At 70.9% G+C, this 57,671-nt stretch carries 48 protein-coding genes and 1 pseudogene; 29 read left to right on the plus strand and 20 right to left on the minus strand.

The features are described from left to right. Positions 1-179: 179 nt before the first annotated feature. The 3 genes from ACZ7MG_RS42180 to ACZ7MG_RS42190 all read left to right on the plus strand — a co-directional run bounded on the left by ACZ7MG_RS42180 (position 180) and on the right by ACZ7MG_RS42190 (position 5,424). A complete protein-coding gene (locus ACZ7MG_RS42180; protein ID WP_471395399.1) occupies positions 180-2,426 on the plus strand; it encodes a twin-arginine translocation signal domain-containing protein in 2,247 nt (748 codons plus the stop codon). Beyond that, on the plus strand, positions 2,426-4,438 hold the full coding sequence (locus ACZ7MG_RS42185; protein WP_471395398.1) for a beta-galactosidase: 2,013 nt from the start codon (positions 2,426-2,428) through the stop codon (positions 4,436-4,438). The genes ACZ7MG_RS42180 and ACZ7MG_RS42185 overlap by 1 nt, the downstream gene beginning before the upstream one ends. A gap of 236 nt (positions 4,439-4,674) precedes the next feature. Then, positions 4,675-5,424: a glycoside hydrolase family 12 protein gene (locus tag ACZ7MG_RS42190; RefSeq protein ID WP_471395397.1), complete on the plus strand. Its 750-nt coding sequence runs from the start codon at positions 4,675-4,677 to the stop codon at positions 5,422-5,424. Positions 5,425-5,518: 94 nt separating this feature from the next. Here ACZ7MG_RS42190 and ACZ7MG_RS42195 read toward each other — a convergent pair whose 3' ends face one another. Further along, on the minus strand, positions 5,519-8,026 hold the full coding sequence (locus ACZ7MG_RS42195) for a glycoside hydrolase family 36 protein (protein ID WP_471395396.1): 2,508 nt from the start codon (positions 8,024-8,026) through the stop codon (positions 5,519-5,521). Positions 8,027-8,316: 290 nt separating this feature from the next. Between ACZ7MG_RS42195 and ACZ7MG_RS42200 the strand changes: the two genes are divergently transcribed. The 5 genes from ACZ7MG_RS42200 (at position 8,317) to ACZ7MG_RS42220 (ending at position 15,230) form a co-directional block, all read left to right on the plus strand. Continuing rightward, positions 8,317-9,384, plus strand: a complete 1,068-nt coding sequence (locus tag ACZ7MG_RS42200; RefSeq protein ID WP_471395395.1) for a LacI family DNA-binding transcriptional regulator — start codon at positions 8,317-8,319, stop codon at positions 9,382-9,384. A gap of 168 nt (positions 9,385-9,552) precedes the next feature. Then, positions 9,553-10,881 carry an ABC transporter substrate-binding protein gene (locus ACZ7MG_RS42205; RefSeq protein ID WP_471395446.1) on the plus strand — a complete coding sequence of 443 codons (1,329 nt, stop codon included), beginning with the start codon at positions 9,553-9,555 and terminating at the stop codon, positions 10,879-10,881. Positions 10,882-10,883: 2 nt separating this feature from the next. Further along, complete coding sequence (locus ACZ7MG_RS42210) at positions 10,884-11,810, plus strand: carbohydrate ABC transporter permease (protein ID WP_471395394.1); 927 nt, start codon at positions 10,884-10,886, stop codon at positions 11,808-11,810. Continuing rightward, complete coding sequence (locus ACZ7MG_RS42215) at positions 11,807-12,634, plus strand: carbohydrate ABC transporter permease (protein WP_471395393.1); 828 nt, start codon at positions 11,807-11,809, stop codon at positions 12,632-12,634. Before ACZ7MG_RS42210 ends, ACZ7MG_RS42215 begins: the two co-directional genes overlap by 4 nt. Positions 12,635-12,746: 112 nt before the next feature. Continuing rightward, a complete protein-coding gene (locus ACZ7MG_RS42220) occupies positions 12,747-15,230 on the plus strand; it encodes a carbohydrate-binding protein (protein WP_471395392.1) in 2,484 nt (827 codons plus the stop codon). Positions 15,231-15,291: 61 nt separating this feature from the next. Here ACZ7MG_RS42220 and ACZ7MG_RS42225 read toward each other — a convergent pair whose 3' ends face one another. The 4 genes from ACZ7MG_RS42225 to ACZ7MG_RS42240 form a co-directional block, all read right to left on the minus strand. Next, positions 15,292-16,479 carry a sulfotransferase family protein gene (locus ACZ7MG_RS42225; protein ID WP_471395391.1) on the minus strand — a complete coding sequence of 396 codons (1,188 nt, stop codon included), beginning with the start codon at positions 16,477-16,479 and terminating at the stop codon, positions 15,292-15,294. A 289-nt stretch (positions 16,480-16,768) separates the two neighbouring features. Beyond that, positions 16,769-17,794, minus strand: a complete 1,026-nt coding sequence (locus ACZ7MG_RS42230) for an AI-2E family transporter (protein ID WP_471395445.1) — start codon at positions 17,792-17,794, stop codon at positions 16,769-16,771. 367 nt (positions 17,795-18,161) lie between these two features. Next, the gene (locus tag ACZ7MG_RS42235; RefSeq protein WP_471395390.1) at positions 18,162-18,959 is read right to left on the minus strand and encodes an ABC transporter permease; all 798 of its coding nucleotides are present in this window, start codon (positions 18,957-18,959) and stop codon (positions 18,162-18,164) included. A 27-nt stretch (positions 18,960-18,986) separates the two neighbouring features. Continuing rightward, positions 18,987-20,033, minus strand: coding sequence for an ABC transporter substrate-binding protein (locus tag ACZ7MG_RS42240; RefSeq protein ID WP_471395389.1), 1,047 nt, complete (start codon positions 20,031-20,033; stop codon positions 18,987-18,989). Positions 20,034-20,243: 210 nt separating this feature from the next. Here ACZ7MG_RS42240 and ACZ7MG_RS42245 point away from each other — a divergent pair, with 210 nt between their 5' ends. Together ACZ7MG_RS42245 and ACZ7MG_RS42250 are read left to right on the plus strand one after the other, a co-directional pair. Further along, positions 20,244-21,197 carry an ABC transporter ATP-binding protein gene (locus ACZ7MG_RS42245; RefSeq protein ID WP_471395388.1) on the plus strand — a complete coding sequence of 318 codons (954 nt, stop codon included), beginning with the start codon at positions 20,244-20,246 and terminating at the stop codon, positions 21,195-21,197. 4 nt (positions 21,198-21,201) lie between these two features. Further along, positions 21,202-22,137, plus strand: coding sequence for an LLM class F420-dependent oxidoreductase (locus tag ACZ7MG_RS42250; protein ID WP_471395387.1), 936 nt, complete (start codon positions 21,202-21,204; stop codon positions 22,135-22,137). Positions 22,138-22,216: 79 nt separating this feature from the next. Here ACZ7MG_RS42250 and ACZ7MG_RS42255 read toward each other — a convergent pair whose 3' ends face one another. Both ACZ7MG_RS42255 and ACZ7MG_RS42260 read right to left on the minus strand, forming a co-directional pair. Continuing rightward, positions 22,217-24,268 carry a glycoside hydrolase family 31 protein gene (locus ACZ7MG_RS42255; RefSeq protein ID WP_471395386.1) on the minus strand — a complete coding sequence of 684 codons (2,052 nt, stop codon included), beginning with the start codon at positions 24,266-24,268 and terminating at the stop codon, positions 22,217-22,219. 167 nt (positions 24,269-24,435) lie between these two features. Beyond that, positions 24,436-25,449, minus strand: coding sequence for a LacI family DNA-binding transcriptional regulator (locus tag ACZ7MG_RS42260; protein WP_471395385.1), 1,014 nt, complete (start codon positions 25,447-25,449; stop codon positions 24,436-24,438). A gap of 245 nt (positions 25,450-25,694) precedes the next feature. Here ACZ7MG_RS42260 and ACZ7MG_RS42265 point away from each other — a divergent pair, with 245 nt between their 5' ends. Beyond that, positions 25,695-26,504: a GH12 family glycosyl hydrolase domain-containing protein gene (locus ACZ7MG_RS42265; RefSeq protein ID WP_471395384.1), complete on the plus strand. Its 810-nt coding sequence runs from the start codon at positions 25,695-25,697 to the stop codon at positions 26,502-26,504. A gap of 170 nt (positions 26,505-26,674) precedes the next feature. After that, positions 26,675-28,615: an acyl-CoA dehydrogenase family protein gene (locus ACZ7MG_RS42270; protein ID WP_471395383.1), complete on the plus strand. Its 1,941-nt coding sequence runs from the start codon at positions 26,675-26,677 to the stop codon at positions 28,613-28,615. 96 nt (positions 28,616-28,711) lie between these two features. On the opposite strand, the gene ACZ7MG_RS42275 is transcribed toward ACZ7MG_RS42270, so the two are convergent. Beyond that, positions 28,712-29,167 (minus strand): lamin tail domain-containing protein, encoded by a 456-nt coding sequence (locus ACZ7MG_RS42275; protein ID WP_471395382.1) that lies wholly within the window; start codon positions 29,165-29,167, stop codon positions 28,712-28,714. 202 nt (positions 29,168-29,369) lie between these two features. Here ACZ7MG_RS42275 and dxr point away from each other — a divergent pair, with 202 nt between their 5' ends. Both dxr and ACZ7MG_RS42285 read left to right on the plus strand, forming a co-directional pair. Beyond that, on the plus strand, positions 29,370-30,662 hold the full coding sequence (gene dxr / locus ACZ7MG_RS42280; RefSeq protein WP_471395381.1) for a 1-deoxy-D-xylulose-5-phosphate reductoisomerase: 1,293 nt from the start codon (positions 29,370-29,372) through the stop codon (positions 30,660-30,662). Beyond that, positions 30,659-31,963 (plus strand): M50 family metallopeptidase, encoded by a 1,305-nt coding sequence (locus ACZ7MG_RS42285; protein ID WP_471395380.1) that lies wholly within the window; start codon positions 30,659-30,661, stop codon positions 31,961-31,963. Before dxr ends, ACZ7MG_RS42285 begins: the two co-directional genes overlap by 4 nt. A gap of 233 nt (positions 31,964-32,196) precedes the next feature. Here ACZ7MG_RS42285 and ACZ7MG_RS42290 read toward each other — a convergent pair whose 3' ends face one another. Further along, positions 32,197-32,964, minus strand: a complete 768-nt coding sequence (locus ACZ7MG_RS42290) for a helix-turn-helix domain-containing protein (RefSeq protein WP_471395379.1) — start codon at positions 32,962-32,964, stop codon at positions 32,197-32,199. 108 nt (positions 32,965-33,072) lie between these two features. On the opposite strand from ACZ7MG_RS42290, the gene ACZ7MG_RS42295 reads away from it, so the two are divergent. Both ACZ7MG_RS42295 and ACZ7MG_RS42300 read left to right on the plus strand, forming a co-directional pair. Continuing rightward, on the plus strand, positions 33,073-33,306 hold the full coding sequence (locus tag ACZ7MG_RS42295) for a hypothetical protein (RefSeq protein ID WP_471395378.1): 234 nt from the start codon (positions 33,073-33,075) through the stop codon (positions 33,304-33,306). Then, complete coding sequence (locus ACZ7MG_RS42300; protein ID WP_471395377.1) at positions 33,303-33,482, plus strand: hypothetical protein; 180 nt, start codon at positions 33,303-33,305, stop codon at positions 33,480-33,482. The genes ACZ7MG_RS42295 and ACZ7MG_RS42300 overlap by 4 nt, the downstream gene beginning before the upstream one ends. Before the next feature lie 740 nt (positions 33,483-34,222). Here ACZ7MG_RS42300 and ACZ7MG_RS42305 read toward each other — a convergent pair. From ACZ7MG_RS42305 to ACZ7MG_RS42335, 7 genes are all read right to left on the minus strand, one after another. Continuing rightward, positions 34,223-35,629 (minus strand): phage major capsid protein, encoded by a 1,407-nt coding sequence (locus tag ACZ7MG_RS42305; RefSeq protein WP_471395376.1) that lies wholly within the window; start codon positions 35,627-35,629, stop codon positions 34,223-34,225. A gap of 707 nt (positions 35,630-36,336) precedes the next feature. After that, complete coding sequence (locus ACZ7MG_RS42310; RefSeq protein WP_471395375.1) at positions 36,337-36,612, minus strand: hypothetical protein; 276 nt, start codon at positions 36,610-36,612, stop codon at positions 36,337-36,339. A 50-nt stretch (positions 36,613-36,662) separates the two neighbouring features. Next, positions 36,663-36,977, minus strand: a complete 315-nt coding sequence (locus ACZ7MG_RS42315; protein WP_471395374.1) for a hypothetical protein — start codon at positions 36,975-36,977, stop codon at positions 36,663-36,665. A 222-nt stretch (positions 36,978-37,199) separates the two neighbouring features. Beyond that, on the minus strand, positions 37,200-38,891 hold the full coding sequence (locus ACZ7MG_RS42320) for an AAA family ATPase (protein WP_471395373.1): 1,692 nt from the start codon (positions 38,889-38,891) through the stop codon (positions 37,200-37,202). Between the two features lie 137 nt (positions 38,892-39,028). Next, a complete protein-coding gene (locus ACZ7MG_RS42325; protein ID WP_471395372.1) occupies positions 39,029-39,178 on the minus strand; it encodes a hypothetical protein in 150 nt (49 codons plus the stop codon). Next, on the minus strand, positions 39,175-39,393 hold the full coding sequence (locus tag ACZ7MG_RS42330; RefSeq protein WP_471395371.1) for a hypothetical protein: 219 nt from the start codon (positions 39,391-39,393) through the stop codon (positions 39,175-39,177). Before ACZ7MG_RS42330 ends, ACZ7MG_RS42325 begins: the two co-directional genes overlap by 4 nt. 313 nt (positions 39,394-39,706) lie before the next feature. Further along, positions 39,707-41,221, minus strand: a complete 1,515-nt coding sequence (locus ACZ7MG_RS42335) for a recombinase family protein (protein WP_471395370.1) — start codon at positions 41,219-41,221, stop codon at positions 39,707-39,709. A gap of 284 nt (positions 41,222-41,505) precedes the next feature. Here ACZ7MG_RS42335 and ispG point away from each other — a divergent pair, with 284 nt between their 5' ends. From ispG to ACZ7MG_RS42370, 7 genes and pseudogenes are all read left to right on the plus strand, one after another. Next, positions 41,506-42,663 carry a flavodoxin-dependent (E)-4-hydroxy-3-methylbut-2-enyl-diphosphate synthase gene (ispG, locus tag ACZ7MG_RS42340; protein WP_471395369.1) on the plus strand — a complete coding sequence of 386 codons (1,158 nt, stop codon included), beginning with the start codon at positions 41,506-41,508 and terminating at the stop codon, positions 42,661-42,663. 539 nt (positions 42,664-43,202) lie between these two features. Next, positions 43,203-44,057: a GNAT family N-acetyltransferase gene (locus ACZ7MG_RS42345; protein ID WP_471395368.1), complete on the plus strand. Its 855-nt coding sequence runs from the start codon at positions 43,203-43,205 to the stop codon at positions 44,055-44,057. Positions 44,058-44,179: 122 nt separating this feature from the next. Beyond that, complete coding sequence (locus ACZ7MG_RS42350) at positions 44,180-44,710, plus strand: GNAT family N-acetyltransferase (RefSeq protein ID WP_471395367.1); 531 nt, start codon at positions 44,180-44,182, stop codon at positions 44,708-44,710. 89 nt (positions 44,711-44,799) lie between these two features. Beyond that, the gene (locus ACZ7MG_RS42355; protein ID WP_471395366.1) at positions 44,800-46,506 is read left to right on the plus strand and encodes a proline--tRNA ligase; all 1,707 of its coding nucleotides are present in this window, start codon (positions 44,800-44,802) and stop codon (positions 46,504-46,506) included. A gap of 127 nt (positions 46,507-46,633) precedes the next feature. Next, positions 46,634-47,047: a hypothetical protein gene (locus tag ACZ7MG_RS42360; RefSeq protein WP_471395365.1), complete on the plus strand. Its 414-nt coding sequence runs from the start codon at positions 46,634-46,636 to the stop codon at positions 47,045-47,047. 5 nt (positions 47,048-47,052) lie between these two features. Beyond that, the gene (locus tag ACZ7MG_RS42365; protein ID WP_471395364.1) at positions 47,053-48,033 is read left to right on the plus strand and encodes an FAD:protein FMN transferase; all 981 of its coding nucleotides are present in this window, start codon (positions 47,053-47,055) and stop codon (positions 48,031-48,033) included. Beyond that, positions 48,030-48,368 (plus strand): annotated as a pseudogene (locus ACZ7MG_RS42370) (ferric reductase-like transmembrane domain-containing protein); the annotation flags it as partial. The gene ACZ7MG_RS42365 and the pseudogene ACZ7MG_RS42370, both read left to right, overlap by 4 nt. On the opposite strand, the gene ACZ7MG_RS42375 reads toward ACZ7MG_RS42370, so the two are convergent. Continuing rightward, positions 48,290-48,604, minus strand: a complete 315-nt coding sequence (locus ACZ7MG_RS42375; RefSeq protein ID WP_471395363.1) for a hypothetical protein — start codon at positions 48,602-48,604, stop codon at positions 48,290-48,292. The pseudogene ACZ7MG_RS42370 and the gene ACZ7MG_RS42375 sit on opposite strands and share 79 nt — an antisense overlap. Positions 48,605-48,606: 2 nt before the next feature. On the opposite strand from ACZ7MG_RS42375, the gene ACZ7MG_RS42380 reads away from it, so the two are divergent. Continuing rightward, complete coding sequence (locus tag ACZ7MG_RS42380; RefSeq protein ID WP_471395362.1) at positions 48,607-49,848, plus strand: NADH-ubiquinone oxidoreductase-F iron-sulfur binding region domain-containing protein; 1,242 nt, start codon at positions 48,607-48,609, stop codon at positions 49,846-49,848. 4 nt (positions 49,849-49,852) lie between these two features. Further along, positions 49,853-50,068 (plus strand): ferredoxin, encoded by a 216-nt coding sequence (locus ACZ7MG_RS42385; protein ID WP_471395361.1) that lies wholly within the window; start codon positions 49,853-49,855, stop codon positions 50,066-50,068. A gap of 109 nt (positions 50,069-50,177) precedes the next feature. On the opposite strand, the gene ACZ7MG_RS42390 is transcribed toward ACZ7MG_RS42385, so the two are convergent. The 3 genes from ACZ7MG_RS42390 to ACZ7MG_RS42400 are packed head-to-tail and all read right to left on the minus strand — an operon-like array spanning position 50,178 to position 52,160. Further along, positions 50,178-51,110 (minus strand): aminoglycoside phosphotransferase family protein, encoded by a 933-nt coding sequence (locus tag ACZ7MG_RS42390; RefSeq protein WP_471395360.1) that lies wholly within the window; start codon positions 51,108-51,110, stop codon positions 50,178-50,180. A gap of 40 nt (positions 51,111-51,150) precedes the next feature. Continuing rightward, positions 51,151-51,618: a ferritin-like domain-containing protein gene (locus tag ACZ7MG_RS42395; protein ID WP_471395359.1), complete on the minus strand. Its 468-nt coding sequence runs from the start codon at positions 51,616-51,618 to the stop codon at positions 51,151-51,153. Then, positions 51,615-52,160: a hypothetical protein gene (locus ACZ7MG_RS42400; protein ID WP_471395358.1), complete on the minus strand. Its 546-nt coding sequence runs from the start codon at positions 52,158-52,160 to the stop codon at positions 51,615-51,617. Before ACZ7MG_RS42400 ends, ACZ7MG_RS42395 begins: the two co-directional genes overlap by 4 nt. A 195-nt stretch (positions 52,161-52,355) precedes the next feature. On the opposite strand from ACZ7MG_RS42400, the gene rimP reads away from it, so the two are divergent. The 4 genes from rimP to infB all read left to right on the plus strand — a co-directional run bounded on the left by rimP (position 52,356) and on the right by infB (position 57,567). Beyond that, complete coding sequence (gene rimP, locus ACZ7MG_RS42405; protein WP_471395357.1) at positions 52,356-52,865, plus strand: ribosome maturation factor RimP; 510 nt, start codon at positions 52,356-52,358, stop codon at positions 52,863-52,865. A 2-nt stretch (positions 52,866-52,867) separates the two neighbouring features. After that, on the plus strand, positions 52,868-53,854 hold the full coding sequence (gene nusA, locus ACZ7MG_RS42410; RefSeq protein ID WP_471395356.1) for a transcription termination factor NusA: 987 nt from the start codon (positions 52,868-52,870) through the stop codon (positions 53,852-53,854). A gap of 137 nt (positions 53,855-53,991) precedes the next feature. After that, positions 53,992-54,288 (plus strand): YlxR family protein, encoded by a 297-nt coding sequence (locus tag ACZ7MG_RS42415; protein WP_471395355.1) that lies wholly within the window; start codon positions 53,992-53,994, stop codon positions 54,286-54,288. Positions 54,289-54,435: 147 nt separating this feature from the next. Continuing rightward, on the plus strand, positions 54,436-57,567 hold the full coding sequence (gene infB / locus ACZ7MG_RS42420) for a translation initiation factor IF-2 (RefSeq protein WP_471395354.1): 3,132 nt from the start codon (positions 54,436-54,438) through the stop codon (positions 57,565-57,567). The last annotated feature ends 104 nt before the right edge of the window (positions 57,568-57,671 follow it).

Genomic DNA, 57,671 nt, shown 5'->3' on the forward strand with positions numbered 1-57,671 from the left:
GCCCCTGAAAAAGCAGGGGCTGCGCCCCGTGCTTTTTCGGCCCGAAAGGGCCGTAGGCCCTTAAGGGGCGCGGGGAACTGCGCGAGAAGCCCCACTCACCCGCACCCGCCGACGCGACCCGCACCCCCGAGCTACTAGGCACCCACCCCGCACCCCCTCCCCGCAGATCGAGGTATGTCATGCGCACCCCCAAGCCAAGCCGCCGCACCCTACTCGCCGGAACGGCGGCCACGGCGGCCACCGCGGTCACCACCCTCCCCACGCTGAGCCCCCCGGCCCACGCAGCCGAGCCCACCGCAGCCGACGCCCACTCCACAACCCCCGGCGCCACCACGTACCGCTGGCGCAACGCCGTCATCGGCGGCACCGGCTTCGTCACCGGCATCCTCTTCCACCCGGCGAGACCCGGCCTCGCCTACGCCCGAACGGACATCGGCGGCGCCTACCGCTGGGACGACCGGAGGGCCCGCTGGACCCCGCTGACCGACCACCTCGGCTGGGACGACTGGAACCTCCTCGGTGTGGAGGCGATCGCCCTCGACCCCGCCCACCCGAACCGGCTCTACCTCGCCCTCGGCACCTACGCGCAGTCCTGGGCCGGCAACGGCGCGATCCTCCGCTCCGACGACCGGGGCACGACCTGGACCCGTACAGACCTCACCGTGAAGCTCGGCGCCAACGAGGACGGCCGGGGCGCGGGCGAGCGCCTCCTCGTCGACCCGCGCGACAGCGACACGCTCTGGCTGGGCACCCGACACGACGGCCTGCTCAGGTCCACGGACCGGGGCGCCACCTGGGCCCCGGCGACCGGCTTCCCGGCGACGCCCAGCGCCTCCGGGCAGGGCGTCACCCTGCTCGTCGCCGCCGGACGCACCCTCTACGCCGGCTGGGGCGACGCGGACGGCACCTCCGCCAACCTGTTCCGGACCAAGGACGGCACCACCTGGGAAGCCGTCCCCGGCCGCCCGACCGGCACCTCCGCCAAGGTCCCGATCCGCGCCGCGTACGACCGGCACTCCCGCGATCTGTACGTGACGTACGCCAACGCCCCCGGCCCCAACGGCCAGTCCGACGGCAGTGTGCACAAGCTCCGCACCACCACCGGCAAGTGGACCGACGTGACCCCGGTGAAGCCGGGCGGCACGACGAGCGACGGCGGCGCCGACACCTTCGGCTACGGCGGGGTCGACGTCGACGCCCGCCGCCCGGGCACGGTGGTCGTGTCCACCAACAACCGCTGGGCCGAGATCGACACCGTGTTCCGGTCCACCGACGGTGGCCGTACCTGGACGTCCCTCAAGGACTCCGCTGTCTTCGACGTATCCGAGACTCCTTATCTCAAGTGGGGTGCCGACCAGCCCAAGTTCGGCTGGTGGATCCAGGCGCTCGCCCTCGACCCGTTCGACTCGAAACACCTCGTGTACGGCACCGGCGCGACCCTCTACGGCACCCGGGACCTGAAGCGCTGGGCGCCGCAGATCCGGGGCCTGGAGGAGACGTCCGTACGCCAGCTGATCTCGCCTCCGGCCGGGGAGGCGCACCTGATCAGCGGTCTCGGGGACATCGGCACGATGTACCACGAGCGGCTCACGGCGTCCCCGTCGCGCGGCATGGCGTCGAACCCCGTGTTCGGGTCGGCGACGGGGCTCGCACAGGCCGCGGCGAAGCCGTCGTACGTGGTCCGCACCGGCTGGGGCGACCACGGCAACGGCGCGTACTCGAACGACGGGGGCCGGACCTGGGCGCCCTTCGCGGCCCAGCCCGACATCGCCAAGAACGCACCCGGGCCGATCGCCGTGGGCGCCGACGGCGGCGCGCTGCTGTGGTCCTTCGTGCACTGGGACGGCACGAAGTACGCGGCTCACCGCTCCGCCGACAACGGCGCGACCTGGACCGAGATCTCCTCCTTCCCGAAGGGCGCCACGCCGGTCGCCGACCCGGCCGACCCGACGCTCTTCTACGCGTACGACACCGACACAGGAACGCTATACGCCAGCACTGACAGTGGCCGTTCGTTCACGGCCCGTGCGGGCGGACTGCCGTCCGGCGACAGCCAGTTCAAGCTGGTCGCCGCCCCGGGCCGGTCCGGTGACCTGTGGCTGAGCGTGAAGTGGAACGGGCTGTACCGCTCCACCGACGGCGGGGCGACCTTCGCGAAGCTCGACAGCTGCTGGGCCTCGTACACCCTCGGCTTCGGCAAAGCCGCCCCGGGCGCCGACTACCCGGCGGTCTACCAGGTCGGCTCGACCGAGACCATCACCGCCGTGTACCGCTCCGACGACGGCGCGAAGACCTGGACCCGTATCAACGACGACGCCCACCAGTGGGGCTGGACCGGCGAGGTCGTCATCGGCGACCCGCGCGTGTACGGCCGGGTGTACCTGGCGACGAACGGGCGCGGCATCCAGTACGGGGAGCCCGTCTGATGGCCCGGCCGACCGGACCCTCGCTCGCGGACGCCACCCGCGGCCGGATCCTCTTCGGCGGCGACTACAACCCCGAGCAGTGGCCCGAGGAGGTGTGGCACGAGGACGTCCGCCTCATGAAGCAGGCCGGCGTCAACTCCGTCACCCTCGGCGTCTTCTCCTGGGCGAAGCTCGAACCCCGCCCGGGAGCACGGGAGTTCGGCTGGCTGGACCGGCTCATGGACCTGATGGGCGACCACGGCATCGGTGTCGTCCTCGCCACCCCCACCTCCTCCCCGCCCCCGTGGATGGGCCGCCTCCACCCCGAGACGCTGCCGCGCGACGAGAACGGGCAGATCGAGTGGTGGGGCTCCCGCCAGCACTTCTCGCACTCCAGCGACACCTACCGCCGCTACGCCGCCGCCATCACCGAGGACCTCGCCGCCCGCTACGGCGGCCACCCGGCGCTCACCATGTGGCACATCAACAACGAGTACTGCACCTACGACTGGGGCGACGAGGCGGCGGCCACCTTCCGCGACTGGCTCCGGCGGAAGTACGGCACCCTCGACACGCTCAACGAGGCCTGGGGCACGGCCTTCTGGAGCCAGGGCTACGACGGCTGGCACGAGATCCTCCCGCCCCGCCGCGCCCACTACATGAAGAACCCCACCCATGTGCTCGACTTCAGACGCTTCACGAGCGACATGCTCCTGGAGTGCTACGTCATCGAGCGGGACATCGTCCGCCGACACACCCCGCACCTCCCGGTCACCACCAACTTCATGCCGCTGTGGGTGGGCCAGGACGCGTGGCGGTGGGCCGAGGAGGAGGACGTCGTCTCGGTCGACATCTACCCGGATCCGCGCGACCCGTTCGGCGCCCAGAACGGGGCGCTGGTCCAGGACATGACGCGCTCCCAGGCGGGCGGCGGCCCCTGGATGCTGATGGAGCAGGCCGCCGGCCCGGTCAACTGGCGTGGCGTCAACCACCCCAAGCCCCGTGGCCTGAACCGCCTGTGGTCCCTCCAGGCGGTCGCCCGGGGCGCGGACGCCGTCTGCTACTTCCAGTGGCGGCAGTCCCGGCAGGGCGCGGAGAAGTTCCACTCCGGCATGGTCGGTCACGCGGGCGAACAGGGGCGGACCTACCAGGAGATCACCCAGCTCGGCGCTGAACTGGCGGCGGTGGGAGGTGAGGTGACCGGCCGTCACATCGCCTCGAACACCGCAGTGCTGTTCGACTGGAACTCCTGGTGGGCCGGTGCCCAGGACGGCCGGCTGTCGTCCGAGGTCGACCTCCCCCAGGTCGTACGCGCCTGGCACCGCGCGCTCTGGGAGTCGCACCTCACCACCGCCTTCGCCCACCCCGAGCACGACCTCTCCCCGTACCGGCTCGTCGTCGTCCCGCAGCTCTACCTGCTCACGGACGCGGCCATCGAGAACCTCCTCGCGTACGTACGCGGGGGCGGCACCCTGGTCAGCGGCTTCCTGACCGGCGTCGCCGACGAGGACGACCGCGTACGCCCCGGCGGCATGGACACACGGCTCCGCGACCTCTTCGGCATTCGCACTCTGCACGAGTGGTGGCCCCTGGACGCGGGGGAGACGGTCGAGTGCGAGGGCCCCTCGGGGACCATCCGGGGCACGCTGTGGTCCGAGGAGATCGAAGCGGCGGACGCGGCCGCGGACACGGCCGAGGCCGTGCCCTTCGTGTACCGGGGCGGTGAACTCGACGGACTCCCGGCGGTGTTGCGGAACGACCGCGCCTGGTACGTCTCCACGCTGCCCGAACCCGCCGCGCTGCGCGCCCTGTTGGCACGGATCGCGACCGACGCCGGGGTGCGCCCGGTGCTGGACGGACTGCCCGACGGGGTCGAGGCGGTGCGCCGCGGCGACGTGCTCTTCGTGCTCAACCACGGCCGCGACGAGGTCACCGTCGACGTCCCGGGCACCCACCGCGACCTGCTCACGGGCGAGACGGTCACGGACACGCTGTCGCTCGGCCGGTACGGCGTGGCGGTGCTGAAACCATGATCACCCGTATGGCCGTACGAGGCATACGGGCCGCGGCGATCCGCCCCACCCGGACCCGCCGCGCGGAACCCACGACTTCCTCCGGCGCCGAACCGTTCGGATCCAGGACTTCCCCCGGCACCGAACCGTTCGTCCCGCTCCACCTCGGCGCCGGAGAAGACCGCGTCCCCACCCCGGGGCCGCGGTAGCACTCCCCACACGCAGTTCCCCCCACCCATGGAAGGAACACGACACCCATGGCACTACGCACCCGCACCCGCACCGGGACCGGCACGGGTCCCCGCACCCTCGGCCGGATCGGCAAGGCCCTGCTCGCCCCCGCCCTCGCGCTCGGCGCCACCGTCGGTCTCGCCTCCGCCCCCGCCTCGGCCGCCGTCTGGAACTCCTGCGACCAGTGGGGCAACACGAACCTGAACGGCTACACGCTCTACAACAACATCTGGGGCTCCGGCGCCGGCAGCCAGTGCATCTGGGCCAACTCCGGTACCAACTGGGGGGTCTGGGCCAACCACCCCAACACCGGCGGCATCAAGTCGTACCCCAACTCCAAGAAGGTGATCAACAAGACGATCACCTCGCTCGGTTCGCTCAACAGCAGCTACAACGTCACGGTCCCGTCGTCGGGCGCGTACAACTCGTCGTACGACATCTGGGACACGGACTACGACTACGAGATCATGCTCTGGGTCAACTACAACGGGGCCGTCGGTCCGCTCGGCACCGCGCAGGGCAATGTGACACTCGGCGGTCACACCTGGAGCGTCTACAAGGGCAGCAACGGGGCCAACGAGGTCTTCTCGTTCCTGCGCACCTCGGACTCGAACTCCGGCACGGTCCAGATCCTCCCCATCCTCAAGTGGATCAAGGACACCAAGGGCTGGATGGGCAACGAGACCATCGGTGACGTGCAGTTCGGCTTCGAGGTCACCTCGTCCTCCGGCGGCCTGGACTTCGTCACCAACAACCTGACGGTCAGCAGCAGTTGACGCTCGACGGCTGCTGAACCGTAGGTAACTCCGAAGGCGGAGAACGCAAGCCCGGCCGGTGCCGTACCCCCACGCGGCACCGGCTCGGGTCGTTCTAGGTCCCCTCCGGGTGCGCCTCCGTCGTCAGGCGGATCAGTAGCGCGCCGGGGGTGCGTGGCAGCGTGACGCGCAGTTCTCCGGTGGGCGGGTCCCAGGTTGCCGCCGCCGCGTCCGTCCGGGCGGCGGACGGGTGCAGGATCTCGGTGTGGACGGCGCCGCCCCGGCCCGCCAAGTGTGGGACCGGGAGGCACACTTCGGCCTCACCACCCCTCCGCCACACCGAGAGGTAGGCCCGCCCGTCCCGGCCCGGCACGCGCATCCCCAGCGCCAGCCACTCGTCCGTCCAGCCGGGCAGGCCGAGCGGCCAGAAGGGCACCGCGTGGGCCAGGTCGCCGCGGATCGACTTGTATGTGGCCACCGCCTCGCGTACGAGGCCGAGTTGATGGTCCGTCATGCGGTCGAGGTGGCCGGAGAGGTGGATGCGGCCGAGGAGGGCGCCGCCGAGGGTGAGGGTGATCAGGTCGTCGTCGTACTCGGGCTGGGGGTAGGCCCAGACGGCGCCCTGTTCCGGGGGTACGGCGGTGGGGGCGGAGGCGGCGATCGGGGGGTAGCGGAGGGGGTCCTGCTGGTCGCTGGTGGACTGGAGCTGGGAGACGGCGAGGGTGGCGCCGTCCATGCGCATACCGCCGGAGGCGCAGTTCTCGACGACGAGGTGCGGGTAACGGTCCAGGACGGCGGAGAGCCAGTCCAGGTAGGCGTGGGCGTGACCGAGGAGGCCGGCGCCGGGGGAGAGGTCGCCGGGGGCGGTGGTGCCGGGGTCGATCACGATGTTGTAGTCGAGCTTGAGGTAGCCCACGCCCCAGTCGCCGACGATGCGGTCCACCGTCTTGTCGAGGTGCGCGCGGGCGGCCGGGTGCCGCAGGTCCAGCTGGTGACGCCCCTGCTCGGCCAGCCGCACCCCGTCCCGCTGGAAGAAGGCCTCATCCGGCAGCTCCGCAGCGACCGCGCTCCGCACCCCCACCACCTCCGGCTCCAGCCACAGCCCGGGCACCATGCCCCGCTCCCGAATCCGCTCCAGTACGGCCCGCATCCCACCATCGGCCGAGGCACCGACGCGTCCCACAGCGTCACCACCGCCTCCGACGAGGCCCACAGCCTCACCGCCGGGTCCGGCGCCTTGTCCAGCCCCGGTCTCGGTCTGTGCCGCGGTGCGGTTGCGTTCGGGGGTCGAGGCGTCGGCGCGGCCCGGTGTTTCGGGCCTCCCGACCTCCGCGGCACCGGCCGAGGCGTCGGCCCCGCCACCCTCCCCAGCCTCGGTTCCGGTTCCGGTTCCGCCTAGGCCTCTGACTCCGGCTCCGCCTAGGGCTCCAGCTTCGCCTTCGGCTCCGGCTCCGGCTCCGCCAAGACCTCCGGCTTCGCCTTTACCTGCGGCTCCAACCCCCGCCCGACTCCCGCCAACCACCCCTCCCTCGGGAAAGCGGCGCGCTGACGGCAGCCACTCGCCGACGCTGTCCCACCAGCCGCCGTCCGCCGTGTCGTCGTACCAGCCGGAGTCGATGCAGAAGTACTCGGCGCCCGCGTCCGCCGCCGCGTCGATCAGCGGTAGCAGCTTCTCCGTGGTCGGGTCGCCCATCAGGGTGTTCATGTAGTCGTTGAAGACGACCGGCAGCGTCTCGTGGTCCGGGTGGGGGCGGCGGACGGCCCGGCGGTACGCGGTCAGACTGCCCAGCGCCTCGTCGAGCCCGGTCCCGAAGGCGAGCGCCGCCGGCACTGTCGTGAACTCCTCGCCCGGTGCCGACCGCACCCGCCACTGATGCTCGGCATCGGTGGGGCCGTTCACCGCGAGGTAGGTGCCATGGGCCCGTTCCCCCAGGTCCCAGCGCCAGCCGGCCGGTGACTCCACCTGCCACACCCAGGCCCGGCCCCGACCGCCCCGTTCCGTCAGCGCCCCCATCGGCAGATGCCCGTCGCTGGGCCAACTCCCGCGCCCGGTGAGGGAGAGCGCCGCCCGGCTGTCGTGCTGATGGGCGTCGACGCCGATGTCCGCGACCGTGGCCCGCAGCGGTTCGGCGTACCAACGGCACTCCGCGAGCCAGTCGTTGCGCGCCCGGTGCACGTCGAGCAGGTCGGCGGAGGGGAGCCCACCGAGGAGGAGGCTGCTGACGGACTGGACGACGATCGGCCCGGCACCGTCGTTGCGCAGTCGCACCCGCGACCGGAGCACGGCCACCCCGACGGGAGACGACAGCTCGGCGAACGCGGTCAACCCGCTGTCGGCGTCGTGCAGTTCGACCGTCAGCCGCTCCCAGCGACCGCCCCCACCGTCTTCACCACCTCCACCGCCCCCACCACCCTCACCACCGTCACCAGTCTCGCTACGGTGCCCCCGATACTCCAGCCGCCCCCCGAACGCCGTCCCCGTGAACCGCGGCCCCGACCACCCGCTCCCGTACCCGAATGCCGTCAACTCGACCAGCGGCAGCGCGACTTCGGGATCGACGGTGTCACCGGCCGGCCCGAGCCGCACCACCCGCAGCGTCCCGTCGGCGGCCGTCGCGAACACGCTCTCGACCGCCGGATGACCCCAAGTGAAGCCCGACGCGACGCGGTGGTGACCACCGGCACCGTCCGTGAGGCGATCTCCTGCATCTGACGCGTCTGACGCGTCTGACGCGTCAGACGTGCCGTCGCTGCCGCCGAAATCGCTCGCACTTGAGTCCGACGAGTCCCACGTGCCCCATGTGCCCCACGAGCCCCTAGAGTCCAAGTCGCTTCCCCTCTCCCACCCGCCCGTCCGTGAATCTCTCGGCACGGACTCTTGACGACCCCTGTGTGACCGGTCACAATCCTGGCATGAATGTGACCGGTCACACAAGGCGCCCGGCGAGCATCCGAGACGTCGCGACGGCCGCCGGTGTCTCGTACCAGACCGTCTCCCGGGTGATCAACGGCCACCCCAGCGTCAAGCACACGACGCGGGAGCGGGTGCAGGCGGCCATCGAGGAGCTGGGGTTCCGGCGGAACGCCACCGCGCTCGCGCTGGCCAGCGGGCGCACCCGGGCCGTGACCGTGCTGACCGCGAACACCACGCACTACGGCTACGCCTCGATCCTCCAGGGCATCGAGGAGGCGGCGCGGGCGGCCTCGTACGCGGTCGGGATCGGCGTCCTGGAATCGGCGGACGAGGCCGCGGTCGCCGCCGAGGTGCAGCGCGCCTCCGACGCGGGCGGCGGCCTCATCGTGATCGCCTACGACCCGGCCGGGGTCGCCGCCCTCGACGCGGTCCCCACCACGCTCCCGGTCGTCGGCGTCGTCGAGACCCCCGCGACCCCGCCCGGCGGCGACCGCCCCTGGGTGTGGACCGACGACCGCGAGGCCGCCTACGAGGCGACCCGGCATCTGCTCTCCCTCGGCCACGAGACGGTGCACTATGTCGCGATCCCGTCCAGCACCCGCCGCACCGGCGCCCGTACCACCGGCTGGCAACAGGCGCTCAAGGAGGCGGGGGCGCCCGAATCCCGCCCGGTGCAGGGGAGTTGGGGCCCGGCGGGCGGTCACGCGGCCGGACTCGCCCTGGCCGGGGACCCGGCGGTCACCGCGATCCTCTGCGGCAACGACGACCTCGCCCTCGGTGTGCTGCGCGCCCTGCACGAGGCCGGACGGTCCGTACCCGGCGAGGTGAGCGTCGTCGGCTTCGACGACGCCCCGCACTCCGCCTATCTCACCCCGTCCCTGACGACCGTACGCCTGGACTTCACCGGCCTCGGCCGGGCCGCGTTCGCCCTGCTGCACGGGGTGGTCGAGGAGTCCGCACAGATCGCCCCCCACCCCGTCTCCGTACCGCACCTCGTCGTGAGGGAGAGCGCGGGCCCACCGCCCGCGCCGCGGCCCGCCCCGCCCGCGACCGGCACGAAGGCCTGAACGCCGTCCCCCGTCCCCGTCCCCATCCCCGTTCGCGACCGCCGCCCCCGCTCACGACCGCCGACTCCCGTCACGGGCACACCTGTTCCGCATCCTGCCCTGCCCTGCCCTGAACCACCCGTTCACGAAAGGCACGCGATGATCAGGCACGCGATGAACACGCACGCGATGAAGACAAGAGCTCTCCCGGCGCTGGCCCTCGTCTGCGCCCTCGGTCTGGCCGCCACCGCGTGCAGCGATCCCACGGCGGGGGCCTCCGGCGCGGACGCCGACGCGAAGCGGACGGCCGTCGACCCCACCGCACGCCTCGACGGTGTGAAGCTGACGATGTGGACCGCGCAGAACACGGTGACCGCGCCGAAGCAGGTCGTCGAGGCGTTCGAGAAGGCCACCGGCGCCGAGGTGGAGACCCAGGCGGTCCCGGACCCGTACGAGTCGAACGTGCCGACGAAGCTGGCCTCCGGCGACCGCCCCGACCTGATGTTCTGGCAGCCGTCCGTCTCCACGCTCCCCTTCGTCCAGCCCCGGCAGAACCTCCTCACCCTCGACGGCGAGGAGTGGGTCTCCAAGCTGGGGGACACCGAGAAGTCGCTCGGTGTCATCGACGGCAAGCGGTACGCGGCGATCGTCACCAGCCCCGCCATGCTCGGCGTCTACTACAACAAGGACGTCTTCCGGGAAGCAGGCATCGCGGAGAAGGACTTCCCCCAGTCGTACGACGAACTGCTCGCCCTCGGTCACAAGGTCGTCGACGGCACCGACGCGGCGGCCTTCTACGAGGCCGGCGGCGACAAGTGGCCGCTCCAGTGGCAGATGCAGGTGCAGCTCACCGATCTGGACCAGCAGTGGTGGGCGGACCTGAACGCGAACAAGGAGAAGTGGACCGACCCCGTCGTCGTCGGCGCGATCAAGAAGTACAAGGAGAAGCTGCTCGACGCCGGGCTCGCCCAGAAGAACTACCGCACCGGCACTTTCACCGGACAGGCCGACGCGCTGTGGAAGGGCGAGGCCGGCATGGTCCTCAACGTCACCTCCTTCCAGAGCCAGTTGCAGGCCAAGTACTCCACGAAGGAGATCGACGAGAAGATCGGCTGGTTCCCCGTCGCCAACTCGGCGGCCACCGGCCTGTATTCGCCCGACCAGACCAACGGGGTCGTGGCCTTCAGAACCGGTGACGAGAAGCGGCAGAACGCGGCCCGGCAGTTCCTCGCCTTCTGGCTGGGCCCCGACTACCCCGACTACATCAAGACGATGAAGATCCCGTCCGTACAGCCCTCCGTGCCCACCCCGGACGGCCTCCCGGAGGCCTCGAAAGCCCAGGTCGCGGCCCTGCCCACGGCCATCGGCGTCTTCCAGGCCAAGGCGATCGTCGCCCCCGACACCCACCTCTACCTCGCCGACATGCTCTTCGACAAGAAGAGCCCGCAGCAGGTCGCCCAGGCCATCCAGGACCAGTTCGCGCAGGTGGCCAAGGCCCAGGGCGCACCCGGGTTCTAGCCATGGTGGACACTGTCGTACGCAGCGCGCGCAAGCAGGAGCCCGCGCCAGGCGCGCCCAAGAGCGTGGGGCGACTGCCCCGCGCCGCCGTGCACCACCCCTGGTGGTTCGCGCTCCCCGCGATCGTCGTCTTCGCGGGCTTCTTCCTGGTGCCCAACCTGCTCAACTTCTACTACCCGTTCACCAACTGGTCCTCCTACCACCCGGACATCGCCTTCACCGGCCTCGACAACTTCACGACCATCGCCGACGACGGCACCCTCCTCCGCGCGATCCGCACCACGCTCCTCTACGCGCTGCTCGCGGCCGTCTTCCAGAACGTCTTCGGGCTGGTGCTGGCGCTGCTGCTGGAGGACGACACCCGCTTCAACCGGTTCTTCCGGGCCGCGTTCTTCCTGCCGGTGCTCATCTCGGCCCTCGCCACGGGGTACGTCTTCCAGGCCCTGCTGGACCAGGACGGTGCCGTCAACTCCCTGCTCGGCACGGACATCCCCTGGCTGGGCTCGACGACCTGGACGCTCGTCGTCGTCACCCTCATCCACGGCTGGAAGTGGATGGGCCTGTCGATGCTGATCTATCTGGCGGGCCTGAAGGGCATCCCCGGCGACATGCTCGAAGCCGCGCGGATGGACGGGGCCGGGCCGTGGCGGACGTTCTGGTCGGTGCGCTGGCCGATGCTCGCCCCGGCCCTCACCTTCAACGTCACCACGGCGCTCATCGGCTCCATGAACACCTTCGACATCGTGCAGGCCACGACCGGCGGCGGCCCGGCCGCCTCCACGGAGGTCTTCAACATCTACATGTTCCGGATCTTCGGACAGGGCCTGTACGCACAGGCCTCCGCGATGAGCCTCGTCCTCTTCCTGGTCGTGGTCGCCGTCGCGATTCCGCTGGTCATCGGGTTGCGCCGAAGGGAGCAGCTGCTGTGAGCACCGTGCTGTGGCGCTACGGCCGCCCGGCCCTCGTCCTCCTCCTCGCCGGTCTCGCCGTCGGCGTCCCGCTGTGGCTGGTCCTCGTCACCTCCGCCAAACCGCAGGCGGAGGCCATCAGGCCGAACCTGGACCTGCCGGAACACTGGCAGCCCGCAGGCAACTACGAGGACGCCGTCGCCCAGGGCGAGATGCTGCGCGGCCTCCTCAACTCCCTGCTGGTCGTGGTCCCTTCGGTGGTCCTGGTGCTGCTCCTGGGCGCGGGCGCCGCCTGGGTCTTCGCCCGCCGCAAGTCGAAGCTGGTCTCGGCGGCGTACGCGCTGTGCATCAGCGGACTGCTGCTGCCGCCCGCCGTCATCACGATCGTGATGGAGCTGCGGCAGCTCGGACTGGCCGGCACCCGGCCCGGAATGATCGCCGTCTACACGGGGATGTACCTCTCCACCTCGATCTTCTTCATGACGGGCTTCATCCGCGCCATCCCGATGGAGCTTGAGGAGGCGGCCCGGATCGACGGCGCGAAGCCGTTCCGGATCTTCGCGCGGATCGTCCTCCCGTTGCTCCGGCCGGTCATCGCCACCGCCACGATCATGGTGATGCTCTACGCCTGGAGCGACATCTTCTACGCCTTCTTCGTCCTCGGCGGCGGCGACCGGGCCACCCTCCCGCTCAACCTCTACAAGGTCGCGAGCGCCCAGCTCTACCTCAACAACTGGCATCTCGTCTTCGCGTACGTCGTGGTGATGAGCCTGCCGATGGTCGCCGTCTTCCTCGTCGGCCAGCGAAAGATCGTGTCCGGAATCACCAGTGGAGCCGTCAAATGACCGGAGGTCCAGCCGCGTGATCACCCCCACCCGCACGAGAAGCCGCACCCGGACCCGCACCAGGTCCCGTACGAGAACCACCTTGGTCACAGCACTACTTGGAGTCACCGTCATGGCAGGCAGCACCTTCCCCGCCACCGGATCGGCCACAGCGGCAGCCGCCTCGGCCGCCGATCCGCAGCGCCTCACCGTCGATCTCTCCGCCTCCGAGGGCCCGGTGATGCACGGCGCCAACGGCGCGCTGTACGGGCTCAGCGACGACGGGGTGCCCAGCGACGCGGCCCTCGCACCCCTGAAGATCACCAGCATCTCGCAGAAGCCGGAGGGCGGCGCCCAGCACCCCAACGGCGACGCGCTCACCGTCTCCAAGTCGTTCTTCCGCAACGGCGGCGGCGAGATCAACGTGATGATGCAGGACATCTACGCCAAGTGGCCGTACGAGGACCTGGGCATCGACGACTACCTCCCCAAGGTCGACAAGATCGTCAAGGAGGTCTCGGCCGACCCGAACGGCGACCGCTTCGTCTACATCCCGTTCAACGAGCCCGACCAGATCTGGTACAAACTCGACGTCGCCGACCAGGCGCAGTACGAGATCAACCGCGACCGCTTCTTCCGCGACTGGAAGACGGTCTACGAGCGCATCCGCGCGATCGACCCGGACGCACGCATCGCCGGACCCAACGAAGCCGCGTACCACACCCGCCTGCTGCGGGACTTCCTCGCCTTCGCCAAGCGCGAGAACGTCCTGCCCCAGGTGATGACCTGGCACGAACTGGGCTCGGGCTCGCTCCGCGACTTCCAGGGCCACTACGACGACTACCGCGCCCTGGAGCGGGCGGCGGGCATAGCCCCGCTGAAGATCAACATCGACGAGTACGCCAACCGCCGTGACCTCTCCGTCCCCGGCCAACTCGTCCAGTGGGTCTCGATGTTCGAGCGGAACAAGGTGTACGCCAACCAGGCCTACTGGGACGCGGCGGGCAACATGGACGGCAATGTCGTCCGCTCCAACATCCCCAACGGCGGCTGGTGGCTGTTCCGTTGGTACGCGGGCCTGACCGGGGACACCGTCAAGGTCACGCCGCCGCAGGCCAACACCGTCGACACCCTTCAGGGCCTCGCCTCCCTCGACACCTCCCGCCGCCAGGCCCAGGTCCTGCTGGGCGGCTCCGCCGGCGACACGGACGTCGTGGTCCAGAAGGTCCCCCGCTCCCTCTTCGGACGCACGGTCACCGCGACCGTCGCCGAGGCCGCCTGGTCCGGCTACGAGGGTCAGCACGCCACCCCGCGCGTCCTCAGCCGTACCAAGGTGCGGATCGCGGACGACGGCACGGTGACGGTCCCGCTGCGCGGCCAGCACAAGATGTCGGCCTACCGCATCGTCCTCACCCCGGGCGGCAACGGCACCCCCACCACCCCGTCCGTCCCCTGGACCGCCTCCTACGAGGCCGAGGACGCCGCGATCACCGACGGCAAGGTCTACACCCAGGGCACGGTGAGCAACGCCAACGGCTACGCGGCCTCCGGCACCAAGGACGTCGGCTCCCTCAACCAGCCCGGCAGCAAGGTCGACTTCACCGTCTCGGTCCCGAAGGACGGCACCTACGACCTGGCGATCCTCTACGGCAACCAGTCCGGGACCCCGGCCACCCAGAAGCTGACGGTCGACGGCGGCGACCCGGTCACCGTCACCTACCCCTCCACCGAGAACTGGACCTACCGCGCGAAGAAGGACCTGACGGTTCAACTTTCCTCAGGAACCCATCAGTTGACCCTCTCCAAGGGTGCCACCGAGGTCACCCTCGACCGCATCGACCTCACCGCCCGCACCGCCGACCCCGCCGCCTCCTACGAGGCCACCCTCGCCGACATCAGCGGCAGGCCGTCGTACGACTACTCCTCCTCGGCCGGCACCGGCACCGGCGCGCTCGTGCTGCGCTCCGGCGACAAGGCGGTCTTCGACGTGTACGCCCCGCGCGACGGCTACTACCGCGTGGTGCCCCGGGCCTCGGCGCCGGTGAAGCTCGCCCTGCACGGGCAGTCGGTGGCCGCGGTGCCCGACCGGCCGCTGCGGCTCTACCTCGTCGCGGGCAACAACCGGATCACCGCCACCGCCAAGCACACCGCACTCCGCGCCCTCGACGTCACCGGCGCGGGCTCGACCACGGGCACCCTCGCCTTCGACGGAGCCTCGGCCACGCTCGCGGGCGGAGCCAAGCTCGTCGACTCCGCGTACGCCTCGGCCGGGTCGTACATCGGGTGGCTCGGCAACAGCGCGGACAGCACCGCCGAGTTCACGGTGAACGCCCCCGCCTCGGGCCGCTACGTCCTGGTCGTCCACTACGCGCACAACGACCGCCGCGACAACGGCCACGCCTACAACACCGACATCATGTCCCGCACGGCGGACATCACGGTCGGGGACGGCGACCCGCGCACGGTCACCTTCAAGAACACCTGGGGCTGGGACGACTACTGGACCGTGGGCGTCCCCGTCGACCTGAGGAAGGGCACCAACAAGGTGACCTTCGGCAACGAGGGCGCCTGGGCGCCGAACATCGACCGGATCGAGGTGGGCCGGGTCGTCGGCTAGTCACGCACGGGACCCGGCCGCCGGTGGGGCCCGGCGGCCGGGTCCCGGCGTGTCGGCGGTCTCAGGCCCGGTCGACCTCGACCCGCAGCGCGTTGTACTCCGTGAACTCGGCCTCGACGCCCTCGCGGGTCAGCCCGTAGCGGGCCAGGTCGTAGCGGTGAGGTGTGCTGCCCTTGGAGTGGGTGGCGGCCTCCGGGAGCCGCGCGGCGTCGGCCTCGGTCCAGCGGGCGCCGATGGCCGCGTACAGCTTCGGGGCGCCCGCGGCCGGGTCGGTGCCGAGCGAGGAGTACGGCACGTCCACCACGGCCTCGCGGGGCAGTTCGGCGCGGACGGCCAGGCCCCGCCGTACCGAACGGCTCAGCAGGTCCAGCCAGGTGGCGCCGACGTGGTGCGGGTCGACCGTGCGGCGGGAGAGGACCATGCCCACCTCGACCAGGCTGCAGAACGAGGCGACGGCGGTCACCGGATCACGGTGCGTCCACACCAGCGTGGCGTCCGGGAACACGGAGAGCAGGGCGTCGAGGTTGCCGGTGTGGAAGGGGGACTTCAGGATCCAGCGGCGGCGCGGGCGGCCGTACTGGAGCACCTGGAAGGCCTGCTTGAGGTGGCGGTAGTCGGGGACGAAGTCCCGCTCGAAGTGCCAGGCGTGGTAGCGCGGCAGCTGGGCCTGGGACAGCGGGACCAGGGCGTGCGGCAGCAGGAACGTGTCCTCCTCGGGGCCTTCGGCGGTCATCGGGTGGATCTCACGGAAGCGCGGAGCGAGCCGATGGGTGCCGTCGAGCATCCTGCGCGCCGACGTGATCGCCTTCCGCCGCTGCTCGGGCGACGGTTCGAGGCCGGGGGCGAGCAACTCCCACAGCCGCGGGCAGCGATGGTCGTCGGAGAGGGAGAGGATGCCGTGGGTGAGTGTGGTGGCCGTGCGCGGCAGACCCACCACGAACACCGGCCGCTCGACGCGCTCCTCCTCGATGGCCGGGTTCTCGGCGATCAGCCGCCGGATCCGGGCCCGGTTGGTGAGATGCCGGCGCACATGGGCCTGCGCCGACTGCCAGCCGACCGGGGACAGTTCCGGGTCGTCCGCCCAGTCGCGCAGCAGGAACCGGAAGCCGTCCGGGAACTCCTCGTCACCCTCCGCCCACCCGGCCCTGTCGAGGATCCGCTCGAAGACCCGGTCCGGATCGCGACGGGAACGGAGCGTGGGCCGGAGCAGGAGGTTGGCCAGGGCGAGGGCCGACGGGGTGGAGGGCACGGATGTGTCCTTTCCGGGCGAGCGACGGACGGCAGCGCGCGTCTCGTCGAACCGGCGGGGACCCCAGTCTAAACGGGGACTTGTCCCCGGAACGCGTCACCGTCCGCAGTGCGCAGTGCGCCGTCCATCGCCCGCCGCCCGCCGCCCGCCGCCCGTCGCCCGTCGACCGCTGTCCGCCGTCCATCGCCCGCCGTCCATCGACGGCCGTCCATCGCCCGCCGCCCGCCGCCCCGCTGTCCGTCAACCGCCGACGGTCCCGGGGCCCCACGGGAGCCCCGGGACCGTCGCGTCATGCCTGGCCCGCAGGGAGGTGCGCCCCCTGCCCGTCGCCGTACCGTGTCCGCAGTTCCGACAGCACCCCGCTGGCCGCCGCGACGAGCGGCACGGCCAGGAGCATGCCGAGGATGCCGGCGATGGAGGCGCCCGCAGTGAGGGCCAGCAGGATCGCCGCCGGGTGCATCTGCACGGTCCGGCTGTGGATCATCGGCTGGAGCACGTTCCCTTCGAGGATCTGCACCGCGAAGACGACGCCGACCGCCCACAGCGCCGTCACCAGACCACGGTCGGCGAACGCCACCAGGATCGCCACGGCGCCCGACAGGAACGAGCCCAGGTACGGGATGTACGCGCCGACGAACACCAGCGCGCCGAGGCCGATCGCGCCCGGTACCTGGAGTATCAGCAGACCGATGGCGATACAGGCACCGTCGATGAAGGCGATCAGCGTCGTCCCCCGCATATAGCCCTCGATGGCCCGGAACGCGCGCCGGGCCATCACCTCCAGGGTGTCACCGCTGCCGCGCGGCGCGAGCGAGTGCAGGGAGGCGACCGCCTTGTCGGAGTCCCGCAGGAAGAAGAACATCAGCAGCATCGCCAGGATCGCCATCGCGACGAACTCACTGACCGCGCTGACCCCGGTGAGCACGCCGGAGGCCGCGGTGCCGCCGAACTTCGACATCAACTCCTTCGCGTTCTTCGCGAGGTCGTCCAACGAGGTCCCCGCGAACCCGAACTCCTCGCTGAGCGACTTCGCCGCGTCCCTGAGCGAGGAGATGATCTGATCGCCGGTGTCGATCAGCGCGGCCACCACGATGTACGCGGCCCCGCCCATCACCACGATCACGGCCGCGCAGGTCAGCCCGGCGGCGAGGGACCGGTTGAACCGCATCGCCACCAGCCGCCGGTACAGCGGGCCCAGCAGCGCCGTGCCGAGCAGCGCGATCAGCACCGGGGTGACCGCCGTCTGGAACGTCACACAGATCCACACGCCCACATAGACGACACCCGTCACCAGCAGCGTCAGCGCGCTCCACACGGCTATGTGCCGCGCGGGCCCCGGCAAGAACCCCCGGGGCGCGACCGGTTCCAGCGGCGCCACCGCCCGCGGCGCCTCCGCGTATCCACCGGTGGTCCGTATCGTCGTCCGCGTCCGGTGCACCCGCCTCCGCGCGGGCCCACCGCCACCGCCCCGCCGCCCCCCGCGGATCCCGCGAGAGTCTCCCGTACGGCTGTTCATCCTCCGTCAACTCCACTCACTCAGAGGTCGCGCACACCCCTGAGGATCATGGGATGGCCGTGGCGCCATAGCGTAGACCGGGCCGACGAACAGCCAACGGGCCGGTCCACGCACGGCCATCGGGCCGGTCCGCGCACGGTGATCCGGTCGGGCCGGCGGGGGCGCGCTACCGCTGCGACGTGGTCTCCCGCACCCAGGGCAGCAGCAACCGCTCCGCCACCACCAGCACGGAGAACAGCGCCACGCTCATCACGCTCAGCAGCGCGACGGCCGCGAAGGCGAGGGCCGTGTCCGCGTTGGCGCCCGACTGCACGATGACGAAACCGAGCCCCTCGTCGCCCGCGCTGAACTCCCCGATCACCGCCCCCACGGCGGCCAGCGGCATCGCCACCTTCAGCCCGACGAAGATCTGCGGCAGCGCCCCGGGGAACCGGAACCGCAGGAACGTCCGCGTCCGGGACGTCCGCAACGACCGGGCCAGCTCCGCGAGTTCGACCGGGGTCGAGGTCAGCCCCTCGGCGACCGACAGGACCACCGGGAAGAAGCAGACCAGCAGCGCCATGACCACCTTGGGCTGCGGGCCGAACCCCATCCACACCACAAGGAGCGGCGCCAGCGCCACCTTCGGTACGGCGTTGAACGCGACCAGCAGCGGGCCGAACATCAGCTCCACGGTCCGGGACGCGGCGATCGCCACCCCGATCACCAGCCCGGCGGCCACGGCCAGCGCGAACCCCGCGACGATCACATACAGCGTGGTCAGCGCCTCGCCGAGCAGATACCCGGGTACGCCGAGGAAGGCGTCCAGCACATCGGCGGGCGACGGCGCGATGATCTCCGGCGGATCGAACACCGCCACGGCGAGGGCCCAGCCCCCGACGGCGACCACCAGCCCGCACACCGGCCACCCCACCACCGCGACCCGCCCCCGCACCGCCTTCGCTCGAACCGTCTTGCCCCGCACCGCTTTCCCCGGGCCGGATGCCACCCGCTAGGACTTCGGCACCAGGTCGAACGACACCAGCTCCTCCGGCGTCAGCCCCGCCTTGACGGCCCCGGCGTCGACCAGCGCCTCGATCGCGCCGACCACCCGCGCACGGTCCATCGTGCCGATCGGCGCCCCGCTCTCCTTCGGCCGTACGGCCGCGCCGACCAGCTCGATCTCGGCGGCGGCCGTCTCCGCGCTCACCGTCGGGAACTTCTGGTGCATCAGCCGGGCGGCCTCGTCCGGGTGGTCGACGGCGTACGTCATGCCCTTGAACAGGGCGGTGGTGAAGCGCTCCACCAGCTCGGGATCGTCCTTCGCGATCTCGGTGGTGGTCGTGATGGCGGCGCCGTAGGACTCGGTGAGGTACTCGCCGAAGGGGAGGACGACGACCTCCTCGCCCTTGACCGCGTTCTGGATGTTGGGCCGGCCCACCCGGTACTGCCCGACCCCGTCCACCGACCCCGACGCGAGGTTGGCGCCCAGCTGCTGCGGCTCCAGGTTGACCCAGTCGACCTTGTCCGCGTCGAAGCCGGCGAGCTTCGCGTACGCGGGGAAGAGGGCGCCGATGACCGAACCGGCCGGGTCGCCGACCTTCTTGCCCTCCAGGTCGGAGGGCTTCTCGATCCCACTGTCGGCCAGTGCCATGATCGCGGCATCCGTGGTCTGGTGCACGGCCGCTACCGCCGTCACCCCCGATATCTTGCCGCCGCCGAGCTGGATGATCGTGCTGCTGAGGTCGATCGGGGCGAACTGGGCGCGACCTCCGGCGAGCGCGGCCAGCGAGACACCGCTGCCCTGGCCGGGCTGGATGTCGACGCTGATGTTCGCCTCCTCGAAGTAGCCCTTCTCCTGGGCCACATAGGCGTAGGCCTCCCGGCCGAAGGTGCCGAAGCCGGTGAGGTAGGTGACCTTGTCGGGCGCACCGCCCGACGCCGAACCGTCCTTGCCGCCGCTTCCCCCGGCGTCGTCGTCGGAGCCACAGGCCGAGCCGAGCGTGGCCGTCAGCACGACGGCCAGAAGGGCGGCGGATAACCGCGGGGTCCGTCTCATGTGCAGCAAGTGCAGCCGCTCCGCGAGGAGTTGTCGAGACCACGGGCGGGGTTGTCATGTAACAAACACCGCGACATCGGTTGATCACGGGAGCTGCCGCCCTATCCTCGGCCGCACCGGTCGAACCCCTCGGCCGTACCGGTCGATCCCCTCGGCCGTACCGGTCGATCCCCTCGGCCGTACACCTCGATCTCCTCGATGGAGCCGCCCGTGATCCGAGTGCGCGGAGTGTCCAAGAGGTACGACGGCCGCAGGGGCCCGGTGGAGGCCCTGCGGGACATCGAACTGGACGTCGGCGACGGCGAGTTCCTGGCCGTCCTGGGCCGCTCCGGCTGCGGCAAGTCCACCCTGCTCAGGGTGATCGCCGGACTGCTCCCGCCCTCGTCCGGCGAGGTGCGTGTCGCCGGCGAGCCCGTGCGCGAACCCCGCCGCGACGTCGCGATCCTCTTCCAGCGCCCGGCCCTGCTGCCCTGGCGGTCGGCCCTCGACAACGTCCTGCTGCCGATCGTCGTCCACGGCCGCCCCAAGCCCGAACACCGAGCGACAGCCCGCGAGTTGCTGCTCGAAGTCGGCCTGGACGCCCCCTTCCACACCCGCCTCCCGCACGAACTCTCCGGCGGAATGCAGCAACGCGTGGCCCTGTGCCGCTCCCTCATCCAGCGCCCGCGCGTGATGCTGATGGACGAGCCCTTCTCCGCGCTGGACGCCCTGACCCGCGAGGAACTCTGCGAGGTCCTGCAACGCGTCCACATGGAGCACGGCGCCACGGTCGTCCTCGTCACCCACTCCATCGAGGAGGCGGTCCTGCTCGCCGACCGCGTCGCCGTCCTCACCCCCCGCCCCGGCCGCGTCCACACCGTCCTCGACGTCCCCGTGCCCCGCCCCCGCTCCCTGGGCCTCGACACCCACGCCACCGAACTGTCCCGCCACCGCGCCGAACTCCACGACCTGCTCCTCGCCGACCCGAGGGCCGACCCGAGGGCCGACCCGAAGGCTGACCCGAAGGCCGAGCCGAGGGCCGACGAGAGGACCGTCCCGAAGGCTGAACCGCAGGCCGACGAGCAGACCCTCCCGAAGGCCGAGCCGAGGGCCGACGAGAAGCCCGTCCCGCAAGCCGACGATCAGGCCGCCCTGAAACCTGCCAAGAAGAAGACGGGGGCGTGACCCCATGGACCTGCGGGTCTTCACCGAGCCCTACCACGGCGCGACCTACGACGACCTCCTGCGGGCCGCCCGGCACGCCGAGGCCTGCGGCTTCGAGGGCTTCTTCGTCGCCGATCACTATCACCCCATGCACTTCGGCGACGGCCTCCCCGGCCCCACCGACGCCTGGACGACCCTCGCCGGACTGGCTCGCGAGACCTCCACCCTCCGCCTCGGCACCCTCATGACCTCGGCCACCTTCCGGCACCCCGGCCCGCTCGCGGTGACCGTCGCCCAGGTCGACGCGATGAGCGGCGGCAGAGTCGAACTCGGCTTCGGCGCGGGCTGGTTCGGGCTGGACCACAGCGCGTACGGCATCCCGTTCCCGCCACCGGCCGAACGCTTCGCGCGCCTGGAGGAACAGCTCCACATCCTCACGGGCCTGTGGACCACCCCACCGGGCGAACCCTTCTCGTACGAGGGCCGCCACTACCGTCTGACCGACTCACCCGCCCTGCCGAAACCGGTCCAGCGGCCGAGGATCCCGCTGATCATCGGCGGCCGCGGCCCCCGCCGCACCCCGGCCCTGGCCGCCCGCCACGCCGACGAGTTCAACCTCCCCTTCACGGACCCGGAGCAGAGCGCCCGCCTCTACGCCGGCGCGAAGGCCGCCCGCGCCCGCTACCCGGACCGGCCGCCCCTGACCCTCTCCATCGCCCTGGGCATCGCGTGCGGCCACACCAAGTCCGAGATCACCACCCGCCTGACCGCCCTCCACGAGGAATCCCGCCTCCCCCCGGAGACCCCCCTCCACGGCACCCCCGCCCAGATAGCCGAACAACTGCACACCTACGCGGAGTTGGGCGTCACACGGCTCTACGTCCGCCTACGCGACCTGACGGACCTATCCCACCTGGACCTACTGACGACAGAGGTGGCCCCCCAACTCCGCTCCCCTTGACTACGCCCAGGCGGCACCTCGCAACCGCCGAGCAGCGGAACCTCACCCGCCCCACCCCGCTCCACCCCACCACCGGCACCTACTCAACAACCGGCAAAGACACCCCGTCCCGCAGAAACACCGGAATCCGCTCCAGAGGCGCGTCCACGGTCACGGACGCACCCCCCTCATACGTCTCCCCGGTCCACGCATCCGTCCACCGCGCCCCCGCCGGGAGATACGTGGTCCACCGACTGACCCCCGCCTCCAGCACCGGCGCCACCAACACATCCCGCCCGAACAGATACGCGTCATCGACGGACCAGGCCCGCTCGTCTCTGGGGAACTCCAGGAACAGCGGCCGCATCACCGGCAACCCCTCCTCGTGCGCCTCCCGCATCACCCGCAGCACATACGGCTTCAACCGCTCCCGCAGCCGCAGATACGCCTCCAGGATCGCCCCGGCCTCCTCCCCGTACGACCACACCTCGTTGGGCCCCCCGGTCATGTCCGGCCCCAACGGCATCCCGGGATCCCGGAACCCGTGCAGCCGCATCAGCGGCGAGAACGCCCCGAACTGGAACCACCGCACCATCACCTCGCGGTACGCCGGATCGGACGGGTCACCCCCGTGGAAGCCGCCGATGTCCGTGTTCCACCAGGGAATGCCGGACAACGCCGTGTTGAGCCCCGCCGCGATCTGCCGCCGCAGGGTCGGGAAGTCCGTACCGATGTCACCGGACCACAGCGCGGCCCCCCACCGCTGACTGCCCGCCCACGCCGAACGGTTGAGGGAGACGATCTCCTCCCGCCCGGCCGCCCGCAGTCCCTCGTAGAAGGTCCGCGCGCTCTCGGCCGGATAGATGTTGCCGACCTCCAGACCCGGCCCCGCCCAGTAACGCAGGTTCTCCTGAAAGCCCGGCTTGAGCTCCGGCTCACAGGCGTCCAGCCAGAACGCGTCGATGCCGTACGCCTCCAGATAGTTCTCCTGCACCCGCGACCACACGAACTCCCGCGCCTCCGGGTTCGTCGCGTCGTAGAAGGCCACCTGGACCGTCGAGGCGACCCCCTTGTCCGGCCAGTCGGCGTGCGCCATCGGGCCGTACTGCGTGCCGATGAAGTACCCGCGCTGCTCCATCACCGGATGGTTCTCGCTCAGCGGCGACACCGACGGCCACACGGACACCACCAGCTTGATGCCCAGTTCCGCCAGCTCCCGGACCATGGCGGCAGGGTCGGGCCACTCGTCGAGATCGAACTTCCACTCACCGAGATGCGTCCAGTGGAAGAAGTCGCACACGATGACGTCGATGGGCAGACCCCGCCGCTTGTACTCCCTTGCGACCGCGAGGAGTTCGTCCTGCGTGCGGTAGCGCAGCTTGCACTGCCAGAACCCGGCCGCCCACTCCGGCAGCATCGGCGTACGGCCCGTCGCCGCGCTGTAGCGGCGCTGCGCGGTGGCCGGGTCGCCCGCGGTGATCCAGTAGTCGATCTGCCGGGCCGAGTCCGCGACCCACCGGGTGCCGTTGCCGGCCAGCTCGACGCGGCCGATCGCCGGGTTGTTCCACAGCAGGGTGTAGCCACGGCTGGAGGTGAGCACGGGGATGCCGACCTCCGCGTTGCGCTGCACCAGGTCGAGCACCAGGCCCTTCTGGTCGAACCGCCCGTGCTGGTGCTGCCCGAGGCCGTACAGCTTCTCGTCGTCGTATGCGGCGAACCGCTGCTCCAGCCGGTGGTAGCCGTTGCCGACGGCGGTGTAGAGGCGCGAGCCCGGCCACCAGAAGTGGGCACGGGCCTCCGCCAGCAGCTCGCTCCCGTCGGCCGTACGGCTGTACCGGATCAGGCCCTCGGCGTTCACGTCGACGGTGAGCGCGCCGACGGTCAGGCGCCCCAGCCCGTCCTCGATCTTGACGCTGCTCTCCGTGGACTCCGGCTCGTCGAGCAGGGCGCCCGGCAGCCCGTCGAGGACCGGTCCGCCCAGGCGGGCGCGGACCCGGACCGCGTCCGGGCCCCAGGGCTCGATCCGCAGGGTCTCCTGGCGTCCGCTCCACTCCAGGGCACCGTCCCGCTCACGGAACGCGCCGACGGTGGGGGAGGACTGGGCGAGGCTGACCGCACCCGTCGGGGTCCGGTTCTCGGCAGGCTGATTCACGAGAGTCTCCTGGAAGGGAGGAGCGAAGGAAGGCAGGCGGAGAGGTCGGGGTGAAGGGGGAGGGGGAGGGGGAGGGTGGGGGACATCGCCGTACGGTGGCTCCCGGACGGCGGTGGGTGGTGTGCGACACGGCGGCCGGTGGGCGACCGCTCGTGTACGGCGTCGGCTCAGCCGGTGACGGACACGGGACCCGTGCTCGCGCGGACCGTCAACTCGGGGGCGAGGAGCACCACTTCGTCGGTGTCCCGGTCCTCCAGCTTGGCGATCAGCTGCTCCACGGCCCGGCGCCCCATCTCCTGGGCGGGGATGGCCACGGACGTCAGCCGCACCGAGGCCTGCACGGCGACCTGGTCCGGGCAGACCGCGATCACCGAGACATCCTCCGGCACCGCGCGCCCCTGCTGCCGCAGCAGCGCGAGCAGCGGTTCCACCGCGGACTCGTTCTGCACCACGACGCCGGTGGTGCCGGGCCGTTCGTCGAAGATCCGGGCCAGGGTCGCGGCCATCGCGTCATAGCCGCCCTCGCAGGGGCGGTGCAGCACCCGCAGGCCCAACTCCCTTGCCCGGGACCGGAGTCCGTCGAGGGTGCGCTCGGCGAAACCGGTGTGCCGTTCGTACACCGCGGGTGCCTCGCCGATGACGGCGATGTCGCGGTGGCCGAGCATCGCCAGATGCTCGACGCACAGTGCGCCCGTCGCCGCGAAGTCGAGGTCGACGCAGGTCAGACCGCTGGTGTCGGCCGGCAGCCCGATCAGCACCGACGGCTGGTCGGTGCCGCGCAGCAGCGGCAGCCGCTCGTCGTCCAGCTCCACGTCCATCAGGATCATCGCGTCGGCGAGCCCGCTGCCGGTGACCCGGCGCACCGCGTCGGGGCCCTCCTCGCCGGTGAGCAGCAGCACGTCGTAGCCGTACGTCCGGGCCGTGGTGGCGACCGCGATGGCGATCTCCATCATCACCGGGACGTACATGTCGGTGCGCAGCGGGACCATCAGGGCGACGATGTTCGACCTGCTGCTCGCCAGGGCGCGGGCCCCCGCGTTCGGGTGGTAGCCGAGCTCCTGGATGCTCCGCTCGACCCGCTGCCGGGTGCCGGCGGAGATGGACCGCTTGCCGCTGAGGACATAGCTCACCGTGCTCGCCGAGACTCCGGCGTGCGAGGCGACCTCGGCGAGGGTGACCATCCAGCTCTCCAAGCGTGTTTAAGCGCTTCGACAGCGCGCTGTCTCTGAACAAAGGCGAGTGAGGGTGGCTCGACAGTAGCTCGGCGGTGGGTGGGTGTCCATAGGTTGTCGAAGCGCTTCGATAATTCGCCGGGCACCCGAGGCGGAGAGGGTGGGGGAAGTTTCAGCTTAGAGCCGGACGGCAACCTTCGTGCCCCCGGCGGCGACCAGCATCCGTAACCGCACCGCCCCCGGAAGGAACCCCCATGCGACACCGTCGCCCCCGTCTGACCCGTGGCGCCAAGATCGGCGCGGCCGTCGTCACCGCGTTCGCGGTCGGGGCCTCCGTGACCGTGGCGATGGCGGGGGAGGAGGCCAAGAAGTGCACGGACTTCGACACGATCACGCTCGGTAAGTACTACGTGAACAACAACGTGTGGAACCGGGAGAAGGCCACCGGCACCCAGTGCGTCTGGGACAACTCCCGCTCGGGGTCCACCATCTCGTGGGGCACCAGCTACAGCCTGGCCAACAGCGGCACGGGCAAGGACTACGACGTGAAGTCCTACGCGAGCAGCGTCCTCGGCTGGCACTGGGGCTGGAAGACCGACAAGGCGTCGACCCAGCTGCCCATCAGGGTCGGCGACCGCAAGCCGGTCAGGACCGGCTGGGAGTTCTCGGTCAGCTCGAACCCCGGTGTCATGAACGTCGCCTACGACCTGTGGCTGCACTCCAAGAACACCGCCGACTGGCAGGACCAGCCCACCGACGAGGTCATGATCTGGCTCAACCGGCAGGGCGGCGCGGGCCCCCTCGGCACCAAATACGGCAGCGTCAGCCTCGGCGGCGCGATGTGGGACATCTACACCGGTGACATCGGCTGGAAGGTGTTCTCCTTCGTCCGCCGCACCAACACCACCAAGGCGAACCTGAACCTCGACGACTTCACCCAGGCACTCGTCCGCCGCAAGCTGCTGAGCAACGACAAGTACGTCTCCGGCATCGAGGCCGGCACCGAGGTCTTCAAGGGAACCGGGCGCCTGGACACGAAGGCGTACTCGGTGAACATCGGCTGAGCGCGGCAGGACTCGCAGGGGGTGCGGGCGGAGGGCGGAAGCGAGCCGACCGCGCACGCGAGGGGTGGCGGGGTCGGTCCGGATCGGGTACCAACGATCGAGTAGCACCCATCGGTAACCAATCAGGTACCCACCGGTACAAGATCCCGATTCGCGGCGAGGTGAGCCTCATGTCCGCCCCACCCCTCAAGAAGCCCGTTGTCACAGAACGTGAGGCCCGCCAGGTGGCGGAGGCCGCCCGGGAGCAGGCCTGGCGCAAGCCCAGCTTCGCCAAGGAACTGTTCCTGGGCCGGTTCCGCCTCGACCTCATCCACCCCCACCCCATGCCCACGGACGAGGCGGTCCGGCGCGGCGAGCAGTTCCTGAGCAAGCTCCGCGCCTTCTGCGAGACGAAAGTCGACGGCGCCCTGATCGAGCGCGAGGCCCGCATCCCCGACGAGGTGATCAACGGCCTCAAGGAACTCGGCGCCCTCGGCATGAAGATCGACCCCAAGTACGGCGGTCTCGGCCTCACCCAGGTGTACTACAACAAGGCGCTGGCCCTGGCCGGCTCGGCCAGCCCGGCCATCGGCGTCCTGCTCTCCGCGCATCAGTCGATCGGCGCACCGCAGCCGCTGAAACTGTTCGGCACCCCCGAGCAGAAGCAGAAGTTCCTCCCGCGCTGCGCCCGCACCGACATCAGCGCCTTCCTCCTCACCGAGCCCGACGTCGGCTCCGACCCCGCCCGACTGGCCACCTCGGCGGTCCCCGACGGCGACGACTACATCCTCGACGGCGTGAAGCTGTGGACGACGAACGGCGTGGTCGCCGACCTCCTGGTCGTCATGGCACGCGTGCCCAAGTCGGAAGGCCACAAGGGCGGCATCACGGCCTTCGTCGTGGAGTCCGACTCACCCGGCGTCACCGTCGAGAACCGCAACGCCTTCATGGGCCTGCGCGGCATCGAGAACGGCGTCACCCGCTTCCACCAGGTCCGTGTCCCCGCCGCGAACCGCATCGGCCCCGAGGGCGCGGGCCTGAAGATCGCCCTCACCACCCTCAACACCGGCCGTCTCTCCCTGCCCGCGTCCTGCGTGGCCGCCGGCAAGTGGTGTCTGAAGATCGCCCGTGAGTGGTCGGCGGCCCGTGAGCAGTGGGGCAAGCCGGTCGCCCACCACGAGGCGGTCGGCCAGAAGATCTCCTTCATCGCCGCGACCACCTTCGCCCTGGAAGCGGTCCTGGACCTCTCCTCCCAGATGGCCGACGAGGACCGCAACGACATCCGCATCGAGGGTGCCCTCGCGAAACTCTTCGCCTCCGAGATGGGCTGGAAGATCGCGGACGAACTGGTCCAGATCCGCGGCGGCCGGGGCTTCGAGACGGCCGACTCGCTCCGGGCGCGCGGCGAACGGGCCGTCCCCGCCGAGCAGATGCTGCGCGACCTGCGCATCAACCGGATCTTCGAGGGCTCCACGGAGATCATGCACCTGCTGATCGCCCGTGAGGCCGTCGACGCCCACCTCACCGTCGCCGGCGACCTCATCGACCCGGAGAAGTCCCTCTCCGACAAGGCGAAGGCGGGCGCGAACGCGGGCGTCTTCTACGCCAAGTGGCTGCCCAAACTGGTCGCCGGACCGGGCCAACTCCCGCGCACCTACGGCGACTTCCACCCGGCGGGCCACCCGGATCTCGCCACCCACCTGCGCTACGTCGAACGCAACGCCCGCAAGCTGGCCCGCTCCACCTTCTACGCCATGTCGCGCTGGCAGGGCCGCATGGAGACCAAGCAGGGCTTCCTGGGCCGGATCGTCGACATCGGCGCCGAACTCTTCGCGATGAGCGCGGCCGTCGTCCGCGCCGAACTGCTCCGCACCACCACCGACCACGGCCGCGAGGCCTACAAACTGGCCGACACCTTCTGCCGCCAGTCCCGCATCCGCGTCGAGGAACTCTTCGGCCGCCTGTGGTCCAACACGGACGACATCGACCACAAGGTCGTCAAGGGCGTCCTCGGCGGCGCCTACGAGTGGCTGGAGGAGGGCGTCATCGACCCCTCGGGCGAGGGCCCGTGGATCGCGGACGCGACCCCGGGCGCGAGCGACAAGGAGAACGTCCACCGCCGCATCCGCTGACGTGCCGCCTCCCCGCGCCCCCGGTTTTTCAGGGGCGCGGGGAACTGCGCGACCAGCCACAGCGGACCCGCGGTCGAAAGCGGCGCCCGTGCAGCGTCAGCAGTACTTGTCGCTGGCGTCCCGAGTCGTCCAAGAACAGGAATCCACCTTCGACCCGTTCGCCTTCGTCAGCTTCGCCGTGTCACTGGTGTTGTTCCAGACGTACGCCTTGCGGTTCTGGTACTTGGTCGCACTCGTGTCGGTCCCCGACCCCGTACGCACCTTGATGTACTTCTTCGCCCCGATCTTGACGTTCGGGAACGTGTACTTGTGGTTGTCGAGGTCCTTCAGCACCCACCCCTTCAGCGAGATCGCCGACGACCCCGTGTTCTTGATCTGCACCCACTCCCCGTTGTACTGCGCGTTCGTCCGCGTGTCCTTGCCCGGACTGTCGAAGTACACGCGGTAGATGATCACCCCGCCCGCGGCCTCGGCCGGGCTGCTGAGCAGCGTGCCGGTGAGGGCGACGGCTCCGGCGAGCGCGGGCAGGGCAGCGCGTATGCGCTTGTGCATGGATCCCCCCAGGGTCCTCGTACGCGATCAGTTGATCCGACAATCGGATCAACAAGGGAAAAGTCATATCACCCCTCCTTCACGCGTACTTCACAAACGGAGAAACAGCCTCGTCAGCCACAGACGGCACGAAGCAGGACATCGGCGGGACATAGGGGGACGCGCGGTCCTGCCGCACACCGGATGCGGCCACAATGGAGGGATGAGCGACAGCCCAGCCCCTCTCGCCGATCCGCATCTCGTCTTCGATCCGGTCGACGGCGTACGGGACACCGTGATCCTCGGATCGACCGGCTCGATCGGCACCCAGGCCATCGACCTCGTCCTGCGCAACCCGGACCGCTTCCGCGTCACCGGGCTCTCCGCCGCCGGAGGGCGGGTGGACCTGCTGGCCGAACAGGCACACCGGCTGCGCGTGACGACCGTCGCCGTCGCCCGCGAGGATGTCGTACCGGCCCTGCGCGAGGCCCTGACCACGGCATACGGCGCCGGGGAGCGGCTCCCCGAGATCCTCGCCGGACCGGACGCCGCCACCCACCTCGCCGCCTCCGACGGCCACACCGTGCTGAACGGCATCACCGGCTCCATCGGCCTCGCCCCGACCCTCGCCGCCCTGGAGGCGGGCCGCACCCTCGCGCTCGCCAACAAGGAGTCGCTCATCGTCGGCGGCCCGCTGGTGAAGGCGCTGGCCAAGCCCGGTCAGATCATCCCGGTCGACTCCGAGCACGCCGCCCTCTTCCAGGCCCTCGCCTCCGGCACCCGGGCCGACGTACGCAAACTCGTCGTCACCGCCTCCGGGGGGCCGTTCCGCGGCCGTACGAAGGCGGAACTGGCCGATGTGACGCCCGCCGACGCCCTCGCGCACCCCACCTGGGCCATGGGCCCGGTCATCACCGTGAACTCCGCGACCCTGGTCAACAAGGGCCTGGAAGTCATCGAGGCGCACCTCCTCTACGACATTCCCTTCGACCGCATTGAGGTCGTCGTGCACCCCCAGTCGTATGTCCACTCGATGGTTGAGTTCACGGACGGATCGACGATGGCCCAGGCGACGCCCCCCGACATGCGCGGGCCCATCGCCATCGGCCTCGGCTGGCCGCAGCGCGTCCCCGACGCCGCGCCCGCCTTCGACTGGACCAAGGCGTCCACCTGGGAGTTCTTCCCCCTCGACGACGACGCGTTCCCCTCGGTCGGGCTCGCCCGGCACGTGGGACAGCTCGCGGGCACCGCCCCGGCGGTGTTCAATGCGGCCAACGAGGAGTGCGTCGATGCGTTCCTGTACGGCGGTCTCCCGTTCAACGCGATCATGGAGACCGTCACCCGGGTCGTCGAGGAGCACGGCACCCCCGGAACGGGAACTTCCCTGACCGTGGCGGACGTACTCGAAGCGGAGACCTGGGCGCGCGCCAGAGCCCGCGAGCTGACCACCTCGACCACATCCACCATCACCACCGGCAAACCCACCGAGCGGACGACCGCGGAGGCCCGTGCATGACGACCCTGATGTTCATCCTCGGCATAGTGGTCTTCGTGATCGGCCTCGCGTTCTCGATCGCGTGGCACGAGCTGGGCCACTTCTCCACCGCCAAACTCTTCGGCGTCCGCGTGCCCCAGTTCATGGTCGGCTTCGGTCCGACGATCTGGTCGAAGAAGAAGGGCGAGACCGAGTACGGCGTCAAGGCGATCCCGCTCGGCGGCTACATCCGCATGATCGGCATGATCCCGCCCGGCGAGGACGGCCGGATCGAGTCCCGCTCGACCTCCCCGTGGCGCGTGATGATCGAGGACGCCCGCGCGGCCTCCTTCGAGGAGCTCCAGCCCGGCGACGACAAGCGCCTCTTCTACACGCGCAAGCCGTGGAAGCGCGTCATCGTGATGTTCGCCGGCCCCTTCATGAACCTGATCCTGGCCGTCGTGATCTTCATCGGCGTGATGATGACCTTCGGCGCCCAGACCTCGACGACCACGGTCAGCAAGGTCTCGGACTGCGTCATCTCCGCCAGTGAGAACCGCTCGAAGTGCAAGGACAGCGACAAGGAGGCCCCCGCCAAGGCGGCCGGCCTGCAGCCCGGCGACAAGATCGTCGCCTTCGACGGCGCCCCCGTCGAGGACTGGTCCGCTCTGCAGACCGACATCCGCGACAACCCCGGCAAGCAGGTCACGCTCACCGTGGACCGCAAGGGCGAGAAGGTCGACCTGACCACCACCCTCATCAAGAACCAGGTCAGCCAGACCGACGGCCAGGGCGGCTACGTCAAGGACAAGTACGTGTACGCCGGCTGGCTCGGCTTCACCCCCGCCTCCGACATCCTCCCGCTCTCCTTCGGCGAGTCCGTGGACCGCATGGGCGACATGATGGAGAACGGCGTCGAGTCCCTGCTCTCGCTGCCCGCCAAGATCCCCGCCCTGTGGGACGCCACCTTCGGCGACGGTGAACGCGAGGCCGACTCACCCATGGGTGTGGTCGGCGCGGCCCGTGTCGGCGGCGAGATCTTCACCATGGACATCCCCGCCACCCAGCAGCTCGCCAGCTTCCTCATCCTGCTGGCCGGCTTCAACCTCTCGCTGTTCCTGTTCAACATGCTCCCGCTGCTCCCGCTCGACGGCGGCCACATCGCGGGCGCCCTGTGGGAGTCGCTGCGCCGCAACGCGGCGAAGCTGCTGCGCAGGCCCGACCCCGGCCCGTTCGACGTGGCGAAGCTGATGCCCGTCGCGTACGTAGTGGCCGGCATCTTCGTCTGCTTCACGCTCCTGGTGCTGATCGCGGACCTCGTGAACCCGGTACGCATCTCCTAGGGCCTGTCGTCACATTCCCGTCGTCGTCCGAAGGACGGCCCCGCGGCGTCCGGTGCGGCGGTGGGGGCCCCTCCCGCTCGAGCGAAGGTGAAGTGTCATTGTGGGGTAACCGTTACCTGATCTAGGAACGCGCACGTCACGGCACCTACGGATTTCGTCGTCGGGCCTTGATCACACGAAACCCCCGCCAGGCATGATCCTGGCGGGGGTTCGTCGTCTCAGCCGACTCGTGATCACGCCTCGGGCGGCCGGTCGTACTTCGCCAGCGTGGCCTTGCCGGTGTCCGCGTCCATGAGCCGCAGCTCCCACGGGCCGGTGTTGACGTCGAAGTCCTTGCCGAACCCGACCCACTTCCCGGCCATCCGGCGGCCGGTCGGCTCGGCCAGCATCTGGAGGGCGCCGAAGTACCGCGCTCCTCGGTAGTAGCCCTCGGTCGCGGTCTGCTCGGTCCATGTACCGGTGACTGTGGCGCCGTCGATCTGGAGATCCAGGGTCAGCGGCGAGTCCGGGTTGGCCGACGCGTTGGGCAGGCTGCGCGCGGTGAGCCGGTTGCCGTGCTGGAGCAGGACCACGTAGTGCAGCCCCACGAACACGGCGTTGTCCCGGCCGGACGAGACGAACTCGTACCGGGACAACCACACGCCGGAGTAGTTCCCGCGCGGCGCCGTCTGGGGCACGGGGGCGCCGTTGGCCACGGGGACGCCGGTGGGGCTGTCCACGAGATCGTGACCGCCGTGGCCGTCGTCGGCGACGCGTGCCTGTACCGGGGCAGCGAAGCCCAGGGAGTCGATCGGCAGGCCGGTGACGACCTCCAGGGCTCGGGCGTAGACCGGCCGGGGTGCGGCTGTCTCGCCGGACTCCCACCGTTGTACGAGGCGCTTGGAGGCGTCGTTGGGCTGGCCCGTGCGAGTCCCGGCCTCGCGGACCGCGCGGGCGAATTCGTCCTGTGACATGAGCAGCCCCATACGGACCGCCCGGAGTGTGCTGTTCGGGGTTGCCATGCGATCAACGGTACGCGCTATGACGTCGGAATGTCGCCCCTAATAGCGCCCGAATGACGCCTCCAACGTCGTCACGCAGGGCGACATTTCGGCGTCATTGTGTAACTCATGAGCGAGGGGATCACCGACGCGACGCCGGAGATCGGCGACGTGGTGTACGACGAGGCGACACACAAGATCGGCAAGCTGATGGGGCACGTCGGGCCGCACTGGCAGGTCCGGCCGGTCGGCGGCGGCCGGGAATGGGACGCGCGGGGGCCGATCCGGCCCGCGACCACAGCCGAGAGGCTGTCGGCAGGCGTGGCGCTGGCCAATGCCCGGAGCCGGGGCGAGGCGCCATGAGCGCCCCCGTGGACACGGACACCATGAGCCCGCACTGCGCGGTTGCCCAGCGGCCGGACTACCGGGACATGCACGGCGAGTGCCGCCAGACCGAGAATGTCCCGCTGCCGCACTCCACCGGGATCATGCTCGTGCACCGCTGCACGTGCTCCTGCCACAGGTACAACCGCCGCTGACCTGTGAATGTCCCCGGCGGATGACGGACCGTCACCGGCGCATCACCTGCGGGACAAACGATCGGTCGGTTGTCCTCGGCCGGGACAGACGGCCCGTGAACCTCGGTCTCCGGCCTCGGGGGTGTCACGGGATCCGGGGACACCGGCCACGAGGCCACACCCCGGCGGGGACAGCCGGAGGACATGACACGGCGCACCCGGGGATGCCCCATTCACCCGGGTGCGCCGCCGTGAGGAGTCAGGCCCCACCGACCCCTCGCCCATGGATCACCGTACGCCCGGCCGCCGGTGAGCAAGATCTGATTTGCTTTCAGCAAACTCGTCCATCAAGGTCATTTCGCCGCGATCCGGGCTCACGGATCTTGGCTGAGTGTTGCGTTTCGCAAAGCAAAACAGGGCCTCTGACGTGCAGCTTTACGGTTTGTAAATTCTCGTCGGGTCTCAGAAATAAGGGGTCGGGGGGCGCCGGTAGGGCGTCTGGGGTCGGCGGCGATCACGGTCCGTTGATCACCCTCCCCCCTCCTGCCCCGCAAACCTGCACGTCAGACCCATGATCGACGATCACTCAGGCCGTTTGCTGAGCAAAACACAGATGATCAAGAACCTTGACGCCTGACGATCACTCAGTGATCGCGCGACGATTGCGGTGAGCAAACACCTCAGCAAACGTGGACCGACGGCCGCCGTGAGCAGGTGGCCGGGAGTGCGTCAGCCACGCGGCGGCCGTCGGCGGTCTCGGGTCAGGCCGTGGTCGGCACGTCGAGCATCCGGAAGGCAGCGTCGTTCACCGAATCCGATCCTGTCCTGAACCAGAGGAACGCACCACGCTGACCAGTCGGACGACGGTTGCTGCCGAACAGATGCGGCACAAGCTCCATCTGCGTTCCGATGCGGTCGACGATCACGAAGTTGTTGAAGTCTCCGTAGATCATCACGAAGTTGTTGGCCGTCGCTGCCGCGTTGATCGAACCGTCCATGTTGGACAGCTCGTTCATGGGCCGACCGAGCAACTGCCGTGGCGAGACGCGGAGTTCGGGGAATTTCAACGAACCGTTCGCCGTCTCGAACTGGGTGAACGTGTTGATCGTCGCGAGGTGCGCGACCCACTGCGCGTTCGGCTGCCACCGGGCACCCAGCGCGTTCTGGAGGGTGTACGCGTCGGCCGCCACCATGGCCTCGGTGCCGCCGCTGTTGATCTCCGACGAGGTGCCCGTCAGGGCCGTGACGATCCCCGTGGGCTGACCGGACCCGGTGCCCGTGGTGTACGCCGTGGCCATGAGCTGATCGGCCGCGTCGACCAGGACCACCCGCAGCTCCCCCAGGAGATCCACAGCGTCCATCTGGATCTCGAAACTGAACGGCACGAAGGAATCACCCTTGTGCACGGGGATGTTCGGCTGCGCCAGCACCGGGCTGCCGTCGGCGACTTCCTGAGCCTCACCGATCCACTCCGCCGTGGCTCCGGCCGACGTGACGCCCTTCCACGAGTCCGTGGCCGTCTGCACCACACGGGAGATCCGCCGGAGCGGATTGGCCGACCCGTCGTTTGTGAGGATCACTGCGGGGTCCAGCGTCAGCGGCACCATGTGGCCCCCCGCATTGCCGGTGAGGGACATGGCCCGCATTTCGTCCTGGACGGCGTGCGCCCGGCGGAACGCGTCGCCCTCCTCGCGGGTCCAGAGCAGGTGGCCGCGCTCGGGGTCGGCAACGAGCTTGGCGAACGCCGTCTCGTACGCCGCGTCACCGGCGGCCGTGGCCCACCGGGACACGAGAGACCGGCTCACCGGGAGGCCGGTGGTGAGCAGCGTCTCGACACGTTCGGCGCCGTACGCGGGGAGCTGGCCGCGCTGCACGGCCGCGTCCACGGTGCGCATGGCGCGATCGTGGGCCGCTCCCCGGGACTGCCAGCCGGAGGCCGAGCCGAACGGGGTGCCGTTCTCGGTCGCGCCCCGGCTGGTGAGGGCGTTGAGGTCGGCCAGCACCCTCTCCGACGCGCGGTGATAGAAGACGCTGGCGCTGCCCGCCAGGTCGCCCGAGGCGCGGGCGTCGATCTCCCGCATGTCGCGCATGAGGGTGGCGGTGTCGGCCGCCGCTATGTGCTCGTCGATCTCCGGGACGGAGGCCGTGAAGGGGTCGAACGTAGGCATGACTGATCTCCGTTGGATCTGGCGTGAGTTGGTGTCTCGCCGCATCCCGGTGGAGATCGCGTTCGCCCCTGGCTCCCGCGTTCCGGCCGGAGGCCGCCGGTGGACTCGCCCCCTGGGTGTCGTCCGGCCGGTGCCTGGCTTCGAGATCCAGCATACGCACGGCCGTGCGGCCGTCTGCGGGCCGCAGACAGCCCCAGCCGGTGTTCCGGGACCCCCGAGGCCCCACGCCGACGCCCACGGGCCGTCTGGCCGCGCCACGAGGGCGATGGGCCGGACGGCTCCGGCGCGGGAAGGCCCTGAGCTGGGCCGACAGTACAAACCTCAGGACGTGAATCCACAGAATGGCCCCTTAGGCGAGATCGTTTGTCTCCCCGGGGCCCCGCGTCCACTCCCGCTGAGTTAGGGATTCCTGCACGTCAGACGGGGTGTGGGGCGGGCTGACACCCGACTGACGTCGGTGGCCGTGTCAGTGGCCGTGTCAGCCGGGCTGACACGGGCTCCGGCCTGTAGGTCTCGCGATCTGACATTCCTGTGGTGTCACCTGTCGCGGCGTCAGGGTCGCGCGCGCGTGCGCGCAAAGAGCCCGGCCGGACCTGTCTGTGCGGGCTGTGCGTGAACGCGACGCGGACCCACACCCCGTAGGGGTGCCCGTAGGGGTGCCTTGTGCGGCCGTGCGGCACAGTTCGGCACACGGCCGCACACCGCCGTCACAGGTAGTGGCCGGTGCCCGGCTCGAACCCGTGCGGGACGTCCGGCGGCAGCAGCGGTTCGTCGTCGTCCTCGTCGACCGCCCGCAGGAAGGTGATCCCGTCCCGAGACACGGCGAACGCGACCTCGCCGTCAAGGAACTGCCGCATGATCTCGGGGCCGTCGGGGTCGTTGAACACCCCGTTGAAGGTCGTCGCCACGTGCTGAGTGAAGCGCGTGATCATCTTTTCGAGGGCCGCGCGCTGTCGTGCGTCGCGGTCGGCCGGTGCGGTCATGGTGTGACTCCTGGGATTGGTGGGGCTGGCCGGCTGAGGGGTGCCGGTGATCACGAGGCGTCGCCGTCGGCGCGCAGGTAGGTCGTTTCTGACGGTTCGGAAGTCGGGCCGGAGAACGGATCGGCCTTGCGGCCAGCGAGGTTCCAACGCGCCTCATCGGGCGTGATGCCGAGCCCCGTGGGAGCGTCGTCGGGGTACCAGAAACCCGTTCCTGGCGAGCCGTCCAGATACGCCGTGATCGGAACGGATTGCCAGGTCTCGGTGTCGTGGGCCCACGCGATCACGCGGACCACTTCGAGTCGGCCGGTCCAGTCGGTGGCCAGGAACATCGGGTACATCTGCGGGATGACGATCTTGCCGTCCATGATCAGATTCCCTTCATGAGAGATCGTTGAGCTGTCCGTTGATCTTGGCCGGGGATGCTGTCCGGCGGACAGCGGACAGGAGCGGACAGGACAGGCGCCATATGGCGCCTGACGTGCGGTTTCGGCTGCCCGTTGTACGGCGGACAACTGTCCACGGGCCCCGCTGTCCGCTGTCCGGGGGGTATCACCCCGGACAGCACGGACAGGCCGGACAGGCAGGGGTCAGGAAGATTCATTGCGACCCCTCTTGCGAACCTTCAGGGCCTTGGCCCAGTCGTTGTTCCCGCCCGTGATCGTGATCCCCTTGGCGGCCAGCCATTGCCTGACCGCCGGGCGGCCCATGTCGGCGGGAACCCCGGCCGCGTCCAGCTCCCGGATGATCCGGCCGACGTTGTCCGTGACGCCTGCCCCGTCGGCCGTCTCGGGGTCGAACGGGTCTGGTTCCACGAAGGCGGTGTGCACCCGGCCCGCGACATCCCCGACGTCTGCGCCCGAGATCATCCGGGCGACTGCGACCGTGCGCCCCTCGGCGTCCCCGAGTGATCCCCGGTTGTCCTTGCGGAGCACCAGCCGCGTCCGGCCGGTGGTCCCCGGCTTCAGCGGGTCGACCCGGACGGCCTCGTACAGAGCGCCCTGCACGGCCTGGGACTTGCGGATGGACCCGGCCTGCCGCTCCTTGTTCTCGTGGCCGACGTGATCCACGAACACCCCGCACGCCCCGTGCAGGGTGAACGGCTTGAAGCACTCCTGGAGCACCGTGTCGATGCCCCCGGGGTGGTACGGATCCAGACCGAGGGCGATCACGGCCGGGTTCAGGGCGTCCAGGGTCACGAGACCGGCGCCCTGCATCACCTCGCCGGGCAGGGCGTCACGGCCTGCCGGGGCGTACAGCACGTGGAACCGGGCCCGGATGTCTTCCGGGTCGGAACCCGCGTTGAGCAGGCGCTTGATGATCGACATCACCGAGTTGTTGTCGAACTCCCAGTGAATGACGATCTTTCCGGCGGCCAGCTCCCGCGTCTGGATCTCCGCGAGGATCACGGACTTGCCGACCGAGCCGTCCCCGTAGATCCCGTTCACGTGGCCGGGATAGAACAGGCCCCACCCGCGCTCGTGGCCGTCGATCCGGGCCACCGACGGCACGTCCATCTCGGCCCCGCTGAGGACGGCATCCAGGGCGTCAGAGACGGACATCGCGGGCCCGGCTCGCACGGCGGTCTCGTAGGAGTCGGCCTCCCGGACGGCCTCCCGGTGCTGCAAGATCTTGAACGCCTCGGGGCTCAGGTTGGGGGCCGTCTCCGCCGTTGCGATCATCGCGGCGAACGCGTCGGCCCGCTCCCCGGCCGGGAGGCCCGCCAAGTAGTCGTCCAGACCCGTCGTGGCCCCGGTGTCGGCGGCCGGGACGTCCACGTACGCCACGGACCGGGCACCGGCCTCCCACAGCCACCGGGCCACCCGCACGGCGGCTCCCTTGACCCGGCTGTTGGTCCGGCGGTCGGCGTCGAGACACACGAACACGTCGCGGCCGTCGGCCCAGGAGAGATCCACCCCGCCATGGATGCCGTCACAGCCCCACATGCCGAACACGTCGTATTCGGGGGGCGCGTGCGAGGCAGCGGCGAGGTGCTGCCGGACGCCCTCCACGACGATCACCTTGTCTGCGCCGGTGTCGCGGATCCTGTCCAGGAACGTCGTCTGGCCGGACGGCCATTCGTACTTCGGGCTGCCCTCAGTGCGCCGGTCGTCGGCGATGCGCAGCACCTCGCACGACGTGTGACCGTCGGACCACCGGAACCGGATGCCCCGGCCGCCCGGGTCAGTAAAGGCGCCGCATGTCCCGATGATCTCGGGCGCGATGGCGGAGGCCACAAGGAGTTCCCGGTCGGCCGGATTGAGGCTCCGGGGGCCACTCATGATGGCGTCGGCGCCGTCGGTAACGACCTGTTGATCCCCGGCGTTCGTCGCATCAGCCGCAGTACCATGGGAACCGACGTGGTCAGCGTCTGTGTTGGTGGAGGGGACCCCGGGCCTGGGGTCCCTTTCGTCTGCGGTCACTCGATCTCGCCCCCGTCGGCCGGAGGCAGCAGGGCCCGCAGACGGGCCATGGTCGCGGCATCGAGCGACGGGGCCGTCTCGACCCATTCGGCGATCATCGCGGCCTCGGCCGCGCGCTCGTCGGTGAGCGTCTCGGGGCCGGTCATGACCGGCCCCCGGCCGTCTCGGCCGTCTCGTTCTCGGCGGGGAACTCCGCGAGCAGCGCGCGGATCCTCGCGGCCTGCTCGGGGGTCAGGGTGGCAGCCCGCTCGACTAGGCGCTTGATCAGCCCGTCAGTGGTGTGCAGGAGAGCGGTGCTCGCCCTTCCGCCCTTGGCCCGTGCTTCCCGCGCGGCCGGGGTCATCGTGTACTTCCGAGGCACAGCCAGCTCCAGTGAATGGATCTTCGGCTGCGTCCATCGGCCGCCGGGCCGGTCCGCTGGTCTGTGACAGTGCGTCAGTCGTCGTTGGTTCGGCGCCCGCCGGGGGCGGCCTCGCGGTACCTTCCGCGATCGCGGCCCGTCCGGGGCCGCATGGACAACTCTGCCAGGCAGAAGGGCCGTGGCACCGGCCGATCATCAACAGAGATCCACACCAGCCGGGGAAGATCTCATGTGGGGTCCTGCTAGATGTGGACCTTCCGGCGCATGAAAGAGCCCCGCCGGACCATGTCCAGCGGGGCTGTGTGACGGGACGTCAGGCGGCCGTCCGCCGGGTCAGGCGCTCGCGCGCCGGGACGGCCTCGCCGGGCCGGGGCGACCGCGTGACGCGAACCTCCCCGAGACGCTCGGGGACCAGCAGCAGCGCGGCCACCTGACGCTTCACGGCCGTGTCGGCGGCCGTCCACCGGGCCTCGACGTCCGGCCCCGGCGGGAAGATCGCGGCCAGCGGGTTCGGCCGGGTCAGTTTCGCCTCGTCGGCCTCCAGCTCGGTGATCTCCGCTTCCAGCTCGTCCATGGCCGTGATCATGGCCATCTTGGCGCGTGCCCCCGCCGGGCGGGGAGCAGTCTCCATCTCTGCCAACTCGGCCCGCTTCGACGCCAGATCGGCGCGTACGGCCGCCAACGCGTCGTTCTCGCCATCGGCCGGGGCCAGGCCCGCGTACGTGTCCGGCCGGGCCAGGGCGCCGGTGATGTAGCCGTTCAGGAACCGGTCCGTCTCGGCCTTGTCGACCGACACGCAGCCCTTCGCACGACAGGTGTACTTGGTGCCCTTGTCGACCTTGGTCGGTCCGCCGCACACGTCGCACCTGGTGATCGCGGAGTAGACGTGCCGACCCGCCCCCGGCTTCGCGGTCCGCCGCTCCGGGGCCGCGAGGATCACCTGAACCTCGCGGAACAGGGTCACGAACTCGTCCGGCGTCATCGGGCTGCCCTCGTAGTCCGCGATCACCGGCCACGACGCGGGACGCGTCTCGCCCTTGTGGATCCTGAGCCCGATGTACGCAACGCGGGCGGCCATGGCGCGCAGCGTCGGCGCCTTCATGATCTTGCCGTACCGGCCGGTGATCCCGCGCTTCTGCCAGTCCGCCTCGATCCGCAGGAACGGGACACCGGCCTTGATCTTCTGGAAGAGTTCGATCACCAGAGCGGCCTCGGCCGGTAGCGGTGTCTGCGGTCCGGACCGCGTCACCTTGCGCCCCCGCTTGTCCGTGGTCCACACCGGCGGGCGCTGAAAGCTAAAGGGCACCTGACCATTGGGTTTGCCCTGTCGGAGGTTGCTGTCCAAGGTCCGCTGCACCCGCTTTGCCGTGTCGGCTGACGCCTTCATGGCGTCGAGGCTCTCCCTGATCAAGTCTATGTAGTCGTCGGGGTCGCGCGGATCGAACAGGGGGTTACGCCGCTGGGTGGTGATGAAGATCAGGATGCCGCGCGCCCGGCACGCGTCGGCAACCTTGATCCATTCGCGGGGCTGGCGGGACGCGCGGGAGTTCTCCCACAGAACCAAGACGTCGGCGCCGAACTGGCCGGACTCCAGGTCGGCCAGCAGCCGCTCGAAGTCGTCGCGGATCTTGCGCGCGTAGTCGGATGCCGACCCGATGTCACGGTACGGCTCGCCCAGCTCGATGCCGTGGCGGGCGGTGGCCTCGGCGTTCTCCTCGTGCTGTTCTTCCGGCGAGCGCTCCTCGCCGCTGTGGTCCTGAGACACCCTCAGGTACTCGCGCCCTCGCAGTGTGGCGGTCCGTATCGCGGCGGTCAGTGTGGCGGTCATGATCCCCCCTGGTGGGCGCGGGTTCTGCTACCCATCCAGAGTGCGCCCCCCAGAAGAAATCTCGCGAAGCCGAGAGTGGGGGAGCGTGCCGGGCGTCGCGGGGCAGGCGGGAATGTGACGACAGGCCCTAGACACGTGGAGTTCACGGCGGCCGGGCACACTCGTGCGGTGGGCCCGGCCGGACGGTGATGTGCCCGGGCCCGCGCCTGTGCCGTAATCTCGAAGCCTGGAGCCCGCCCGTACCGGGACCCGATCCTGATCCACAACTTGGGGTTGCACAGCAGATGACTGCGATTTCTCTCGGCATGCCGTCCGTTCCGACCAAGCTCGCCGAGCGCCGCAAGAGCCGGCAGATCCAGGTCGGGTCCGTCGCGGTCGGCGGGGACGCCCCGGTCTCGGTCCAGTCGATGACCACGACCCGTACGTCGGACATCGGCGCCACGCTGCAGCAGATCGCCGAGCTGACGGCCTCCGGCTGCCAGATCGTCCGGGTCGCCTGCCCCACGCAGGACGACGCCGACGCCCTCTCGGTGATCGCCAAGAAGTCGCAGATCCCGGTCATCGCCGACATCCACTTCCAGCCGAAGTACGTCTTCGCCGCGATCGAGGCCGGCTGCGCCGCCGTCCGCGTCAACCCGGGCAACATCAAGCAGTTCGACGACAAGGTCCGCGAGATCGCCCAGGCGGCCAACGACCACGGCACCCCGATCCGCATCGGCGTCAACGCGGGCTCCCTCGACCGCCGCCTGCTCCAGAAGTACGGCAAGGCCACCCCCGAGGCGCTCGTCGAGTCCGCGCTCTGGGAGGCCTCCCTCTTCGAGGAGCACGGCTTCCGCGACATCAAGATCTCGGTCAAGCACAACGACCCGGTCGTCATGGTCAACGCCTACCGCCAGCTCGCCGCCCAGTGCGACTACCCCCTCCACCTCGGCGTCACCGAGGCCGGCCCCGCCTTCCAGGGCACCATCAAGTCGGCCGTCGCCTTCGGCGCGCTGCTCGCCGAGGGCATCGGCGACACCATCCGCGTCTCGCTCTCGGCCCCGCCGGTCGAGGAGATCAAGGTCGGCAACCAGATCCTGGAGTCGCTGAACCTCAAGCCCCGCCGCCTCGAAATCGTCTCCTGCCCCTCCTGCGGCCGCGCCCAGGTCGACGTCTACAAGCTCGCCGAAGAAGTCACCGCCGGCCTCACCGGCATGGAGGTCCCGCTCCGCGTCGCCGTCATGGGCTGCGTCGTCAACGGCCCCGGCGAGGCCCGCGAGGCCGACCTCGGCGTCGCCTCCGGCAACGGCAAGGGCCAGATCTTCGTCAAGGGCGAGGTCATCAAGACCGTCCCCGAGTCCAAGATCGTCGAGACCCTCATCGAGGAAGCGATGAAGATCGCCGAACAGATGGAAGCGGACGGAGTCGCCTCGGGCGAGCCGACGGTGGCGGTAGCAGGCTGAGGGGGACTTGGCGTCTTCTGAAGACAGGCCCGTCAGGGCCGTCTTCAGGGGCGCGGGGAACTGCGCGACAAGCCACGACGCACCCGCACCCGCCAACGCACAGCAGCCCCCGAGCTCTGAGGCGCCCCGGCCGCGGCGCAGCCATGGGGCGTCAGCTGCAGGGATGGAGGCGGAAGGCGTCGCTCAGGGCCGGCCGCAGGCCCCGTCAGGGGCGCGGGGAACTGCGCGACCAGCCCCAACGCACCCGCACCCGCCAGGGCGCGGCAGCCCCCGAGCTCTGAGGCGCCCCGGCCGCGGCGCAGCCATGGGGCGTCTGCTGCAGGGATGGAGGCGGAAGGCATCGCTCAGGGCCGGCCGCAGGCCCCATCAGGGGCGCGGGGAACTGCGCGACCAGCCACGACGCACCCGCACCCCCCAAACCGCAGCAGCCCCCCAGCTATCCGGACGCCCCAGCCGTGGCGCAGCCACAGAACGCCCGCCACAGCCCGGCAGGGTATCGTGCGGAGACCAGCGCAGACCCCAGGGTGAGGCCCCCGCACGTGTTGACCCAGACCACCACCAGGGTCCTCGAACCGAGTGACCTGGACGCCGCACTCGCCGTCCTGGACCGAGACCCCGTCGCGAACGCCTTCGTGACCTCCCGCGTCCAGGTCGCCGGGCTGGACCCGTGGCGGCTGGGCGGCGAGATGTGGGGCTGGTACGAGGACGGCGCCCTGACCTCCCTCTGCTACGCCGGCGCCAACCTCGTCCCCATCTGCGCCACCCCCCGCGCCGTGCGCGCCTTCGCCGACCGCGCCCGCCGGGCCGGCCGCCGCTGCTCCTCCGTCGTCGGCCCCGCCGAACCCACCGCCCAGCTCTGGCGCCTCCTCGAACCCAGCTGGGGCCCGGCCCGCGAGGTCCGCTCCCACCAGCCCCTCATGGTCACCGACCGGCTCCCCGACCCCGCCGAGGTCACCCCCGACCCGTACGTCCGCCGGATCCGCAAGGACGAAATGGACACGATCATGCCGGCGTGCGTCGCGATGTTCACCGAGGAGGTCGGCGTCTCCCCGCTGGCCGGCGACGGCGGCCTCCTCTACCAGGCCCGGGTCGCCGAACTCGTCGGCTCCGGCCGCTCGTTCGCCCGCCTCGACGCCGACGGCCGCGTCGTCTTCAAGGCCGAGATCGGCGCCGCGACCCCCCACGCCTGCCAGATCCAGGGCGTCTGGGTCGACCCCGCCTACCGCGGCCAGGGCTACGCCGCCCCCGGCATGGCAGCGGTCCTCCGCTACGCCCTCGCCGACGTGGCCCCCGTCGTCAGCCTCTACGTCAACGACTTCAACACGGCGGCAAGGCGCACGTACCAACGCGTGGGCTTCCAAGAGGTGGGCGCCTTCATGAGCGTGCTGTTCTGAGAAGCCGGGCCCCGTAAGGGGCGCGGGGCTGTACCGATATGCGGCTCCGCCGCGTGAGCGCGATCAGCCACATCCAGCCCGCACCCCGCCGACAACCCGAACCCCCCTGTAGCATCCGCAACATGAGCCTCGTCATCGGCCCCTTGGACCTCTCCGCCCACGTAGACGAGGCCCTAGCCGTACAAGCCGTAGCCTTCGGCCTGGCCCCGGACGAGGTGGCCGTCCGCCGCCAGATCGTCCTCCGCCACATGACGTACCCGGGGGCGAGGGCCCTCGGCGCCACCACCGCCGGACGGCTCGTCGGCTTCGTCTACGGCATGCCCAACGACCGCACCCACTGGTGGTCCACCGTCGTAGAGCCCTACCTCCGCGCCCTCGGCCACGACCACTGGCTGGACGACTCCTTCGTGATCACCGAACTGCACGTCCACCCCCACCACCAGAACCACGGCGTCGGCCGCGCCCTGATCACCACCATCACCGACAGCGCGACCGAACCCCGCTCGATCCTCTCCGCGATCGACGTCGACAGCCCCGCCCGCGGCCTCTACCACTCCCTCGGCTACACCGACCTGGCCCGCCGCGTCGTCTTCCCCAGCGCTCCCAAGCCGTACGCGGTGATGGGCGCCCCCCTGCCCCTGCGCCGCAGGTAGCGGCCCGGCCCGTCCGATCGATTTCCACGGGCCAGCACCCCCCGGCTAACCTCCTGCCATCACCCAACCCTGGCAGGAGTACGAGAACCATGGCGAACGCACCGGTCCAGCGCATGTCCCGGCTGATGGCGAAGACGCTGCGCGACGACCCCGCGGACGCCGAGGTGCTCAGCCACAAGCTCCTCGTCCGCGCCGGCTACGTCCGCCGCACCGCCGCCGGTGTGTGGACCTGGCTGCCGCTCGGCAAGAAGGTCCTCGCCAACGTGGAGCGCATCGTCCGTGAGGAGATGGACGCGATCGGCGCCCAGGAGGTGCTGCTCCCCGCGCTGCTGCCGAAGGAGCCGTACGAGGCGACGGGCCGCTGGGACGAGTACGGCCCGGAACTGTTCCGCCTGAAGGACCGCAAGGGCGGCGACTACCTCCTCGGACCCACCCACGAGGAGATCTTCACGCTGATCGTGAAGGACCAGGCGTCCTCCTACAAGGACCTGCCGGTGATCCTCTACCAGATTCAGACCAAGTTCCGTGACGAGGCCCGCCCCCGCGCCGGCATCCTGCGCGGCCGTGAGTTCCTGATGAAGGACTCGTACTCCTTCGACACCGAGGACGAGGGCCTCGCCCAGTCGTACGCCCTGCACCGGCAGGCCTACCAGAAGGTGTTCGAGCGCCTGGGCCTCGACTACCGCATCTGCGCCGCCACGGCGGGCGCGATGGGCGGCTCCAAGTCGGAGGAGTTCCTCGCCCCGGCCGGCGCCGGCGAGGACACCTTCGCGGACTGCCCGGCCTGCGACTTCGCGGCCAACACCGAGGCGATCACCTTCGAGTTGAAGCCGGTGGACGCGGACGGCGTGCCCGCCCTCGAAGAGATCCCGACCCCGGACACCCCCACCATCGAGACCCTCGCCGCCCACCTCGGCGTCCAGGCCTCCGACACCCTGAAGAACCTCCTCGTCAAGGTCGACGGCGAGATCGTCGCCGTCGGCGTCCCCGGTGACCGCGAGGTCGACATGGGCAAGGTCGAGGCGCACTTCGCCCCGGCCGTCGTCGAGATGGTCACCGAGGCGGACTTCGCCGGCCGCCCCGACCTGGTCCGCGGCTACGTCGGCCCGCAGGGCCTCGGCGAGAAGGTCACCTACATCGCCGACCCGCGTGTGGCGCCGGGCACCGCCTGGATCACCGGCGCCAACAAGCCGGGCACGCACGCCAAGAACGTCGTCGCGGGCCGTGACTTCGAGGTCGCCGAGTACGTCGACGTCGTCGTGGTCCAGGAGGGCGACCCCTGCCCGAACTGCGGCACCGGCCTCAAGCTGGACCGCGCCATCGAGATCGGCCACATCTTCCAGCTCGGCCGCAAGTACGCCGACGCCCTCAAGCTCGACGTCCTCGGCCAGAACGGCAAGCCCGTCCGCGTCACCATGGGCTCCTACGGCATCGGCGTCTCCCGCGCGGTCGCGGCGCTCGCCGAGCAGTCCGCCGACGACAAGGGCCTGTGCTGGCCCGCCGAGGTCGCCCCGGCCGACGTCCACGTGGTCGCCGCCGGCAAGGCCCTCCAGACCGAGCTGGCCCTCGACGTCTCCGAAAAGCTGCGAGCCGCCGGCCTCCGCGTCCTCGTCGACGACCGTGCCGGTGTCTCCCCGGGAGTGAAGTTCACCGACTCCGAACTGATCGGCGTCCCGAAGATCCTGGTCGCCGGCCGCCGCTCCGCCGAGGGCGTCCTGGAGCTGAAGGACCGCCGCACCGGCGAGCGCGAGGAACTGACGGTCGACGAGGCGATCGCCCGCCTCACCACCGCCTAGTCCCACCACCGCCTAAAGGAAACCCTCAGAGAGTTCTCCCGGGGCGTATAGCCGCCTCACAGGTTTCTCTCAGACCGTTCCCCGACCGTAGGGCGTGACAGAACGTCACTACGGGAGGGGAACGGTCATGACCACCAGGGAACGAGGTGCCGCCACCGCGGTCCGCAGAGGTGCCCGGCGCACGGCGGCCACCGCCGCGGCGGTGACACTCGCGGCGGCGGCCGGCATGTTCGCGCTGATCGGCACGATGCAGGCCGACGCGGACACCACCGCGAGCGGCAGCGGTACGAGTTCGACGTCGCAGAGCACGAACGACGACACGTCGTCGGACAACGACAGCGGCAGCGCCACGGACTCGTCCACCTCCTCGGACTCCTCCACGTCCACGGACAGCACAAGCGATTCCTCGACCGAGTCCACCACCGACTCCACCGATTCCACCGACTCCAGCGACTCGTCCTCGGACCTCCAGTCCTCCTCCGACGGCATGACGTCCGCCACGGGCGACGACTCGGCGGACTCGACGTCGGGGGCGTCGTGATGACCATGTCGACGACCACCCCGCGCTCCACGGCCGCCGCCGACTGGCGGGCACTCGGGACGAGTGTCCGTCTGGTCACCACGGACCCGGCCCTGCTCGACTCCTGCAACCTGCTCCTGGCCCGGCACCTGGCCGAGGTCGACGCCGCGTGCAGCCGCTTCCGCGAGGACTCGGAGCTGACGGCGCTGAACACGGCCGACGGCCGACCCGTCCAGGTCAGCCCCCTGCTGGCCGAGGCCCTGGCGGTGGCCCTGCGCGCCGCCCGCGCCACGGACGGCGCGGTGGACCCCACGGTCGGCTCGGCGATGGAGGCCCTCGGCTACGACCGGGACTTCACCCTGGTCCAGGAGGACGACCGCCCCGTGCGCCTGGCGGTGCGGCGCGTGCCGGGCTGGAGCCTGGTCGAGCTGGACCGCGCCACGAACACGGTCACCCTGCCGCCCGGCGTCAGCCTGGACCTGGGGGCCACGGCCAAGGCGTGGGCGGCCGACAAGGCGGCCCGTATGCTGGCCCGGACGGCCGACTGCGGCATCCTCGTCAGCCTCGGCGGCGACACGGCCGTCGCGGGCGAACCCCCGGCCGGCGGCTGGCGCATCCGAGTCCAGGACGAGACGGCCCCGGTCGAGCAACTCCCCGAGCACGGCTCGTACGCCACGGTCGGCATCCGCGGTGGCGGTCTCGCCACCTCCGGCACCACCGCCCGCCGCTGGCGCAGAGGCGACCACGACCTCCACCACATCGTCGACCCCCGCACCGGCCGGCCCGCCAGCACCCCCTGGCGCACCGTCTCGGTCGCCGCCGCCACCTGCGCCGACGCCAACGCCGCCACCACGGCCGCCCTGGTCAAGGGCCACACCGCCCCCCGCTGGCTCTCCCGGCTGGGCCTGCCGGCCCGCCTGGTCACCCACGAGGGCACGGTCGTCACGACCCCGGGCTGGCCCACACCGACACCGGAGTCCACGCCGAAAGCCGAGCCCACCCCATGAGCGACGAGATCCTCTGGTACGCCAACAGAGCCACCGGCGCCGTCTGCCTGGTCCTCTTCACCGTCGTCGTCCTCCTCGGCATCGCCGTACGCCTCCGCGCCCGCATCCCCGGCCTGCCCCGCTTCGGCACGGTCTCCCTCCACCGCGCCCTCTCCCTCTCCGCCACCGCGTTCCTGGTCCTGCACATCGCGACCGCCGTGGTCGACGACTACGTGAACATCACCGTCGTCGACACCGTCGTCCCGTTCGTCTCCGACTACCAGCCCCTCTGGCTCGGCCTCGGCACGGTCGCCCTCGACCTGATGCTGGCCGTCCTGATCACCAGCCTGCTCCGCGCCCGCATCGGCCACCGCACCTGGCGGACCGTGCACCTGCTGGCGTACGCGTCCTGGCCGTTCGCCCTGGTCCACGGCATCGGCATCGGCACGGACAACGGCACCGCCTGGATGCTCTGGCTCACCGCCGCCTGCGTCGCCGCCGTGCTCGCCGCCTTCGCCGCCCGCACCGCCCACGCCGTACGGGACGCCCGCCGCACCCCGCCACCCTGCTCCGCACGGCCGAAGGAGCCCACCCGTGACCACCACGACCGCCCCCGCCGCCCCGAGGCCCGTGCCCGACCTCCACATGCCGCCCCGGCTGCTTGCCCCCGGCGGCACCCCTGCCGACCACGCCACCCACGAACAGCGCTACGGCCCCCTGACCTCCCTCACCCCCGACGACCTGCTCCGCGCCACCGCCGAGTCCGGTCTCACAGGCCGGGGCGGCGCCGCCTTCCCCACGTACCGCAAACTCGCGTCGGTCGCCGAGGCGGGCCGCCGCACCGGCCGTACGCCCGTGGTCGTGGCCAACGGCTCCGAGGGCGAACCCGCGAGCGCCAAGGACAAGACGCTGCTGAGCCTGTCACCCCACCTGGTCCTGGACGGCCTCCGCCTGGCCGCCGAGGCGACCGGCGCGGGGGAGGCGTACCTCGCGGTCGAGGAGGACACGGCACACCTGGAGGCGGCGGTCGCCGAACGCCGCGACCCGGTCCCGGTACGAGTCGTCCGCGTCCCGAAGCGCTTCCTGTCCGGCGAGTCCTCGGCCCTCACCCAGCACCTGAACGGCCGGGCTGCCCTGCCCCGCCACCAGAACCCCCCGGTCCGCGAACAGGGCGTGCACCGCGCCCCCACCCTCGTCCAGAACGTCGAGACCCTCGCCCACCTGGCCCTGATCGCCCGCTACAGCCCCGACTGGTACCGCTCGGCCGGCACCCCCGCCGAACCCGGCAGCGTCCTGTGCACCCTCCACGTCCCGGGCCACACCCCCCGAGTCGTGGAGGCCCCCTACGGCCTCCCCCTGCACCGTCTGCTCCCCCTCCACGGCACGAGCGCGATCCTGATCGGCGGCTACCACGGCACCTGGATCCCCACCCACCAGGCCGCCCAACTCACGCTCACCGCCAGCGACTTGGGCGCCGGAGTCCTCGCCGCACTCCCCGCCGACCGCTGCGGCCTCGCCGAGACCGCCCGGGTCCTGCGCTACCTCGCCCTGCAGTCGGCCGGACAGTGCGGCCCCTGCCTCAACGGCCTGCCCCGCATCGCCGCCGCCTTCCGGACCCTGGCCACCCCCGGCCCCCAGGGCACCACCCGCGCCGACATCGCCCGCTGGGCCGGCCTGGTCGAAGGCCGAGGCGCCTGCCATCACCCCGACGGCACGGTCCGCCTGGTCCGCAGCGCCCTCACCACCTTCGCCCCTGAACTCGACGCCCACGCCCAGGGCCACTGCACGGCCACGAACCACACCCCCGTCCTGCCGGTCCCCGAGAACGCGAGCTGACCCCATGACCACCGCCACACCCCCGACCCTCGACATCGACTGGACGTCCTGCCAGGCCCACGGCCTCTGCGCGGAACTCCTCCCGGACCACATGGAGTTGGACGAGTGGGGCTACCCGGTCTTCGAAAAGGGCCCGCTACCGAGAGCAGCCCTGAAACGAGCGAGGCGAGCAGCGGCCGACTGCCCTGTGCTGGCCTTGAAACTGGGCGGCACCCTCTAGGGGCGCGGGGCTGTGTCGATGTGCGGCTCCGCCGCGTGGGCGCGACCAGCCACGAACCACCGTCACTGTCCGAACGCTCCGAACCGAAGAAGCCCACCATCCGCCCCGGTCAAAGCCACCCGGCGAACTCCAACAACAACTCCGCGTCCCGCTCCCGCCCCACCCGCCGAGCCCGAACCCCCGACTCCACGGCCCGGAACAACGTCCACCCCCGCAACCGCTCCTGCTCCACATCCAACGACTCGGCCAGCTTCTTCACCCGCCGCCGAGTGATCGCCGCCCCCGACGGCGAGGCGATCAGATCCTCCACCCGATCCCGCACCAACCGGGCCAGATCGAACGCGCACTCACCCACCACCGGATCCGGCCCCACCGCCAGCCACGGCAACCGCTCCCCGGCCAGCACCTTGCTCTGCCGGAACGTCCCGTGCAGCAACCGCTCCTCGGGCGCGGAAGCCAGCAGCTCCGCCCGCACCCCGAGAGCCGCGTCGACCAGCCCCCGCACCTCGGAGTCCTCCCCGGCGCCCGCCCGGAGGGCCTCCGCCTGCCGCCCCGTCCGCTCGGCCACGGTCTCGAAGACATGCGCCGCGGGCGGTTCGACCCACAGCCGCCGCAGCGTCGCCGCGGCCTCCAGCAGTGCCTTCGCCTCCGGCAGCGACCGCACCGACAGATCGGGGCGCAGCCGCTCCAGCAGCAGCACACCCTGACTGTCCCCGGGGTTGAGCAACTGCACGGCGCCCCGCCCGTCCCAGTGCGCGAGGGCCGCCCGCTCGGCCTCCGGCCGGGCCCGCCCGGGCGCCAGCTTGAGCACAGCGGGGGTGTCGTCGATCATCCGCACCAGGACGACGAGACTGCTGCGGCCACCGGGTGCCTGCACCCGTTCCACGGTCAACTCGCGTAGATCCACGGCCTGTTGAAGAAGCTCGGCGAGGGTTTCCAGCCACTCGCCGATCCCGTCACCGCCCTCCGGCCGCCGGGTCTCGGCGAGCGCCCGCACCAGCCGCTGCGGCGGTTCGAAGTCCTCGAAAGCCATGCGAGCCATGTGCGAGTCGTTCCCTTCCGGAGCGTGATCGGGGCCGTGATCAGGTGTGCGGTGTCGCCGGCGGGCCGGCGGCGGCCGTCCGCTCGGCGAGACCAGGGAAGGCTACGCTTCCGCCCCGCCACCGCACGGCCCGCACCGCCGCTTCCCGCAGCGCCTCGGCCGCCGCGGCGCGCCGCTCGCCCTCGGATGCCCGCACGACATCCGAGTACACACCGGCCACCCGCTCCTCCAGCTCGGCGGCGAGCCGCACGGCGGAGTCGGAATCGGACACCTGGAAGGGCAGCGCGTAACCGGCCGCCGCCGCCGCGGGCTCGCCGCCCAGGTCCCGCACGGTCCGGGTGAGCTGGTCCCGCCGGGCCCGGTGCGCGTCGTACGCCTCCCGGGCCTCGCTCCGCCGGGCCTCGCCGATCTTCCCGCCGACGACGCCGTACCCGTACACGGCGGCGTGCTCGGCCCCGAGCGCCGCCTGCACCGCCTTCAGCTCCCCGCCGCTCGCCTTGCCGCTCACTTCGCACCCTCCGTCAGCATGTACGCGTGCCCCGCCCCGGCCGCCGCCACCGAGGCCATCAGCCGCGCGACCTCACCCGGCACGTCCAGCAACGCCTTGGCCCGCCGGTCGGCGAGCCCACGCTCCGCGGCGGCCAGCTCGGTGAGGGCGGCCTTGGGGTCGCCGGGCACGGGGGAGGGCGAAGCCGAGGCGGAGGAGGAGGGGGAGGGCGAGCCCGAGGGGGAAGCGCTCTTCGCCCCCGCGCCCGTCCGCTTCGTGCCCCCGAACGCCTTGGCGTGCCGTACGACCTCCGCGCGCAGCGGCGACAGCAGCGCGGCCAGATCCGGATGGGCGGCGATCACGAGGTCGTACCGCTCCACGAGCCCCTCGCTGTCCCGGGCCACCCGCGCGCGTGCCCGCTCCGCCTTCGACGTACCGCCCCCGCCGTCGGACCCCTCACCCCCGGACGAGCACCCCACGAGCAGCCCCGCACCGGCGGCCCCGACGAGCAAACTCCTTCTGCGCGGCCCCGACGGGGCACGCGACGGCAGGCTGAACGACACAGCAGACGTCCTCGGGGGGTCGTACGAACAAAGAAGCGGTGCGATCACCGTACCCGTGAAACGCGCTGTGCCCGCCTACGACAGGGCCTAGGGGCGCGGGGAACCTGTGGACGGCAACACCCCAGTGGAGCGGCTACCCTTTGACCTGACACGCGCCCTACCCACAACAGCACACGCGGCCGAGGAGTCACCCGGATGAGCACCACCCAGAGCGAGAGGCTGCGAGAACTGCTGGAACCGCTCGTACGCTCCCAGGGCCTCGATCTCGAAGAGATCGCAGTGGACTCGGTCGGACGCAAGCGGGTGCTGCGCGTGGTCGTCGACTCGGACGAGGGCGCGGATCTGGACGCGGTCGCCGACGTCAGCCGCGCGCTCTCGGCCAAGCTGGACGAGACGGACGCGATGGGCCAGGCGGAGTACACCCTCGAAGTCGGTACGCCGGGCGCCGAGCGCGCCCTCACCGAGCACCGTCACTACCGCCGCGCCGTCGACCGCCTGGTGAAGTTCCAGCTCCGCGAGGACGGGGAACTGATCGCCAGAATCCTGACCGTGGACGACGAGGGCCTCGACCTCGAAGTGCCCGGCGTGAAGGGCCGCAAGGCCACCTCCCGCCGGCTCGCCTTCGACGCGATCGACAAGGCCCGCGTCCAGGTCGAGTTCAACCGCAAGGACAAGAAGGACATGACGGAAGAGGAGGAGGCGTAGCCGTGGACATCGACATGAGCGCCCTGCGGGGCTTGGTACGGGAGAAGGAGATCTCCTTCGACCTGCTCGTCGAGGCGATCGAGGCGGCCCTCCTCATCGCCTACCACCGCACCGAGGGAAGCCGCCGTCACGCGCGCGTGGAGCTCAACCGGGAGACCGGCCATGTGACCGTGTGGGCGAAGGAGGACCCCGAGGACCTGGAGGAGGGGCAGGAGCCGCGTCCGTTCGACGACACCCCGTCGGACTTCGGGCGTATCGCCGCCACCACCGCCAAACAGGTGATCCTGCAGCGCCTGCGGGACGCGGAGGACGACGCGACGCTCGGCGAGTACGCGGGGCGCGAGGGCGACATCGTCACCGGAGTGGTCCAGCAGGGCCGCGACCCGAAGAACGTGCTCGTCGACATCGGCAAGCTGGAGGCCATCCTGCCCGTGCAGGAACAGGTCCCCGGCGAGACCTACCAGCACGGCATGCGGCTGAGGTCGTACGTCGTCCGGGTGGCGAAGGGTGTCCGCGGTCCCTCCGTGACGCTCTCCCGCACCCACCCGAACCTGGTGAAGAAGCTCTTCGCGCTGGAGGTGCCGGAGATCGCCGACGGGTCCGTCGAGATCTCCGCCATCGCGCGCGAGGCGGGCCACCGTACGAAGATCGCCGTCCGCTCCACCCGCAGCGGCCTGAACGCCAAGGGCGCCTGCATCGGCCCCATGGGCGGCCGGGTGCGCAATGTCATGGGCGAGCTGAACGGCGAGAAGATCGACATCGTCGACTGGTCGGACGACCCGGCCGAGATGGTGGCGAACGCGCTCTCGCCGGCCCGGGTCTCCAAGGTCGAGGTGGTGGACCTCGCGGCCCGCTCCGCGCGCGTGACGGTGCCCGACTACCAGCTGTCGCTGGCGATCGGCAAGGAGGGCCAGAACGCCCGCCTCGCCGCCCGCCTCACCGGCTGGCGGATCGACATCCGCCCGGACACCGAACAGCCGTCGGAGTAGGCGCCGGAGCCTCCGTGGGAGCAGGCAGGGAATAGATCCAAGCCGCAGGTCGCTTAGATCACGTCAGTTATATGCGCGGCAACTGTTCGATTCTTGCCCCAAAGGGGTGAGGTCGCCGCGGGGAGGTAGACTTAGCAGTGTCTGGCCGGACGCGTGCCCGCGCATGCCCTGAACGCACCTGTGTGGGGTGCAGGCAGCGAGCGGCCAAGACCGAACTGCTGCGGGTCGTGGCGGTCGAGGACGAATGCGTCCCCGATCCTCGCGGTACGCTGCCCGGCCGGGGTGCGTACATACACCCCGTTCAGGTCTGTCTCGACCAGGGCGTACGCCGCCGGGCGTTCACGCGGGCGCTGCGCGCCCCGGGAGCGCTCGACACAAAGGCGTTGCGCCGATACGTGGAGCAGACAACAGTTGCCGAACAGGCAACACCGTAAGACGCGTCGTACGGAACCTCCGTGCGGCCCTGGTACCCCGCGAGTTGGAAGTAGGTCGAGATTGCGATGAGCACTCGATGAGCACGCGATGAGTACGCCCATGAAGTAGCGACGGTCCGGACACACCCGGACCTAAAAAGGAGCGAAGTGGCTAAGGTCCGGGTATACGAACTCGCCAAGGAGTTCGGGGTTGAGAGCAAGGTCGTCATGGCCAAGCTCCAAGAGCTCGGTGAATTCGTCCGTTCGGCGTCCTCGACGATCGAGGCGCCCGTTGTCCGTAAACTGACAGATGCCCTCCAGCAGGGCAGCGGCGGCGGCAAGCCCGCCCCCCGCAAGGCCGCCCCGGCACGTCCGGCGGCCCCCTCTCCCGCGCAGGCCGCACGTCCGGCCGCCCCGCGCCCGGGTCCGGCCGCACCGAAGCCGCCCGCCGCGGAGAAGCCCGCGTCCTCGGCTCCCGCCCCGGGCCCGCGCCCGCTGCCGGGTCCCAAGCCGCCGACGCCGAAGCCCGCTCCGGCCTCCCCGGCCCCGAGCGTGCCCGAGTTCCAGGCGCCCCCGTCGGCCCCGGCCGCCGCGTCCGCCCCGCCGCAGTCCCCGCGTCCGGGCGCTCGTCCCGGCCCGGGTGCGCCGCGTCCCGGTGGCCAGCAGCGTCCCGGTCAGGACCGGCAGGACCGTCCGGACCGCGGCCAGGACCGTGGCCAGGCGCCGCGTCCCGGTGGTCAGCGTCCCGGTGGTCCCGGCGCGCCCAAGCCGGGCGGTGCCCGTCCGGCCGGTCCGCGTCCGGGTAACAACCCCTTCACCTCCGGTGGCTCCACCGGCATGGGCCGCCCGCAGGGCCCCCGTCCCGGCGGCGCCCCGCGTCCCGGCGGCCAGGGTGGTCCCGGCGGTGCCCAGGGCGGTCCGCGTCCCGCGGCTCCCGGCCAGGCGCCCCGTCCGCAGGGTGCCGGCGGCGGTCCCCGTCCGCAGGCTCCGGGCGGCGCCCGTCCGTCCCCGGGCGGCATGCCCCGTCCGCAGGGCGGCGGCCCCCGTCCCGGCGGTGGCCCCGGTGGCCCCCGTCCGAACCCTGGCATGATGCCGCAGCGTCCGGCTGCCGGCCCGCGTCCCGGCGGCGGTGGCCCCGGCGGCCGCGGTCCCGGTGGCGGCGGTCGCCCCGGTGGCGGTGGCGGCGGTCGTCCCGGTGGCGGCGGCGGCTTCGCCGGTCGTCCCGGTGGCGGCGGCGGTGGCGGTTTCGCCGGTCGTCCCGGTGCTCCCGGTGGCGGTGGCGGTTTCGCCGGTCGTCCCGGCGGTCCGGGTGCCGGCGGCGGTGGCCGTCCCGGCTTCGGTGGTCGTCCCGGTGGTCCGGGTGCCCGTGGTGGCACGCAGGGCGCCTTCGGCCGTCCCGGTGGTCCCGCGCGTCGCGGTCGCAAGTCGAAGCGGCAGAGGCGCCAGGAGTACGAGGCCATGCAGGCCCCGTCGGTCGGCGGCGTGATGCTGCCTCGCGGCAACGGACAGTCCGTCCGCCTGTCGCGTGGTGCGTCCCTCACCGACTTCGCGGAGAAGATCAACGCCAACCCGGCGTCGCTCGTCGCCGTGATGATGAACCTCGGCGAGATGGTCACCGCCACGCAGTCCGTCTCCGACGAGACCCTCCAGCTGCTCGCCGGCGAGATGAACTACGTCGTCGAGATCGTCAGCCCGGAGGAGGAGGACCGCGAGCTGCTCGAGTCCTTCGACATCGAGTTCGGCGAGGACGAGGGTGGCGAGGAGTTCCTCGTCGCGCGTCCGCCGGTCGTGACCGTCATGGGTCACGTCGACCACGGTAAGACCCGTCTGCTCGACACCATCCGCAAGACGAACGTCGTCGCGGGCGAGGCCGGTGGCATCACCCAGCACATCGGTGCCTACCAGGTCACGACCTCGGTCAACGACGAAGAGCGCAAGATCACCTTCATCGACACCCCGGGTCACGAGGCGTTCACCGCCATGCGTGCCCGTGGTGCGAAGTCGACCGACATCGCGATCCTGGTCGTCGCGGCCAACGACGGCGTCATGCCGCAGACGGTCGAGGCGCTCAACCACGCCAAGGCGGCGGACGTCCCGATCGTCGTCGCGGTCAACAAGATCGACGTCGAGGGTGCCGACCCGACCAAGGTGCGCGGTCAGCTGACCGAGTACGGCCTGGTGGCCGAGGAGTACGGCGGCGACACCATGTTCGTCGACATCTCCGCCAAGCAGGGCCTCAACATCGAGAGCCTGCTGGAGGCCGTGGTCCTCACCGCGGACGCCTCGCTCGACCTGCGGGCCAACCCGGAGCAGGACGCGCAGGGCATCGCGATCGAGTCCCACCTCGACCGCGGTCGCGGTGCCGTCTCGACGGTCCTGGTCCAGCGCGGCACGCTGCGCATCGGCGACACGATGGTGGTCGGCGACGCGTACGGCCGTGTCCGGGCGATGCTCGACGACAACGGCAACAACGTCGAGGAAGCGGGTCCGTCGACCCCCGTCCTGGTCCTGGGTCTCACCAACGTCCCGGGCGCCGGCGACAACTTCCTCGTCGTCGACGAGGACCGCACGGCCCGTCAGATCGCCGAGAAGCGGGCGGCGCGCGAGCGCAACGCCAACTTCGCCCGGCGTGGCGTCCGGTTCTCCCTGGAGAACCTGGACGAGGCGCTCAAGGCCGGTCTGGTGCAGGAACTCAACCTCATCATCAAGGGCGACGCGTCCGGTTCGGTGGAGGCCCTCGAGTCCTCGCTGCTCCAGCTCGACGTCGGCGAAGAGGTCGACATCCGCGTCCTGCACCGCGGCGTCGGTGCGGTCACGGAGTCCGACATCGACCTGGCGATGGGCTCCGACGCCATCGTGATCGGCTTCAACGTCCGTGCGGCCGGCCGTGCCGCGCAGATGGCCGAGCGCGAGGGCGTGGACGTCCGGTACTACTCGGTGATCTACCAGGCCATCGAGGAGATCGAGGCGGCCCTCAAGGGCATGCTCAAGCCGGAGTACGAGGAGGTCGAGCTCGGCACGGCGGAGATCCGCGAGGTCTTCAAGTCGTCCAAGCTGGGCAACATCGCCGGTGTCCTGGTCCGCTCGGGCGAGGTCAAGCGCAACACCAAGGCGCGCCTCGTCCGCGACGGCAAGGTCATCGCGGAGAGCCTCACCATCTCCGGTCTGCGTCGCTTCAAGGACGACGTCACCGAGATCCGCGAAGGCTTCGAGGGTGGTATCAACCTCGGAAACTTCAACGACATCAAGGTCGACGACGTCATCGCGACGTACGAGATGCGCGAGAAGCCGCGCTCGTAAGCGCAGGTGGTCCATGCCGGCCGGGGGTGCCATTCGGTGCCCCCGGCCGGTGTGGCCGTTCCTGGGGGCTTCGCGCAGTTCCCCGCGCCCCTAAAAGCGATCGA

The sequence above is a fragment of the Streptomyces sp. NPDC107538 genome, from assembly GCF_055657445.1.

Excerpts from the sequence above, each read along its gene's own strand:
- ACZ7MG_RS42360 (WP_471395365.1), top strand. The coding sequence starts at position 46,634 with ATGACCACCAGGGAACGAGGTGCCGCCACCGCGGTCCGCAGAGGTGCC.
- ACZ7MG_RS42220 (WP_471395392.1), top strand. The coding sequence starts at position 12,747 with ATGGCAGGCAGCACCTTCCCCGCCACCGGATCGGCCACAGCGGCAGCC.
- ACZ7MG_RS42300 (WP_471395377.1), top strand. The coding sequence starts at position 33,303 with ATGAGCGCCCCCGTGGACACGGACACCATGAGCCCGCACTGCGCGGTT.
- ispG (WP_471395369.1), top strand. The coding sequence starts at position 41,506 with ATGACTGCGATTTCTCTCGGCATGCCGTCCGTTCCGACCAAGCTCGCC.
- dxr (WP_471395381.1), top strand. The coding sequence starts at position 29,370 with ATGAGCGACAGCCCAGCCCCTCTCGCCGATCCGCATCTCGTCTTCGAT.
- rimP (WP_471395357.1), top strand. The coding sequence starts at position 52,356 with ATGAGCACCACCCAGAGCGAGAGGCTGCGAGAACTGCTGGAACCGCTC.
- ACZ7MG_RS42315 (WP_471395374.1), bottom strand. The coding sequence starts at position 36,977 with ATGGACGGCAAGATCGTCATCCCGCAGATGTACCCGATGTTCCTGGCC.
- ACZ7MG_RS42305 (WP_471395376.1), bottom strand. The coding sequence starts at position 35,629 with ATGCCTACGTTCGACCCCTTCACGGCCTCCGTCCCGGAGATCGACGAG.
- ACZ7MG_RS42260 (WP_471395385.1), bottom strand. The coding sequence starts at position 25,449 with ATGGTCACCCTCGCCGAGGTCGCCTCGCACGCCGGAGTCTCGGCGAGC.
- ACZ7MG_RS42390 (WP_471395360.1), bottom strand. The coding sequence starts at position 51,110 with ATGGCTCGCATGGCTTTCGAGGACTTCGAACCGCCGCAGCGGCTGGTG.
- ACZ7MG_RS42240 (WP_471395389.1), bottom strand. The coding sequence starts at position 20,033 with ATGAGACGGACCCCGCGGTTATCCGCCGCCCTTCTGGCCGTCGTGCTG.
- ACZ7MG_RS42310 (WP_471395375.1), bottom strand. The coding sequence starts at position 36,612 with ATGACCGCACCGGCCGACCGCGACGCACGACAGCGCGCGGCCCTCGAA.
- ACZ7MG_RS42335 (WP_471395370.1), bottom strand. The coding sequence starts at position 41,221 with ATGACCGCCACACTGACCGCCGCGATACGGACCGCCACACTGCGAGGG.
- ACZ7MG_RS42185 (WP_471395398.1), top strand. The coding sequence starts at position 2,426 with ATGGCCCGGCCGACCGGACCCTCGCTCGCGGACGCCACCCGCGGCCGG.
- ACZ7MG_RS42200 (WP_471395395.1), top strand. The coding sequence starts at position 8,317 with ATGAATGTGACCGGTCACACAAGGCGCCCGGCGAGCATCCGAGACGTC.
- ACZ7MG_RS42385 (WP_471395361.1), top strand. The coding sequence starts at position 49,853 with ATGACCACCGCCACACCCCCGACCCTCGACATCGACTGGACGTCCTGC.
- ACZ7MG_RS42320 (WP_471395373.1), bottom strand. The coding sequence starts at position 38,891 with ATGAGTGGCCCCCGGAGCCTCAATCCGGCCGACCGGGAACTCCTTGTG.
- ACZ7MG_RS42205 (WP_471395446.1), top strand. The coding sequence starts at position 9,553 with ATGAAGACAAGAGCTCTCCCGGCGCTGGCCCTCGTCTGCGCCCTCGGT.
- ACZ7MG_RS42270 (WP_471395383.1), top strand. The coding sequence starts at position 26,675 with ATGTCCGCCCCACCCCTCAAGAAGCCCGTTGTCACAGAACGTGAGGCC.
- ACZ7MG_RS42275 (WP_471395382.1), bottom strand. The coding sequence starts at position 29,167 with ATGCACAAGCGCATACGCGCTGCCCTGCCCGCGCTCGCCGGAGCCGTC.
- ACZ7MG_RS42265 (WP_471395384.1), top strand. The coding sequence starts at position 25,695 with ATGCGACACCGTCGCCCCCGTCTGACCCGTGGCGCCAAGATCGGCGCG.
- ACZ7MG_RS42210 (WP_471395394.1), top strand. The coding sequence starts at position 10,884 with ATGGTGGACACTGTCGTACGCAGCGCGCGCAAGCAGGAGCCCGCGCCA.
- ACZ7MG_RS42180 (WP_471395399.1), top strand. The coding sequence starts at position 180 with ATGCGCACCCCCAAGCCAAGCCGCCGCACCCTACTCGCCGGAACGGCG.
- ACZ7MG_RS42190 (WP_471395397.1), top strand. The coding sequence starts at position 4,675 with ATGGCACTACGCACCCGCACCCGCACCGGGACCGGCACGGGTCCCCGC.
- ACZ7MG_RS42290 (WP_471395379.1), bottom strand. The coding sequence starts at position 32,964 with ATGGCAACCCCGAACAGCACACTCCGGGCGGTCCGTATGGGGCTGCTC.
- ACZ7MG_RS42325 (WP_471395372.1), bottom strand. The coding sequence starts at position 39,178 with ATGACCGGCCCCGAGACGCTCACCGACGAGCGCGCGGCCGAGGCCGCG.
- ACZ7MG_RS42350 (WP_471395367.1), top strand. The coding sequence starts at position 44,180 with ATGAGCCTCGTCATCGGCCCCTTGGACCTCTCCGCCCACGTAGACGAG.
- ACZ7MG_RS42285 (WP_471395380.1), top strand. The coding sequence starts at position 30,659 with ATGACGACCCTGATGTTCATCCTCGGCATAGTGGTCTTCGTGATCGGC.
- ACZ7MG_RS42250 (WP_471395387.1), top strand. The coding sequence starts at position 21,202 with ATGGACCTGCGGGTCTTCACCGAGCCCTACCACGGCGCGACCTACGAC.
- ACZ7MG_RS42355 (WP_471395366.1), top strand. The coding sequence starts at position 44,800 with ATGGCGAACGCACCGGTCCAGCGCATGTCCCGGCTGATGGCGAAGACG.
- ACZ7MG_RS42365 (WP_471395364.1), top strand. The coding sequence starts at position 47,053 with ATGTCGACGACCACCCCGCGCTCCACGGCCGCCGCCGACTGGCGGGCA.
- ACZ7MG_RS42295 (WP_471395378.1), top strand. The coding sequence starts at position 33,073 with ATGAGCGAGGGGATCACCGACGCGACGCCGGAGATCGGCGACGTGGTG.